Source organism: Kribbella sp. NPDC000426 (assembly GCF_040300265.1).
In the GTDB taxonomy this organism is placed as follows: domain Bacteria; phylum Actinomycetota; class Actinomycetes; order Propionibacteriales; family Kribbellaceae; genus Kribbella.
Genome location: NZ_JBEPDK010000003.1, coordinates 739,844 through 796,060 on the forward strand (window position 1 = coordinate 739,844; position 56,217 = coordinate 796,060).

Genomic DNA, 56,217 nt, shown 5'->3' on the forward strand with positions numbered 1-56,217 from the left:
TCGGCGTCGCGGCAGATGGCCGCCTTCGTCGGCCTTACCTGAACGCCTTCGGCAGCGGGACGTCGACGGCCCGCGCGACCCGGCGTACGTAGGACTCCCGCGGGATCGACACCGCGCCGAGCGTGGCGAGGTGGTCGGTGACCCACTGGATGTCGAAGACCCGGTCGGCGGCGTACTCGTCGTCCAGCAGCTCGATCGTCCCGGCAACGGCCGCCTTCGAGCCATCGGTCTTGTGGTGAAACATCGACTCGCCGGCGAACAGGCCGCCGATCGCGACCCCGTACAGCCCGCCGGCCAGCTCGTCGCCGTCCCACGCCTCGACCGAGTGCACCCAGCCGAGCCGATGCAGCTCGGTGTACGACGCGATGATGTCGCGGTCGATCCACGAACCGGGCCGGCGCGGATCCGCACACGCGCGGATGACCTGGTCGAACGCCGTGTTCACCCGGATCTCGAACTTCGCCCGGGCCCGCCGCAGCGAGCGCGACGGCTCGTAGCCGGCCACGCCGATCACGCCGCGGTCGACCGGCGACCACCACAGGATCGAGCCGCGGTGGTCCGGCATCGGGAACAGCCCCCGCCGGTACGCCGCCAGCACCGTGCCCGGCGCCAGGTCCGCACCGCCCGCGACCACGTCACTCGCCCCGGCGACCCCCACGGGCGGGAACTCCCACTGGGTCGGGACTGGTTCAACTGGCACGGGACCATCCTGGACCACGCGGATGCCCAGGCCACCTAGGGGACACCAAGGGTTTATCCCGAGTGGCGAGGATCGGGGAGGCACGTACAGTTGAAGCACGTCCGGGTTCTGACGCGTGGGGCCGGGCGGGAAGGAGCACCGTGGCCGGAGTAGCCAGGTTCGTCGCCAGTAGTCTCGCGCCCGCCGCCCAGAGGTTCGCCCCGGCCGCCGCGGGCGGTGTGCTGCGCCAGATCCTCGAGATCGCGATCGACGGGTACCAGCGGTTCCCGGGCGCGGAGCGGATCGCGGACAACAAGCTCGAGCGGTGCGGCGGTGACGCCCAGCTCGCGATCGACGCGGTGATCGACCAGCACATCCGGCTGGCCGGCGTCCAAGGCTTTGCGACCGGCCTCGGCGGTCTCGTCACGCTCCCGGTCGCCCTGCCGGCGAATCTGACCGGTATCGCGATCGTCCAGGCCCGGATGGTGGCCGCGATCGCGCACCTGCGCGGGTACGACCTTGATGATCCGCGAGTCCGGACGGCGGTGATCACGTGCCTGCTCGGTGAGGAAGGCGTCGCCGACCGGTTGAAGAAGTCGAGCCTGCCGACCTCGCCGATCGCGATCGCGACTGCCCCGGTGTTCGACCCGGAACTGGACCGGCACGTCTCGAACGAGGTCGTCGCCGAGCTGATCGCGCGGATCAGCGGCAAGAAGATGGCGCTCACGATCACGCGCCGCATCCCGCTGCTCGGCGGCGCGGTCGGCGCGGGCGTGGACGGCTGGTCGACGTACCGCGTCGGGCAGTTCGCCGACAAGAGCCTGATCCGGCGGATCCGGCGCCCGATCGAGCAGTGACCGCACGGTTCTGGGGGCCGACGCTCGACTGCCCGGATCCGTTGGAGCTCGGTGAGTTCTACCAGCGGGTGGCGGGCGGGCAGCTGGCCGCGGTGACCGAGTCGTTCGTGGAGCTTCGGTTCGAGGCGTTCAGCCTGGGGTTCCAGCGGGACCTCAACTATCGGGCGCCGACGTGGCCGGAGCCGCGGGTGCCGCAGCAGTGCCACCTCGACTTCAGTGCGGCGGATCTGGACGCGGAGCAGGAGCGTGTTGTCGCGGCCGGCGCGAGGCCTACCGCCGTGCAGCCGTCGCCGGAGGTGTTCCGGGTGTTCCTTGACCCGGCCGGGCATCCGTTCTGCCTGACCACCTGGCGTACGCCGAGTGGTCCGCCCGAGTCACGCTGACTGGTTGGCCGGCTGTCTGCGGGTGAGGGGGAGTCGCGTGCGCGTCTCGTCGTCTGCCGGGGTTTCGACGAAGAGGACCAGGTCGGGGTGCGCGGGGATTGCGAGCTCGGTGATGGTGAAGCGGAGTTCGCCGACGGACGGGTTGACGATGCGGCGTTCGCGTGGCGTGCAGGCTGCTACTTCGTGGCGTGACCACAGTTGCGTGAACTCGGGGCTGATCGCCTGGAGCCGCTCGAGGTCGGTCTCCCAGTCCGGGTCGCCGATGTGTTCGGCGTACGCCGAGCGGAGGCGGCCGACGATGTAGGGGACCTCGGTGTCGTAGTTGAGCAACTGGGCTCGGGCGGCGGGCTCGGTGATGATGCACCAGAGCAGGTTCTTGTGGATGCAGGGCAGTTGGTGCCAGTCGTGGAACAGGTCGTTGTACGCGCGGTTGGCCCGGATGATGTCGAACCGGGTGTTGGTGATCAGCGCGGGCAGCGGGTCGAGCGCCTCCACGATCTCGCCGAAGACCGCCTCGCTGGCGCAATCCGTGGTGCGCGGCAACCGCACCGGCGTCGCCTCGGCCAGGCGGTACAGGTGTTCGCGCTCGACCGGGCTGAGCCTGAGCGTCGTCGCGACGGCGTCGAGCACCTGCCCACTCACGTTGATCGGCCGCCCCTGCTCGAGCCACGTGTACCAAGTCACGCCGACCCCCGCCAGCTGCGCCAACTCCTCTCGCCGCAACCCAGGCGTACGCCGCCGCCCACCCCCAGGCAACCCAACATCCGCAGGCGCAACCCGCGCCCGCCGCGCCTTCAAAAACTCCCCCAACTCAGCCCGCTGCGCACTCACCCACCCAGTCTCCCCCGCCCCACCGACAGTTTCGCGGCGCGAGAGCTGCCTGTGGACAACTCCGTCCCCGCTGGGGCCAACGTCGATAGACTCGAAGCGGAAAGGGCAGGGGCGAGATGCGGCGTCAGCCAGCCAGGGCTTGGACGACTCGGCTGGGGCTGGGTTTGGCTAGTTGGGCGGCCATCCAGGTGCTGGTTTGGACTAGTTTCTGGAGGTTTACGCCGGTTTGGATGCCTAGGCCGTCCAGTTGCCAGAGCAGGTCTTCGGTGGCGAGGTTGCCGGTTGCGCTCTCGGCGTACGGACACCCGCCGAGGCCGCCGGCGGAGCTGTCGACCGTGGTGACGCCCTCGCGGAAGGCAGTGAGGGTGTTGGCGAGCGCCTGGCCGTAGGTGTCGTGGAAGTGGACCGCCAGCTTGTCGGTCCCGACCCCGGCGGCGCCGAACGCGCTGATCAGCGCGGTGACCTGGCCGGGAGTGGCGACGCCGATCGTGTCGCCGAGGGAGAGCTCGTGACAGCCGAGGTCGACCAGTCGGGCGCCGACCTTCACGACTTGGTCGATCGGTACGTCGCCCTCCCACGGGTCGCCGTAACACATCGACACGTAGCCGCGGACGCTCAGCCCCTCGGCCAGCGCGCGCTGGATCGTCGGTGTGAACATCGCGAACTGGTCGTCGAGCGTGGAGTTGAGGTTCTTCGCCGCGAACGTCTCGGTCGCGCTCGCGAAGATCGCGATCTCCCGTACGCCGGCCGCCAGCGCACGGTCGAGGCCGCGCTCGTTCGGCACCAGCACCGGGGCGCGGACGCCTTCCGGCAGGTCGAGCTGCTCGAGCAGTTCGGCGGCGTCGGCCAGCTGCGGGACCCACTTCGGGTGCACGAAACTCGTGGTCTCCACAGTCGTCAACCCGGCCTCGACCAGCCGGTTGATGAACTCGGCCTTGACCGCGACGTCGACGATCGCCGACTCGTTCTGCAACCCGTCCCGCGGTCCGACCTCGTAGATCGTGACCCGGTCCGGCAACCCCTCGGCCTTCACCAACTGCGGTTTCCGCATCGTGCTGCCTCCGTGGCGTCTGAGCGTGACACGGGATCTCCGCGACAATGCTCGTGATGACAACTCTTGCTGACATTCTGCGTGGCGTCGAAAACGGCGTCTTCCCGGCCCCGGACCTCGGCGTCAGCGTCGTACCCGCGCCGTCGGAGCGCGAGTCCGCCGTGGTCGCGTTCACCGGCCACATCGTCATCGCCGCCGACGTCAGCCCGTCGTGGGTCGCCGAGCGGATCCCGGCAGGCGATCTGGCCGCGCCGACCAACCCGCCGTTCCTCACCGCACTGGCCGAGCTGACCGGCCGTCACGTCGGCTCCAACGACGCGATGCTCGTGGCGCCCGCCATCACGGACCCTGCCGAACGCGCCGCCGCGATCAAGGACCTCACCGTCCTCACCGACCACAGCCATCCCCGGGTCCAGCGAGCGCTGGAGTGGCGGACCGACGTCCACGTGTACGGAGATGCACGCGGCAGCGTGGTCGTCATCGGCCACGGCCTGGCCGACCGCATCGAATGCGCCATCGAGCTCCCCGACACCCACCACAACCAGGGACACGGCCGCCACCTGGCCCGTGCAGCCCGAGCCCTCATCCCGCCGGACGCCTCGATCTGGGCGCAGATAACCCCGGGCAACGCCGCCTCGCTCCGCGCCTTCCTGGCCGCCGGCTACAAGCCGGTGGGGTCCGAGGCCCTGCTGGTCAAGTGACCGAGAGGTGAACAGGTAGCGGATTGTTGCTGACGGCACCGAATTCACAGCTGTGGAAAAAGCTGTGGATCGTCGGGGGTCAGAGCCATCCGCGGTGGTACTGGCGAGTCCCGCCTTCGTAGAACGTCGTGCGGTAGTTGCCGTGCAGAAGCTCTGATTCGTAGCCGTCGAGCTCCGGCATCCCGAGCTCTCGCGCCACCGCGAGCTCGGCGTGCGCGTCGTACGGGACGCGGACGAACTGGATCGAGAACGGCGCGGGCTCGGCCGAGTCGACGACGCCTTCCAGGATCACGTAGATCGGCGTCGGGTCGCCGAGGCTGTTGCCGACCGAGCCGGTGTTGAACAAGGTCCGGCCACGGTCCTCCTCGAGGAACGCGTCGTGGATGTCGGCGTAACCGACGACCGACGGCGGCGGACCGTCCCCGGTGGCTGGGGTGTTCTCGAAGAAGCTGAGGTACTCCGGTTCGTCGTGGTCGAAGAGGATCCGGTGGTGAACGCTCTTGGACGACGCATGGAACAGGCGCACCTGCCGCCCACTCATCACGAAGTCGTGGGAGAACGGGAGCGCTCGCAGCCAGGCCCACTGATCCTCGCGCAACTCGTTCTTCCACCATCTCAGCGCTTCACGGTCGTCGATGCGGTCGGGGTCGGGCAGGAGGTCGTCCCAGTTCCCGAGGATGTTCACCTCGCAGACCTCGCGGCACCTGTCCACCACCGCCTGCCCCCGCGGCCCCTTGCCGACGTAGTCGCCGAGGTTGAAGATCCTCGTGATCCCACGGGCCGAGATGTCAGCCAGGACCGCCTCCAACGCCGTCAGGTTCCCGTGTACGTCGGAGATCAGCGCAATCCGGTCCACCACCGCATGCTTTCATCCGCGAGGGCGACCACGGCTGGCTGGGTGTGAACGCGCCGGGGCGGAAGTGCGATGACGAGGCACGCGGGTCGGCACGACCGCGGCGGGGTTGGGCGTTCGACGCGCCGACGGGCGTGGGGTTAGCGGGCGCCGGTTGGGCCTACGGGTTCCGGGGTGCGTTGGGGGGTGGGGTGGTTGGAGCGGGTGTTTGAGCGGCCGGACATGGGGCCGTGGGCGGAGGGTGGGGTGATTGCGCCGCCGCCGGACTCGCCGGCTGAGTGGGCGGCGGCGCCGGCCACGGAGCCGCCGGCCTTTCGGGCGGCTGCGAGGCCGATGCCTGCCGGTCCGGCGATGGCGCCGGCGGCCTTCGCGCCGACCGTCTGCGCACCGGTCGCGCCGGCTGCACCCGACGCACCCGACGCACGTGCCCCGCCGCCGGCCGAGCTGCCGCGGCCGAATCCGGCGCCGGAGCTGCCGATGTTGATCGCGCCGGTCGCCATCCCACCGGGATCGGCGACCGAGCTGCCCATCCCGGCGCTCCCACCGGCCACGGCCGCGGTGACCGGGACCATGAAGCGCATCAGCGCCGGCAGCGCGAAGATGGCGAGCAGAAGCATCATCATCCCGCCCATCGCCTGCACCACGCCGGCACTCGCATCCGACGGCTGGTCCTGGGACATCTTCATCGCCGCCGCGTAGACCAACGCGGCCGCGGGTTTGTACGCGATGAACGCCAGCGACCAGCCGCAGAACTTCTTGAACCAGTTCCGCCCGATCTCGGTGTTGGTCGCGGCGGCCGCCAACGGGAACGCTCCCGCAAGCAGCACCAGCATTGCCGAGCGGACCAGCATCAGCACGATCTGCACCGCAGAGGCGACGATCACCGCCAGACCGGTCATGATCGCGACGAACCCGGGCATCGCGGAGGCGAACAGCTGATGGGGCGAGGTGCCGCCGAAGGCCGCTTGCAGCTTCAAGTCGCCCGCCACATGATCGACGACGGCCACCGAGAACCCATCGGACCAGGACGTCAGCACGCCCAGCGTCGCAGTCCCGGCGGCTCCCACGACCACGAACGTCACGACGGCTTTCAGCAGCTCCTGCAACGGTCGCGCCCGCTGCTCCCAAGCGATCCGCATCCCAGCCACAAGCACGGCGACGACGAAGACTGCTGCGGTGACAGTGAGCAGGTTGCTCTGCAGAAACTCGACGGTGCCGCTGTTGGTCCAGGAGTCGCCGTGTTCCTTGCCCAGCAGATCCGGGTTGTCAGGCTTGAGCCAGAACGTCATCGCGTTCAGCGTGTTCAACGCGCCGTCGGTGATCGCCTTCTGGAGCTGATCCATCGCACTGGTCGCAACGGACTGGAAGCCGTCCTGGATGTAGCAACCGAGGTCCATTTTTCCGCACATCAGACACCACTCCAGGCAACGAAGTCGGACAGGTCACGGTGCTGGGCGAACGGCGCGCCGACCGGCTCGCCGGCCGCCGGTGGTTGCAGGAGCCAGTCGCCGGCGTGCCAGACGAGCGTCAGCGTGAGGCTCATGTACGCCGAGTTGACCGAGGTCGCGAGCATCAGGCTGACCCGATCCGGGCTCGCGTCGATGACGCGAAACCCGGCGAGCTGCGGCACGGTGTACCCGCTGGCCGACTGATCGGTCTGCAGCTCGTGGACCAGCGCGTCCGTGCCAGGACCAGGCACCATCAGCTTGCGCGCCGTGGCGACCACCTTGTCCTGGTCGGCCATCGCGGCGTACGCGCTGTAAGCGGCGTACACCGCCCCGGTCGGCGAGTGGGCGAAGCACCGGCGGAACCCGTCGGCGTCCGTCCTGGCCGGGCCGTACCCGGACGACCGCGGTACGACGATGCGGCTGCTCACCTCCCAGCCGTCGACCGCAGGCGGCTGCTGCGGAACCGACTCGTCGCCAGTACTGCGGTTGCAGCCCACGGTACGAGAGCTGACCGGCGTGGCGGCCCCGGTCGGCGTCGAACGAGCAGGCACGACGGCTTGCTGCTGAGCGTGAGCCGCCGTCGCCGGAGTAGCGCCGGAGGACGTGAGGCTCCCGATCAGCAACACCGCCCCGCAGACCACCACCGCGCCGATGACGATGCTCGCCGCGACGAACCCGCGCCCGAACGGTGTCTGTTCCTCGCTCATCTGACTCCCCGATCCGCCGGTGGACAACCTCACGGGAGAAGCCTGACAAAAATCGCCCGACCGCCGCGGAAGTTATCCACAGGCCCTTCGCGGGGGTCAGCTCCCGGGGCTCGTGTACCTGGGCAGCAGGCGGACGAAGCAGGCGTAGCCGAGCGCGAACACCGCGACTCCGGCCAGCGGCGACACCGCGATGAGCCAGCCGGGAAGGGGTACGTCGGCGGTGCGGCCGAGCAGGACCGTGGCCGGAAGGAACGCGATGAACGCCATCGGGAACGCCGTGCAGAAGCTGAAGAAGACGCCGCGGCCGAACATCGTCAGCGGGTAGCCGGAGAAGCGGGTGATCATGTCGTCGGCGAAGATCCGGAGTGAGAACGTCGAGGTGGCCACGAACGCCAGGCCGCAGAAGAAGGTCTGGATCCCGGTCTCGACCAGACTGCCGCCGACGACCGCCAGGATCAGGTAGACGAGCTTCGGCGCGGTCCAGTCAACCGGCGCACGCCAGCTGAAGATGATCAACGCGCCGACCCCGAGGAGCCCGTCCCCGAGCGCCATCAGCCGGAATTCACGCGTGACCAGCTGCAGGAACGGGCTGACCGGACGCAGCAGATACCGGTCGAAGTCCCCCTCGCGGACGATGAAGTCGGTCATCATCAGCGAGCCGAACGGTACGACGTACAGCGCGTGCGAGGCCAGCCGCATCGAGAACACGAACGCGATCTCCGGAAACCCCCAGCCCGCGATCAGCCCGAACTTCGACAGCAGCACACCCAGGAACAGCAGCTGCGTTCCCTGGAAGGCCACGCCGCCGATCAGCGTGGTCCAGAAGTTCACCCGGTACTGGAGCTGGGCCCGCAATGCGGCACGCTCGAGGATCACGTATTGCCGGAACCAGGACGGGGCATGGTCAGCCACCCTGGACCACCACCTTGTGCCGGGCCCGCTCCCAGACAGCCCTCAGGAGCAGCGTGAGGACCGCGAACCACACCAGCTGCATCCCCACCAGAGCCAGCGCTTCGGCCCCACGGGTCTGGCCGAGGTACAGCGACACCGGTGTGTAGACCTGTGCCTGGAACGGCAACCACTCGATCGACGACCGCAGCCACCCCGGCATGAACCACAGCGGGATCAGCGACCCGGACAGGAACGAACTGCCGAACCGGTAGACGATCAGCGGCCCGCTGATCTCGAGCGTCCAGAACGCCACCATCGACACGATCAGGTTGCACAGCATCGCGATCACCGCTCCGAACACCGCGGCAACGACCGCGAGCACCAGCGCCGTCCCGCCCGGCGGCAGCACCAACGCCCCGACGACGCCGGCGGCCGCCAGACCGGCAGCAGCCAACGGCAGCCGGGCGAGGAGTACGCCGAGGTTCTGCCCCAGGGCCTGCCACATCAGGCCGAGGGGCCGGGTCAGGTCGGTGGCAATCTGCCCGGTGTGGATCCGCATCGGCAGCGTCGAGAACTGCCACGGCAGCAGCGCCGACTGCAGGCAGGCGGCGATCGCGGCGTACGCAACTGCGGTCCGGCCGTCCACGCCGTTGACCGGCGGACGTCCGGAGTACACGATCCGCCAGACCGCGATCGCGAGCACCACCTGGATGACCAGCGTCACCGCACCGGTGAGGAGATCACCGCGGTAGATCAGCACCGACCGCGTCCCGGCGCGGGTCATCCCGCGGAACGCGCGGACCTGCGGCGACGTACTCACGTCAGCAAACCGTCGTACAGCTGGGCGATCACGTCGGTCAGCCGCGGGTCCACGATCGACAGCTCGTCCACCTGGTACACCTGCGAGGCCCGGGCGATCAGCTCGGGCGTGGTGATCTCCCGCGGGTCGAAACGCAGTACGACGCTGCGGTCCGGGTACGGCAGGACTGCACCGACCGCGCTGGTCTCCACCTCGGTCGCGTACGGCATGTCGGTGACCCGGCGGATGCTGCGCTCGGCAAGTGTCAGGATCAGGAACCGGTGCGGCATGAAGCGTTCCTTCAGCCGGGACAGGTCACCGTCGTACAGCACCGTGCCGGAGTCGATCACGATGATGCGCTGACACAGCCGCTCGACGTCCTCCATGTCGTGGGTGGTCAGCACGACCGTGGTGCCGTCGGTGCGATTGGTCTCCGCGATGAACTCGGTCAGCCGGGCCTTCGCGACCACGTCCAGCCCGACGGTCGGCTCGTCCAGGAACAGGATCGACGGCTCGTGCAGCATCGCCGCGACCAGGTCGCCGCGCATCCGCTGCCCCAGCGACAGCGAGCGGACCGGGGTGTCGAGGAAGTCCTCCAGATCGAGCAACTCGGTGAACAGCCCGACGCGCTTGCGGTACGCCGACCGGTCGAGGTCGTACAGATCCGCGAGGACTTCGAACGAGTCGCGCAGTGGCAGGTCGTACCAGAGCTGGGTCCGCTGGCCGAACACGACGCCGATGTTGCGGGCGTTGCGGGCGCGGTCGCGGGACGGCTCGAGCTCGGCCACCCGGCAGACCCCGGACGTCGGGGTGAGGATCCCGGTCAGCATCTTGATCGTGGTCGACTTGCCGGCGCCGTTCGGGCCGAGGTACCCGACCAGCTCACCGGGCTCGATCTCGAAGTTCACCCCGTTCACGGCACGGGTAGTCTCGCGCTTGGTGCTGAACAGGGCGCGCAGCCGGGGCAACCGCCCCGGGAGCACGGCAGGACGGCTGAATTCCTTGACCAGATCGGCCGCTTCGATAGCCGGCATACACACCCTCCCCAGCGAGCGGAACGGTCATCCTCTCACCGATCCACGCCCGGCGCAGGTGAAAAACTCCGTGCTAGACCAGTTCGTCCGATACGCTCAGAGGTCTTGCGATTGCGGGTCGATCTGTAGCCGAAGAGTCACCCCGTGTAGCGAAGTGACCTAGTCAGCTAATAGAGTCCGCGCATGACCATCGCGCCTTCGCTTTGCTCGCCCCTAGCGCTCGCCGATGCAGAACCCACTCGCGCCGCCGAACCCTGGGAAAGCGACGTGCTGACGGCCTACGGGCTGCTGCGAGAAGCAGCAGCCGAGCTGGATCACCTGATGCGCCATTCTCTGAAGCGCAGTGGACTGCAAATGGCAATGTTCGAACTGTTGCTGCGGCTCGCCCGCAGCCACGGTGAGAAGCAGCGTCTGACCTCGCTTGCCCGGGAGTTGACCGTCACCACCGGCGGCATCACCCGGCTGGTGGACCGAGCCGAGAACCTCGGGCTGGTACGCCGGGAGCCCTGTCCCGACGACGCCCGCGGCTCGTTCGCCGTCCTGACCGAGGAGGGGAAGCGGCGGTTGCGCGAAGCACTGCCGGACCACCTCCTCGAGATCGACAGCCTCTGGATGTCCCAGCTTGCCGACGACCGTGACCTCGTCCTCGGCAAGCTCCGCCGGGTCCGGGACAACGCCCGCCGCTGGCCGAACGGCCGGCCGGGGCTCGGACCCATCACCCCTGACCGAATCTGAGATCGGCATTACCCGCGACTAACGAATGGGGCGCCCGGCTGGTGTCGGGCGCCCCGTCGCGCAATGGTTGAGAAGTGAAGCAACAAGCTGACCCGCAGGCGCCCAGCGGGACCAGATGGCGCGGAGCCGTCGGCGGCATCCTCGCGGCACTGGCAGGACTCGCGGTCGGCAGCGTGGCAGCCGGCATCCTCGGCACCCCGCAGACGCCCGTCGTGGCGATCGGGTCGGCGTTCATCGATCGCGTGCCGCCGTGGCTCAAGGACCTGGCAATCTCGTGGTTCGGCACGCACGACAAGACCGCGCTCCGGGTCGGCATCCTGATCGTCGTCGTGATCCTGGCCGCGGTCGGCGGGATTCTCGCCGTACGACGGTATTGGGCCGGCGCCCTGATCACGATCGCGCTGAGCGCTGTCGCGATCGCCGCCGCCTTCACGCGCGCGGACTCCGGGCAGACCGGGTTCCTGCCGTCAGCATTGGCCGGCGGTACGGCGCTCCTCGTCCTGCGCCTGTTCAGCCGTCGGCTCGAACCACTCATCGATCATCCCGACGACGGCGTCAGCCGCCGCGGGTTCCTGCAACTGTCTGGCGGCGTCGCGCTCGGCTCGGCAGCGTTCGCTCTGCTCGGCAAGGTCGTCGGCGGGAACCGCGCCGCGGTCGCGAGCGCCCGCAAGCAGCTCCAGCTTCCGGAGCCGCCGTCGCTGACTCCGCCCGCCGGCGTCCAGGCCGAGGGCGCCGTACCGTGGGCGACTCCGAACGAGGACTTCTACCGCATCGACACCGCGCTCTCCGTACCGCAGATCGTGCCCGCGGACTGGAAGCTGCGCATCCACGGGATGGTCGATCGCGAGATCAACCTGACCTTCGACGACCTGCTCAAGCGGCCGGTCGTGCACAAGTGGGTGACGCTGACCTGTGTCAGCAACGAGGTCGGCGGCGACCTGATCGGGAACGCTCTCTGGTCCGGCGTACTGCTGAAGGACCTGCTCGAGGAGGCCGGTCCGTCCAAGGATGCGGACGCGATCCAGTCGACGTCGAAGGACGGGTTCACCGCCGGTACGCCGCTTCCGACGCTGCTCGACGACCGGCAGGCGATGCTCGCGTTCTCGATGAACGGCCAGCCGTTGCCGGTCGAGCACGGGTTCCCGGTGCGCATCGTCGTACCCGGGCTGTACGGCTACGTGTCGGCGACGAAGTGGCTGGTCGACATCGAGGTGACGCGGTTCGACCAGTTCGAGGGGTACTGGACGCCGCGCGGGTGGTCGGAGCTCGGGCCGATCAAGCTGTCGTCGCGGATCGACGTACCGGGGGGCAAGAAGCTCGACCCGGGACCGGTGACCGTGGCCGGCGTGGCGTGGGACCAGCATGTCGGCGTGTCGAAGGTCGAGGTCCGCGTCGATGGTGGCCCATGGCAACAAGCGACACTGGCCACGGACGCGTCGATCGACACCTGGCGGCAGTGGCACTGGACCTGGGACGCACCGCGCGGCAACCACGTCCTGCAGGTACGGGCGACCGACGACAAGGGCAACGCACAGATCGAGGCCTCCGCACCCCCAGCGCCGAACGGCTCGACCGGTCTGCACACCGTCAACGTGAAGGTGGGCTAGCGCGCAGTCCCGCTATCGCTACCTCCAGACCGAGGCCGCGCCGCTCCGGTGGCAGGCGGCTCTCGGTCGCGAGGACGCCGGCCAGGATCGCGTGTACTTCGGCAGCCGTGACATCTGCTCGTACGACGCCCGCCCCCTGTGCGGCGGCCAGCAGGGAGTCGAACGCACCGGACAGCCGGGCGGCGGACGCGGCACCTTCCGTCCCGATTGTGCCGTCGAGCGCGGCGGACAGGACGAGATTGTCCCGGCCCGAGTCGACGAGCTCGGCAAGGTAGATGAAGAAGTCCTCGGCCTGATCGCCCAGCTCGGCCGCGCGCCCGGCCAACTGGTCGAGCCGGTCGGCGATCACGGCGCCGATCAGCGCCTCCTTGGTCGGGAAGTGCCGGTGGACGGTCCCGGCGCCGACACCGGCGCGCTCGGCGATCGTGTCGAGTGGGACGTCCACACCGTCCCGGCCGAACGCCTCCCGGGCCGCAGTCAGGATGCGGGCACGGTTGCGGACCGCGTCGGCACGTGGGCTCACAAACTCCTCCTAGATAAACGGGGCGCTCGCCCCGTATAGTTACCGGGGCGATGGACCCGGTTATCAGTCTAGGAGAGCGACATGACATTGGCAGTCACAGGTGGCCACGGCGAGTTCGGCTCGGCGGTCGTCGCGCGAGTGCGGGCGCTGACCGATCAGCCCGTGGTGGCGACGGTCCGCGAGCCCGGGCGGGGCGAACCTGTGCCGGGGGTCGAGTACCGCCCGGGCGACTTCGACGATCCGGCTCGGTTGACCGCTTCGCTGGCCGACGTCGAGACGGTGCTCGTCAATGCGACGTTCTTCGGCGCTGATCCAGCACAGCGGCTGCCCCGGGTGACGGCGGCGATCGATGCCGCGGTGGCGGCCGGAGTACGGCGGATCGTGCTGACCAGCTGGCCGCAGCCCGCGTCGATGCCGACAGTCCAGGACTACCGCGTCCTGGAGGAGACCGTGCGCGCCGCCGGGGCGAAGTGGACGATCGTCCGAATGAGCGTCGGCCTGGCCGATGCGCTCGCGCGCGACATCGTGTGGGGGCGGAAGACCGGGGAGTTGGTGGCGCCGGCGGCGGGCGCGGTGGTCACGCCGGCCGCGCTGAGCGACCTCGCTTCGGCTACGGCAGCCTTGCTGGTGAACCCGTCCGACGATCTCCTGGAGTTGACCGGCCCGGACCGGGTCGGATGGGACCAGCTCGCCAGGCTGGCCAGCGTACCGTTCCGCGCTGTCTCGGATGAGGAGTACGTCGCCTACCTGACCGGGACGTTCCAGTTGCCGGAACCTGCCGCCCGGCAGTTGACCGCGCTCTACGCGGACTTCCGCGGCACGTGGGCCAGCACGCCGACGAGCACGCTCACCGACCTGCTCGACGACCAGGTGACGTCGGGCCTGGACGCCGTACGGCGACGCGTCGACCGGTTCCCCGCTTAGTCGTTCCTGGTCACCGCTTCCAGAACCATCGGCAGGAAAGTGTGCTCGAGCTCACCGGGCGGCAGTTTGCCGGGCTCGAGCAGGCTTTGGGAGCGAGCCCCCTCGTGTACGGCGATGACCAGGCGGACGAACTGCTCCGCCGGCACGCTGAGGGTGAGACCGCTGGTCTCGGTGATCTGCTCGACCAGCTTCGTCAGCCGGTCGCGGAACATCGCCCGCTGCTGGTTCAGCGCCCGCGCCGCCTCCGGGTCGCGGAGTGCGTGCAGCGTGAACTCGGTCGAGATCAGATGCCACTGCCGGTCGTCCGGCGCGGTGTCGTCGAGCAGGCCCAGTACGGCGTCGAGCAGCGTGCCGGGCTGATTCGCCAGCTCGGGGAGCAGCGCCTCGATCTGCTCGAGCAGCCGGTCGGTCGTGGCCTGGAAGAGCGCGAGGACCAGCTCGTCCTTGGACGCGAAGTTCGAGTAGAACGCGCCGCGGGTGAAGCCGGCCCGCTCGCAGATGTCCTCCACCGACGCGCCGTGGAGCCCGCGCTCGGCGAACACCTCCAGCGCACCTTCGAGCAGGCGGGCCCGGGTGTTGGAGCGGCGGCGCTTGGGCGTTTCCATACGAGTAGGATACAGTTCTGTATTGAATACACAACCGTATTGAATCGGGGGACGCAGGATGGAGCTCGAGGCCACCAGGATCAGCGTGCAGGGTCCGCACGCGACGATGCTGCACGCCACGTCGGTGTCGGTCGCAGATCATCAGGTGGTGCTGCTGACCGGATACCCGGGCGCTGGGCACGTTGCGGTCGCGCTGGGTCTGTCCGGGCGGCTGAAGCCGGACACCGGGACGGTGCGGCTCGACGGCAACGCTGACCCGGCTCTACTGCGGCGACGGGTCGCCGTGGTCGACGCGCCGGGCATTACCGAGCCGGACGACGCCCTGCCAGTGCAGACGGTTGTCGGCGAGGAGCTGGCCATCGCTGGTCGCAAGGCGGGTCGGAAGGCCGTGCTGGAGTGGCTGGACGAGCATGACGCCGCGGAGCATGCCGGCAAACGGTTCGAGCACCTGCCGGTCGCAGTACGGACCAGACTGCTCGCGGAGCTCACGGTGGCGCGTCTCGACGTACAGGTGGTCATTCTGACCATGCCGGATCGACATGGTGGTGATCCGCATGGGTGGTTCGCGCTGGGGCGGGACCTGGCGGCGCAGGGGTACGGCGTGATCATCACCTGCGCTGACGCCTCCGCACGGCTGCTGGATGTGAAGGCGGCGCAGATGGGCGAGACGGACCAGCCTGATCCGGTGCAGGTCGCTGCTGTGGCTCCGGTAGCTCCGGTTGATGCAGTCGATTCAGTTGAGGAGGAGAGCGAGTGACGGCGCTGCGGATGGCTCTGAGCGAGTTGCGGCGTCTGACGGCCGGGCGGCTGCCGAAGCTGGCCGTGGTCGCGTTGCTGCTGGTCCCGGTGCTGTACGGCGGGCTGTACCTGTACGCGAACCACGATCCGTACGGCCGGCTCGACAAGATCCCGACCGCTGTCGTCGTCGAGGACGCCGGTACGACGCTGGCGACCGGCGAGAAGCTGAACGTCGGACCGGAGGTCGCCGCGGAGCTGGTGAAGTCGAAGAGCTTCGACTGGCACGAGGTCGACCGTGCGGACGCGACGTCGGGGGTGTCGGACGGCAAGTACGAGTTCGCGCTGGTGCTGCCGAAGTCGTTCTCGTCCGATCTCGCGTCGAGTGCGGAGTTCACGCCGCGTCAGGCGCAGCTGGAGCTGCTGACGAACGACGCCAACAACTACATCGCGCACACGATCGCCAACCAGGTCGTCGCGCAGGTGACGAAGACCGTGGCCTCCGAGGTCAGCGAGACGGCGGCGTCGCAGCTGCTGGCGGGGTACAACACGATCCACAAGCAGGTGAGCTCGGCGGCTGCTGGTGCCGCGCAGCTGTCGCAGGGGTTGGCGTCGGCGGCGACCGGGGTCGGGAAGTTGCAGACCGGGGCGGCCCAGCTCAACACTGCGCAGAAGCAGCTGTCCGCCGGTGCGACGCAGTTGGCGACGGGTACTGCGCAGGCGTCGCAGGGCGCAAGCTCGCTGGCCGCCGGCGCTTCGAAGCTGGACAACGGCCTGGGTACGTTGAAGCGGAAGACGTCGACGCTGCCGAAGCAGACGAAGTCGTTGGCCGCCGGTGCGGATCAGGTTGCCGATGGCAACGAGAAGATCGCCGGTGCCGGGAAGCAGGTCGCGGCCGCGTCGAGCACGCTGGTGAAGGACCTGTCGACGTTCGACAGCCGGCTCGCGGCGCGGTTGAAGGCGCAGGGCTTCAGCCAGCATCAGATCCGCGAGGTTCTGCTGGAGACGGCGAAGCTGCGCGCTCCCGTCGTACGGGCGAACACCAAGATTCAGTCGACATCGAAGCAGCTCAACCAGCTGGCCGTCGGGGCACGGAAGGTCTCGAACGGCGCTGCCGCGCTGGCGGATGCGACGCCGGCGCTGACGAGCGGGATCACTGCGGCGGCTGATGGGGCGGATCAGCTCAACAGTGGTGCTGGTCAGCTGAAGACTGGGCTGGGCAGCTTGCAGACCGGTGCTGCGCAGCTCGCGGCTGGCGAGAGGCAAGCCGTTGTGGGGCAGGGGCAGTTGCTGACCGGCGTGAACAGTCTTGCCACCGGCGTGGGTCAGCTGAAGACCGGTGCGACGCAGCTGAACACCGGGCTGGCTCAGGGCGTCAAGCAGATCCCGAACCCGTCTGCCGACCAGCGCAAGGCAGTTGCTCAAACGCTGGGAGCTCCTGTCACCTTGCAGAACGTCTCGCAGGCGACGGCCGACAGCTATGGCGCCGGTCTGGCTCCGTTCTTCCTCAGTCTGGCGTGCTGGATCGGTGCGTACGTGCTGTTCCTGCTCGTCCGGCCGTTGTCGCCGCGTGCCCTTGCGGCACTGCAATCGCCGTTCCGGGTTGCGCTTGGTGGTTGGTTGCCTCCGGCCCTGTTTGGGGCGATCCAGGCCACGCTCGTGTTCGTTGCCGTCGTACTCGGGCTCGGGATCCACGCCGCCCATCCTTGGCTGACGGTCGGGTTCCTGATCCTGACGTCGTTCACCTTCGTCGCGATCCTGCATGCGTTGTCGGCGTGGTTCGGTGCTGTGGGCAAGTTCCTTGGTCTGGTGCTGATGGTCGTCCAGCTGGTGAGTGCCGGCGGTACGTTCCCGTGGCAGACCATCCCGGCGCCGCTGTACTTCTTCCACCACGCCCTCCCGATGAGCTACGCCATCGACGGCGTACGACACCTCATGTACGGCGGACCTGGTGCCTCCCTCGGCCGCGACCTGCTCGCGCTCGGCGCGTGGTTCGCGGTCGCCCTGGCCGCGTCGACCCTGGCTGCCCGCAAGCAACGCGTCTGGCCCGCCAAGAAACTCCAACCGGAACTGGCGCTCTAGATGGAAGACCTGGTTCGCACTGCCGGGGAACGCGAGGTCCTGGAGGCCTTCCTGGACTCACACCGGCAGGTCACGGTGGACAAGCTGCGCGGTTTGTCGGAGGCGGACGCCCGACGCCGGCTGGTGCCGTCGGAGACCACGCCGATCGGTCTGGTCAAACACCTGACCGGCGTCGAACGCAACTGGTTCCAGCACATCGTCGCCGGCCACCCGCGGGACGAGATCCCCGGCGAGTCCCGCGGCGGACCGGACAGCTGGCAAGTGTCGGACGGTGAGACGGTCGCCGCAGTAATCGCCGCCTTCGAACAAGCCTGCGCCGAGTCCCGCCGAATCACCGCTGACCTCCCACCCGACCACCAGGTCCCCCACCCCGCCGGCGGCCAGGTCACCCTCCGCTGGATCTACCTCCACCTCCTCCGAGAACACGCCCGCCACAACGGCCACGCCGACATCCTCCGAGAACAACTAGACGGCACCACCGGCGCCTAGCTCCCACCACCCGCGGTACGCCGAGCTCGCCGTACACGAGCCCGCCGTCCCCCGTCCCCCGTCCCCCGTCCGCCGGTCCGTCGCTCGTCCGCCGGTCCGTCGCCCGTCCGCCGGTCCGTCCCCCGTCCGCCCGCTGACCGCTGCCCGCTCCGCCGAGTCGTGACAATCGGCTGCGTTTGAGCAGCCAATCCTCACGACTGGGCGATCCCGCCAGGAACCACTTGCCACGACTCGGCGACCTCAGTCAGCCCAGCCGGGATGTGCCGACCCCTCAGCCGCGCGCGGGAGTGAGCGGCGCAGCCGCAGGTGGGAGCGAGCGGCGCAGCCGCAGGTGGGAGCGAGCAGCGCAGCCGCAGGTAGGAGCGAGCAGCGCAGCCGCAGGTAGGAGCGAGCAGCGCAGCCGCAGGGAGTGGTGCACGTGCGGAAGGGAGCTCGGGTAGGGAGTGGGTGGGCGGCGCGCGGGGCGGGCGGCGCAGCCCCTGGCTGGGGTGGGTGGTGCAGCCCCGGGCAGCGTGGGTGGTGCAGCCCCGGGCAGGGTGGGCGGCGCGCGGGGGCGGGCGGCGCAGCCCCTGGCTGGGGTGGGTGGTGCAGCCCCGGGCAGCGTGGGTGGTGCAGCCCCGGGCAGGGTGGGTGGTGCAGCCCCGGGCGGGGGTGGGTGAGGGGGGTACGGAGCCGGGGGCGGAGTGGGTGCGTGACGCGCGGGGCGGCCGTGGAGGAGTTGGTGGCGGATCGGGTGCGGCGGGGGTGATCTGCCGTGGCTACTGGTTTACGAAGGTGGCGGTTTCGGTGAGGAGTTGGTTGGTGGTGGGTTGGTCGAAGAAGGTTATGAGGGCTTCGTAAGTGCCGGCTTGGGCGGCTGAGGGGTCTACTACGTAGCCGTAGTAGCCGTCGGTGTAGCCGATTACCCGGGTTATCGGGTGGGTGCTGTCGGACTGGAGGCAGGCTCCGTGGACGGCGAAGAGTTCTACGGGGAGGTTGATCCAGCAGACGTCGCCCATGGTCACGGCGCTGACGGGGAGGTCGAGGGCCGAGGGGAGGTTGGCCGCAGCCATCAGGGCCTGGCCGCGGGCGCCATCCAGGCGCGTTTGGGAGATGCGCCCGGACGGGTCGTCAACCGCGGCCCGGGTAATCGCGCCGGAGGCAGCTGCGGCAGGTCCCGAGGCGAGCGCGCCAGGTCCCGAGGCGAGCGCGCCGGGCCCCGAGGCGGTTCCGTTGGGCCCGGAGGCCGTCGCGCCGGGCCCGGAGGCCGTCGTGCTGGATCCGGCTGCGGTTGCGCTGGGTGCGGAGGTGGTCGCGCCAGGCTCGGAGGCCGTCGCGCCAGGCCCGGAGGCCGTCGTGATGGATCCGGCTGCGGTTGCGCTGGGTGCGGAGGTGGTCGCGAGCTGTTCGGTGGCGGTTGCGAGCTGTTCCGCCTCGGTGAGGAGTTTTTCGGCGGCGGTTACCAGGGCTTCAGATTCGTTGGCGGGTGGGATGTTGCGGACGGGGAGGGTTAGCGTCGTACGGCGGATTGCGGGGACCGACTGGGGGAGTTCGAGGCCGGGGCCGGCGAGGGACTCGCGGACGCGGGTTGCCAGCAGGGTGCCTAGGCGGGTGACTTCGGCGGCGCCGCGGCCCTGGCGGGTGAAGCGGGGGCTGACGTCGCCGGCGGCGCCTTGGAGGAAGCCGACGACCGCGGGGGCGAGGGCGGCGCGCGCGGCGCCCGGCCAGTCGGCGGAGTAGCGCATGTTCTCGGGGCCGTACGTCGTCGGGTGGCACGCGAAGTCGAGCAGGACCGCCTCGAGCGAACCGGTCAGCGAGTGCAGCGCAAGGATTCCGGCCGTGTTGTCGTGCGGCCCGTTGCGGCGGTGCCGGTTCGTGCCGACGCCGACCACCTCGACCGAACGCCACGACGCGGTCACCGGCTGAAGCGTGAGCTGCGCGCCCCGCAAGGCAGCGACCAGCGAGTCGACCAGCGAGCGCTCCTGCTCAGCTGGGATGACGGGGTGAATCTCGCCAGTCCATCCCGACGGCCCCGAGTGCGTGTGCGACGCCGAGACGACCACGTGCGACGGCGGGATACCGGCGGCGGCCCCGGCCGCCTCCGCGAGCTCGCGGGCGAGCGTGGAGCTGACCGCGATCGCGTCGAGCGTGAGCCAGAGCACACCGGGGTCGTCCACGCTCGACAGCCAGATCATCGTGGCGCACAACGGGTCCGCAGTACTGGTCGCGACACCGGCGCGGGCGGCGTACCCGTCGAGCCGGTGGCCGGGCGGCGGAGTGACGTCCAGCGACGTCGCGGCCAGGAGGAGTTCGGTCACGAGGAGGCTCCAACTGTCATACCGGCAGTGATGTGACGTTGGAAGCCAAGATAAACGGTCAACACCGGAATTATCGAGGTCGTCTCGGCAAGGGGCCGCACACGGCGGTGGAGCAGGCGCATGTGACCAGTCTCTATCGGACCGGAAGGGCGCCGGCCAGGCGGGCGGTGATCTCCATCGGATTGGTGATCGCGGTACCGACCACGACGGCGTACGCGCCCGCCTCGCAGACGGCACGGACATCGTCCGGCGTCGAGATCCGTCCTTCGGCGATGATCGGGCAGGTCAGCTCGGCCGCAAGCCGGCGGACCAGGTCGACGTCCGGCCCATCCGGCGTACGGCTGTCGGTGTACCCAGACAACGTCGTCGCGACGAAGTCCGCGCCCGCGTCCCGGGCCGCGAGACCGGCATCAAGGCTGTCGACGTCGGCCATCACCGGTACGCCGAGTTCGTCGTGGATCCGCACGATCAGCCGCACCAAACTGCCCGGACGCCGGCGCAACGTCGCATCGAGCGCGACCACGTCCGCGCCGGCCGCGACGACACCAGCGGCGGCCTCGTACGTCGGCGTGATGAAGACGCCGGCCGGATCCCCCAGCTTGTGCAGCCCGACGATCGGCAGGTCGGTCACCGCCCGGATAGCGGCGATGTCCTCCGGCCCGTTGGCCCGGATCGCGCCGGCGCCGCCTGCCTCCGCGGCCTGCGCCATCAACGCCATCGCTGCGGGTCCGTGGATGGGGTTCTCGGGACCTGCCTGGCAGGACACCACGAGGCTGCCGCGGGCAAGGACTCTCATCGGCGATGCGTCACAATCAGGTCGGCGTACGTCCCGGCTGGTCCGCGTGCGAGACGTTCTGCGCCGTCGAGCGAGTTGCCCGCCGCAGGCGTGAGCCGCGCGCGCGGCGGGAGAGCGTCGCGGACCGGCGCCAGCAGCTGCTCGCCCGCGCCGTTGAACAGACCGCCCACACAAGCGACCGGCACAGGTCCCTCACCGGCCAGTTGCGCGACCGCGGCACCGATCGTCTCAGCGATGTCGCGGGCTGCGAGTACGACGACATCGTGCGCGACCGGATCGCCCTCGGCCGCACACCGCAGTACTTCGGGAGCGAACCGCGCCACATCGTCGACCAGCGTCGAGGACCGGTAGAGCGTCACCGGATCGAGGGCGGTCTCCGCGAGCTTGGTGACCGGCCCGCGACCGTCGCGTGACCGCTGTACGGCGACCAGCCCGGCGCGGCCGATCGCGAACGCACTGCCGGCGTCCCCGAACAGGTACCCGTGCCCGTCCAGCTTCCGCCACGTACCGTCACGATCGACCGCCAGGCAGACGAGTCCGGTGCCCGCAGCAACAACCACGCCGTACCCCTCGGGCAGCGCGCCGGCGTGCGCCGTGACCATGTCCTGGGTCAGTCGCACCTCGTCCGCGTTCAGTAACTCGCCGACGTCAGCCGCGAACTTGCTCGCAGCACCGGATGCCTGCGGGTACCCGGTGAGACCGAGGGCAACGACCTTGACCCGCCCAGTCACCTCGGCCTCCGCCGCGGCGGAGCCGATGGCGTCGAGCATGTTCCGGAGCGCATCCGGTCCGTGCGTGTACCCGGGCCCTTCGCCGGTCCGGCCGGACGGGAGAACGCGGAGTCGAAGGGCGGACTGCCCGCCATCGATGGCAATGCGGCTCATGCAGTGATCCAGTGCGACTAGTCGGTCCCAACGGTTGACCGCAGCGTACTCATCAGGCTCCCCGACGCCATAGGGTCGTTGCCCATGGCTGACTTCAACGGGCTCGACGTTCATCTCGGCAACGTGGCGCGGCTGTCGTCCGCGCGGTCCTATTCGATCAGCGCGGAGAACCCGGACGGCGCGAAGGCCGGCGGCGCGCGGGCGACCGAGGGGATCCTCTCCAAACACGCACGCGACCTCGGTCCGGGCTGGAAGATCCAGCCGTGCATCAACCTCGCGCCCGGGTCGACCACGACCCTCGCGGAGATCGAGGGCTCCGGCGCGATCACGCACCTATGGATCACGGTCGACTCGAAGACTTGGCGGTCGCTGGTACTGCGCGCGTACTGGGACGACGAGGAGACGCCGTCGGTCGAAGTACCGCTGGGCGACTTCTTCTGCAACGGGTGGGGACGGCACTGCCAGGTCAGTTCGGTGCCGATCGCGGTGAACCCCAAGGGCGGGTTCAACAGCTACTGGCAGATGCCGTTCCGGGCCGGTGCGCGGATCACGATCGAGAACCTGCTCGAGACCGAGATCGAGAACTTCTTCTACCAGGTCGACTTCCTTCGCACCGAGGTGCCGGACGACATGGCCTACTTCCACGCGCAGTTCCGCCGCAGCAACCCGGTTCCGTACGGCGAAGTACACACGCTGCTCGACGGTGTCCATGGGCAGGGCCAGTACGTCGGCACGTACCTCGCCTGGGGCTGCAACAACAGCGGGTGGTGGGGTGAGGGCGAGTTCAAGTTCTACCTCGACGGCGACGACGAGTACCCGACGATCTGCGGGACCGGCACGGAGGACTACTTCGGCGGCGCCTGGGCGTTCGAGCATCCGCAAGGGCAGTACGCGACGTTCACCACGCCGTACCTGGGGATGCCGCAGGTGATCGAGCCGAGCGGGTTCTCCGACAACCAGCAGCGCTTCGGTCTTTACCGCTGGCACATCCAGGACACGATCCGCTTCACCGAGGACCTCCGCGTCACTGTCCAGGCGCTCGGCTGGCGTCGCGACGGCCGCTTCCTCCAACTCCAGGACGACCTGGCGTCGACGTCGTACTGGTACCAGACCGAACCCCACGCGCCCTTCCCAACGCTGCCTGGCCGGGACTATCTCGAGGTGATCTAGTCGTCGATGTTCGACATGACGTGCTTGATGCGGGTGTAGTCCTCGAGGCCGTACATGGACAGGTCCTTGCCGTAACCGGAGTGTTTGAAGCCGCCGTGCGGCATCTCGGCGACGATCGGGATGTGAGTGTTGATCCACACGCAGCCGAAGTCGAGGCGGCGGCTCATCCGCATCGCGCGGCTGTGGTCGCGGGTGAACACGGACGAGGCGAGCCCGTACTCGACGCCGTTCGCCCAGCGCAGCGCTTCGTCCTCGTCGGTGAAGCGCTGCACGGTGATGACGGGTCCGAAGATCTCCTGCTGGATCGCGTCGTCGTTCTGCAGCAGACCTGACACGACGGTCGGCGCGTAGAAGTACCCGCGCTCACCGACGATCGAGCCGCCGGTGCGGACGGCCGCGTGGTCGGGCAAGTTGCGGACGAACCCGTCGACCCGGTGCAGCTGCGCCTCGTTGTTCAACGCGCCGTACGTCGCCTGCGGGTCGTCCGGCGCACCCGTGTGGGTGTGGTTGGCCTGCTCGGTCAGCGCGTCGACGAAGTCGTCATGGATCCGCGGACCGGCGAGCACCCGCGTCGCCGCCGTACAGTCCTGACCTGCGTTGAAGTACCCGGCGGCCGCGATCGCCTGTGCCGCCTTCTCCAGATCCGCGTCGTCGAAGACCACGACGGGCGCCTTGCCGCCGAGCTCCAGGTGCGTCCGCTTCAGCTTCCGCGCCGCCGACGACGCGACCTCCATCCCGGCCCGCACCGAGCCGGTGATCGCGACCAGCTGCGGTACGTCGTGGTCCACCAGCGCACGCCCGGTGTCGCGATCGCCGCAGACCACGTTCAGCACGCCCGGCGGGAGAAACTCCTGCGCCACTTCGGCGAGCAGCACCGTCGACATCGGCGTCGTGTCGCTCGGCTTGAGCACGATCGTGTTCCCGGCCGCGAGCGCCGGCGCGATCTTCCAGACCGCCATCATCAGCGGGTAGTTCCAGGGCGTCACCTGTCCGACCACGCCGATCGGCTCCCGACGTACCCAGGAGGTGTGGCCGGCCATGTACTCACCCGCCGACCGCCCTTCCAGCAGGCGTGCCGCGCCCGCGAAGAACCGCAGCTGGTCGACGCACGGCGGGATCTCGTCGGTGACCGTGATCGCGAGCGGTTTCCCCGTGTTGCGGCTCTCCACCGCAACGAATTCGTCCGCCCGCCGCTCCATCGCGTCCGCGATCCGCAGCAGCGCCAGTTGCCGTTCGGCCGGTGTCGTGTCCCGCCAGCTCTCGAACGCCCGCGCCGCCGCCGTCATCGCCTGGTCGACGTCCTCGCCGGCCGACAGCGGCGCCCGCGCGTACGCCGTCCCGGTGGCCGGCGCGATCACGTCGTACATCGCGCCGCTGAGTGCCGCGGCCGGCTTGCCGTCGACGATGTTCGTGATGGTGTCCATGACGGTTCCTATCTGTTGGAGTCGAACACGCACTGGCCCTCGATGTACGTCGCCCGCACTCGGGCCGCTGCGATCTCGTCCGGCGGGCCGGTGAACGGGTCGCGGTCGAGGATCACGAGGTCAGCGAGCGCGCCCGGCTCGATCCGGCCGGTGTCGTCGGCGTGGTTCACCCACGCGCTTGTGCTGGTGTACGCCGTGAGCGCGGTCGCGAGGTCGAGCGCCTGCTCCGGAAAGAACGGCTCAGCCGTGGAGTCGTCGCGGCGGTTGACGGCGACGTGGATCGCGGCGAGCGGGTCCGGGCTCGACACCGGCCAGTCGGACCCGGCGGCGAGGCGTGCGCCGGACCTGGCCAGCGCGCCGAACGGGTACTGCCAGGCCGTCCGCTCCGGGCCGAGGTACGGCACGGTGAGGTCGACCATCTGCTGGTCGTACATCGCCCACAGCGCTTGTATGTTCGCGGTCACGTTGAGCTGCGCGAAGCGCGGGATGTCTTCGGGATGGACGACCTGCAGGTGAGCGAGGTGGTGCCTGCGATCGCTGTCGCCGTTGCGCTGCCGGGCGTGTTCGAAGGCGTCGAGGGCCTCGCGGACCGCGCGGTCGCCGATCGCGTGCACGTGGACCTGGAACCCGGCGGCGTCGAGCTGCGTGATGTTGTCGCGCAACTCGACCGGGTCCACGAACGAGAGGCCGGTGTTCGACGTACGGCAGCCGCAGCCGTCGAAGTACGGCTGGAGCATGCCGGCGGTGAAGTTTTCCGCGACGCCGTCCTGCATGATCTTGACGGTGCCGGTGCGGAAACGCGCGTGGTCCACTGCGTTCCGCCGTACGACGAGGTCCGGGATCTGCTCGGCGCCGCGGTCGCGCTGCCACCAGAGCGCGCCGTTGACCCGCGCCGTGAGTCGTCCGGCGCGGGCGACGTCGAGGTAGGCGTTCGTCGCGTCGGGCATGTTGGCGTAGTCGCCGAGGATCGCGTCCTGCCAGCCGGTGATGCCGAGCGAGTGCAGGTACGCCTGTGCGTCCTTGAGCGCCGCGACAAGCTCGGCCTGCGTGGTCGGCGGTACGTGCCGGCCGACGAGGTCCATCGCGCCCTCGTGCAGGGTGCCCGTCGGGGTGCCGTCCGGTCCGCGTTCGATCCGGCCGTCGGCGGGGTCCGGCGTACCGCGGTCGATGCCTGCCCGGGCGAGTGCTGCGCTGTTGGCCCAGGCGCCGTGGTGGTCGGCGTTCACCAGGAAGGCGGGCCGGTTGCCGGTGACCGCGTCGAGGTCGGTCGCGCGGGGTGCGGCGCCGGGGAAGTCGGGTTGGTGCCAGCCGCCACCGAGGATCCACGGCACATCCGGGTGCTGTTCGGCGTACCGCCGGATCGTCGCCTGGTACGCCGGGAGGCCGTGCGCGGGCGCGAGATCGCACCGGGTGCGCTCGAGGCCGCCCTGCACCGGATGAACGTGGGCGTCGACGAATCCGGGCAGCAGGAGGCCGCCTTCGAGATCGATCGTTTTCGCCCTGCCGGTCTGGTCGGCAGCCACGATCCGGCCGTCGCGGACGCCTACGCTCAGCCCCGGCCGGTACGACGTCCCGTCGAAGACCGCGCCGTTCACGAACAAGGTGTCCACGAAGCTCCCTACGGATTCCGCGCTGGATACGGTTCATGACCGCCGACATCGATAGACTAACGGTTCTTCTGGCACGAAATCACTTGCCTGGAGGCGGTTTTCCGGGCACGATGGCGGGACCGGCCAGCGTGGAGAAGAGGGAAGCCCTATGCCGTCCGACACACCCGACTTCGCGCACTTGCAGCAGTCGGCGCGCGACCACCTGTGGATGCACTTCACCCGGTTGTCGAGCTACCAGTCCGGCGAGGTGCCGGTGATCGTGCGCGGCGACGGGGTGTACATCTACGACGCCCGCGGCAAGCGGTACCTGGACGGTCTCGCGGGCCTGTTCGTCAACCAGCTCGGCCACGGCCGGACGGAGCTCGCCGAGGCGGCGGCCAAGCAGGCCTCGGAGCTGGCGTTCTTCCCGCTCTGGTCGTACGCGCATCCCAAGTCGATCGAGCTGGCCGAGCGGGTCGCGTCGTACGCGCCCGGCGATCTGAACCGGGTGTTCTTCACCAGCGGCGGCGGCGAAGCGGTCGAGTCGGCGTGGAAGCTGGCCAAGCAGTACTTCAAGCTCACCGGCAAACCGGGCAAGCACAAGGTGATCAGCCGCGCGATCGCGTACCACGGTACGACACAGGGGGCGCTGTCGATCACCGGACTGCCGGAGCTCAAGGAGCCGTTCGAGCCCCTCGTGCCGAGCACCTTCCGGGTGCCCAACACGAACATCTACCGCGCCCCGATCCACGGCGACGACCCGGAGGCCTTCGGCCGCTGGGCCGCCGACCAGATCGCGGTCGCGATCGAGAACGAAGGCGCGTCGACGGTCGCCGCGGTCTTCCTGGAACCGGTGCAGAACGCCGGTGGCTGCTTCCCGCCGCCACCGGGGTACTTCGAACGCGTCCGCGAGATCTGCGACGAATACGACGTACTGCTCGTCAGCGACGAGGTGATCTGCGCCTTCGGCCGGCTGGGCCACATGTTCGGAGCCGAGCGGTTCGGATACCAGCCGGACATCATCACCTGCGCGAAGGGCATCACGTCGGGCTACTCGCCGCTCGGCGCGATGATCGCGACGGACCGGCTGATCGAGCCGTTCCTGCACGGGGACACCACATTCGCCCATGGCTACACCTTCGGTGGCCATCCCGTATCGGCCGCGGTCGCGCTGGCCAACCTGGACATCTTCGAGCGCGAAGGCATCAACGAGCACGTCCGGAGCCGGGAGGGGGATTTCCGGGCGACACTCGAGAAACTGCTCGACCTGCCCATGGTCGGCGACGTCCGCGGCGCGGGCTACTTCTACGGAATCGAGCTCGTCAAGGACAAGACCACCAAGGAAACCTTCAACGACGAGGAGTCCGAGCGCCTGCTCCGCGGCTTCCTCTCCAAAGCCCTCTTCGAAGCCGGCCTCTACTGCCGAGCCGACGACCGGGGCGACCCCGTCATCCAACTCTCCCCACCCCTGATCTGCGACCAACCCCACTTCAACGAAATGGAATCAATCCTCAGATCAGTCCTGAAGGAAGCCGAGTCCCTCCTCTAGGAATCCGCCCCGGCGGCTTTGACTCGTCGAGTCGTGGAGATTGGCTGCGAATATCAGCCGAATCTCACGACTCGGGGGACGGGGCGGGAGCCAATCGCCACGACTCGGCGGTGGGTGAGCTGGAGAAGTCGCTTTCAGCAGAGGCGGCCGAGGAAGGCGGCTAGTTGGTCGGCTGGGGGTGCGGTTGGGGAAGGGGTGGTAGCGGGGGCGAAGATGGCTTGGCCTTCTGGGCCTCGGAACGCGTCGACGATGTCCAGGCGGGCTTGGGTGAGGAGTTCGGTGGCTAGGTCGGGGTCCAGGTCGGCGGGGTGGTAGGTGGCTTGGGCCAGGTCCCAGCCGTGGGTGAATTGGTCTCTGGTGACCATGTTGAGGATGTCGGCGCCGGAGAACTTGCCGAACGGTAGCTGGATGGTCCGGTCCAGGACGTCGGGGGACTCGAAGGCTGCCAGGGTGGCTTTGATGGTGTTGTCGTAGGTGGTTAGGAAGTCTTCGGGTGCATAATCCTCCTCGGCGTGCTCGTGGCCGCTGACGGCGGCCGCGCCCCACTGGGCCGAGTTGATGAAGTGGTTGATCAGGGCGCGTACGTCCCATGACGCACACGGTGTCGCCGCCTCCAACTGGCCAGGGCTGACCTCGCTCAGCACGCTTCGGGTGCTGGCGAAGGCACGGCTCAGCTGCCGGGTTGCCACGGATTCACGGTCCACGGTTCGGGTTCCTCTCTCACAGGCTTCGATCGACAAGCCTGTAGACCGGCAGAAGCCGCCAAAGGAATCGCAGCACTGGGCAACGTGTCTCACAGACCTGCCCGACCCGCATCTCGGGAGACCTGGCGAGCGGCGTCGCAGTGGCCCCAGAACACCGAGATAAATTCGCGCGATACGGAGTGCTGGTTGAATTCTTTTCGCCTTGAGAGGTCATTCTCAAGCTTGACAGTCTGAGATCGAGCCGTTGACACATTCTTATCGGTCGCGGTATCCTGTCAGGGCTGTTGCAAGTTTCTGTATGCAGGTCGCCATCCGAAGGTTGGCGACCTTTTTGTTGCCTAATAACTCGAGGGAGAGAAGCTTAGGACGCCTTCACCAGTTGAAGCTCCAAGCCGCTCGGACGCTCACACTGGAAAGGAGTCCATCAATGAAGGGAAGTAAGAAGGCCAAGAAGAAGGACCAAGTAAACACGGTCTCCATTAGCGTTTCCGACACGACCGTAAAAGTCATTGTCGGGTTCGTAGTGCTCGTGGTTCTGCTTTGTTTCGGCGCTGACCCGAATGTTATCGCCAATATCATGCACGCTCCGGTAGCAGTAACCGGCCGGCAATGACCCGAACCCCGCGGGGCCGGTCGCCTCGACGAGCGTGCTGGCCCCGGGGTAGTCAACGCGTGCGATAGCACGCAGAGGCGGGCGATGAGCCCGCAGAAGGACCGGCGATGAGCCGGGGGGGTGGAAGGGAGCGGGCGTAGCGGATGTGGCTGAGGAGCGGAGCGACGAAGGGCATCCGCGTAGCGCGCGGGGGTGAACCAGTTGTTAGAAGTCGAAGCCTAGGCCTAGGTGGTCGAGGGTTCGGAGCCAGAGGTTTCGGTGGCCGGTGTGTTTGTCGGCTTGGTGCATGGACCAGCGGGTGAGGTGGATGCCGGCTGAGCGGAGGGGTTCGGGTGGGAAGGGGAGGGGGCGGTCGCGGACCATTTGGAGGGCGGTGCGGGGGGTGGATTCGGCGTACAGGAGGTCGAGGATGACGTCGGCGCCGAAGCGGGTGGCGGCTACGCCCAGGCCGGTGTAGCCGAGGGCGTAGGCGGTGTGGCCGGCGTGAGCGGTGCCGTAGAAGGCGCAGAATCTGGTGCTGGTGTCGATGACGCCGCCCCAGCGGTGGGTGAAGTGCAGGCCCTCCAGCTGGGGGAACGTCTGGAAGAAGTGCTTGGCCAGCATCGTGTGGATCGAGTTGCGTTGCTCGTGCGAAGGGTCGATGCGGCTGCCGAAGTAGTACAGCGGCATGTACCCGCCCCACAGGATGCGGTTGTCCCGGGTCAGGCGGTAGTAATGGAAGAGGTTGGACGCGTCGCCGACACCCTGCCGGCGGTGCCAGCCGATCGACGCCATCTGGACAGCGGACAGCGGCTCGGTGACCAGGACCAGGTCGTAGACCGGGACGGTGTACAGACGCAACCGGCGCAGCAACGACGGAAAAGCGTTGGTAGCCAAGGCGATCCGGTCCGCGCGGACAGACCCGGTTGCCGTGTGCAACGACTTCGAGTGCAGCCGCGTGACAGCGCTGTGTTCGTGGATGCGTACGCCGAGGTCCAGGCAGGCCTGGCGCAGCCCCCAGGCCAACCGGGCCGGCTCGACCAGAGAAGTGCGGGACGGGTCGTACAAGGCGCCCAGGTAAGTAGGCGAATGGAGCTCCGCCCGGGCCGCCTCCTGGTCGAGCAGTTGTGTTCCGGGGCGCTCGGCGGCCTCAGCTGCGAGTTCTTCGACATGGTGCGGTTCGGTGGCGACGGTCAGTTCGCCGGTGAGTTGCCAGTCGCAGTCGATGCCGTACCGGGCGATGGTCTCGCCGAGCGCACGATGGTTCTCCAGCCCGAGGCGTTCCAACTCGTCGATCTCGGCCGGCCACCGGGCCACCCCGTTGGCGTACCCGTGGGTGAGGCTCGCGTCGCAGAACCCGCCGTTCCGCCCCGAAGCGGCGCCACCGCACACATCCCCTTCCAGCAGTACGACGTCCAGCGACGGGTACCGCTCCTTCGCCCGCAACGCCGTCCACAGCCCTGTATACCCGCCACCCACCACCGCCAGATCAGCCGTTTCCGGCCCCAGCAGCGCGGGCAGCGGTTCCGGAGCCGCCTTGTCCTCGAGCCAGAAGACTCGCGGTTCGGCCTCGGCGAGAGCTGCCAGTTTCATCGGGTACGCCGGCGGCGGGCCAGCTCACCTCCCAGGACGAGGACGAGCGCCAGCAGGAACATCGCCGTACCGACGACGTTGATCTGCGGCGGGATGTCGCGCTGCGCCGAGCCCCACACGAACATCGGGAACGTCACCGTCGTACCGGCGTTCAGGTTCGTGATGATGAAGTCGTCGAACGACAGCGAGAAGCTCAGCAGCGCCGCGGCCAGGATGCCGGGGAACACCAGCGGGAACGTGACCCGCCAGAACGTCTGCCACTCGTTCGCGTACAGGTCCATCGCCGCCTGTTCCAGCCGCGAGTCCATCCCGGTCAGTCGCGCCTTCACGGTCACGACCACGAACGACAGGCAGAACATCACGTGCGCGATCAGCACCGTCCAGAACCCGAGCTTGCCGCCGAAGCCGCCCGACACGAACAGCGCGAGCAGTGACGACCCGAGCACGATCTCCGGCGAGGCCATCGGCAGGAAGATGAACAGGTTCGCCGCGGAGCGTCCGCGGAACCGGTGCCGCACCATCGCGAACGCCATCAACGTCCCGAGCGCGGTCGCGATCACCGTCGCCAGCAACCCGATCCGCAGCGAGGTGCTGACCGCGTCGCAGAGCCCGTACGGACGGCACGGATGCTGCCAGTTCGCCCAGGTGAAGCCGTCGAACGTGTACGACAGTTTGCTCTTCGGCTCGTTGAACGACATCAGCATCACGACGACGATCGGCGCGAACAGATAGAGCAGCACGAGCAGGGCGACGAAGACGACCAGCCGCTGCCTGATCCATCTCATACCAGTTCCTCCGTCCCCGCCCGCCAGACGTACAGGAGGACCAGCACCACGATCGCCGCCATCAGCGTCACCGACAACGCGGCCGCTGTCGGATACGCGCCGGCGGAGAACAGCCGCTGGATGTCGTTGCCGATCATCCGCTGTCTCGGCGTACCCAGGAGTTGCGCGTTGATGTAGTCACCGGCTGCCGGGATGAAGGTCAGCAGCGTGCCTGCGACCACGCCCGGCATCGATAGCGGCAGCGTCACCGTCCGGAAGGTCGTGAACGGGTTGGCGAACAGGTCACCGCCCGCTTCGATCAGCCGCGGGTCGATCCGTTCGAGCGAGGCGTACAGCGGTAGCACCATGAACGGCAGGAAGTTGTACGTCAGCCCGGTCACCACCGCGGTCGTTGTCGCCAGCAACCGTCCGTCCGGACCGAGTATGTGCAGCCACTTCAGCGCGTCGACGACGAACCCGTTGTCCGACAGCAGCAACTTCCACGACAGCGTCCGGATCAGGAAGCTGGTGAAGAACGGCGCGATCACCAGCGCGAGCATCAGGTTCTTCCACCGGCCGGCCTTCATCGCGATCGCGTACGCCAGCGGATACCCGAGCAGCAGGCAGAACACCGTCGTCAGCAACGAGTACCACAACGACCGCCCGAACGGTCGCGCGTAGTCGGCCATCGTGTCGACGAAGTTCTGGAAGTGCCAGGTCATCTTGAACCCGGACTCGATCGACCCGTTCGGGTCGTACAAACTTGCCGCCAGCAACGAAACCAGCGGCACGACGAAGAACAGCAGCAGCCACAACCCGCCGGGGAGCAGCAACAGGTACCCCGTGAACCGCCGCCCGGAGCGCTCGACCTTCGCGGGCGGTGCGGCCGCGGCGGCGCCGAGCTGGCCGACCGCACTCATCAGGCACCGCCCGGATCGTCGATGTGCTCGACCCCGGCCCGCGCGTCCTGGTCGGCGTCGAGCACGAACGTGTGCGTCGGCAACCAGTGCAGGTCGACGGTCTCGCCGACCCCGAACGTCCCGCGCGCGCCGGTGTTCTGCTCGAAGATCGTCAGCTCCTGGTCCCACGGCAGCTTGACCAGGTACTGCGTACTCACGCCGACGTAGCTGACGTCCGTCACGACCGCGCCGCGCAACTGGTTCGACCCGTTGCTCTGCTCGGTCCCCGCGGTCGCGATGAACACCTTCTCGGGCCGGATCCCCATCCAGACCTCGCCCTCGGTGACGCGGCACCGCGGCAGCGGGACGGTCACCTTGCGGCCGTGGACGTCGACGGTGATGTTCTCCTCGGCCTGTCCGATGATCGTGGCCCGGATCAGGTTCGACTGGCCGAGGAAGTTGGCCACGAACGTCGTTGCGGGCAGGTCGTACAGCTCGGCCGGCGAACCCATCTGCTCGATCACGCCGCCGTTCATCACCGCGATGGTGTCGGCCATCGTCATGGCCTCTTCCTGGTCGTGGGTGACGTGGACGAACGTGATGCCGACCTCGGTCTGGATCCGTTTCAGCTCCAGCTGCATCTGCCGCCGCAGCTTCAGGTCGAGCGCGCCGAGCGGCTCGTCCAGCAGCAGCACCTGCGGCCGGTTGATCAGCGCGCGGGCCAGCGCGACCCGTTGCTGCTGACCGCCGGACAGCTGCGCCGGCCGTCGCTTGCCGTACGTCGAGAGCTCGACCAGGCCGAGCATCTCCTCGACCTTCGGCTTGAAGTCCTTGACGCCGCGCCGCTTCAGCCCGAACGCGACGTTCTCGAAAATGTCGAGGTGCGGGAACAGCGCGTAGTTCTGGAAGACCGTGTTGACGGGGCGTTTGTACGGGCGCAGTCCGGTGATCTCCTGCTCACCGAGCCGGATGCTGCCCGTGGTCGGCTCCTCCAGGCCGGCGATCATCCGCAGCGTGGTGGTCTTGCCGCAGCCGGACGGGCCGAGCAGCGCGAAGAACGAGCCGGACGGGACGGTCAGGTCGAGGTTGTCGACTGCCCGGTGCCCGCTGAACTGCTTGCTGATTCCGTGGAGAACTAGGTCACTGGTCATCTATCAGCCCCCGATCGCGAGGTTGAAGTCGGTTTCGTAGAGGGCCGCCTTGGCCGTGTCGAGCGGCATGAACGCCGCCGTCTTGGCGAGCATCTCCTCGTCGGGGAAGATCAGCGGGTCGTCGACCACATCCGGGTCGACGGTCTCCATCGCCTTCTTCGCACCGGTCACCGGGCAGATGTAGTTGACCCAGTCGGCCAGCGTGGCGGCGACTTCCGGCTCGTAGTAGTAGTTCATCAACGCCTCGGCGTTGGTCTTGTGGGTCGCCTTGTTCGGAACCAGCATGTTGTCCGACCACAGCATCAGGCCCTCTTCGGGCACCACGAACTTGATGTCGGGGTTGTCGGCCTGCATCGCGATCACGTCACCGGACCAGGCCTCGCAGGCGGCGATGTTGCCGGCGTTCAGGTCCTGCACGTAGTCGTTGCCGGTGAACCGGCGGACCTGCCCGGAGGCGACGTACTCCTGGAGCTTGTCCAGCGCCTTGCTCCACTCGGCGTCGTTGAAGTTGCCCGGGTCGGCGCCGACCAGCTTGAGCATGAACGACATCGTGTCCGGCATCTCCGACAGCAACGTGACCCGGCCCTTCAGGTCGCTGCGGGTGAGCAGGTCGGTCATGCTGCCGACCTCTTTGGTGACCTTGGCGTTGTACGCGATCCCGGTCAGGCCGCTCTGCCACGGCACGCTGTAGTCGCGGTTCGGGTCCCAGGCAGGTGCCTTGAGCTTCTGCAGGAGCTGCTGGTCGACGTTCGGGATCTTGGCGTGGTCCAGCTTCTGCAACCAGCCGAGCCCGACCATCCGGGCCGCCATCCAGTCGGTCAGGACGAAGATGTCGCGGCCGCAGGACTGGCAGCTGCCGAGCTGGTCGCGCACCTTGGCGTAGAACTCGGCGTTGTCGTTGACGTCGGCGGTGTAGGTGACCGCGATCCCGCTCTGCTTCTGGAACTCCTCCAGCGTCGGCAGGACGGTCTTGCCGTTCACCTTCTCGTCGGACTCGTCCATGTAGCTCGGCCAGTTCGAGAAGTTGAGCGTCTTCTGCGAGGCCGACATATCGGTGCTGATGCAGCTGTCCGCGCTCTGCCTGGCCGGCGGGATCCCGCAGCCCGCCAGCACCCCTCCGACCCCGAGCGCGGACAGCGACATCCCCTTGAGGACCGCGCGACGCCCCACGACGCGCTGGGGACGAGGACTCATGGAACCCCCTTGGAACCGTCTGTCGCGGGCGATACTGTCAAACCTTGGCGATCAGAACAAGGGATTCCGAAGCTAATCGGCCATTTCGCAACGAATTCCGCTTTCGTGACTTGCTGACGCCCCGGACCCGGTGAAAAGATCCTGAGGTGGCAGTGCGAACGGGGAACCCCGACAAGAACCAGACCCTGCTGGACGACACCTCGAAGGCGATCATCGAGCAGCTCCAGCTCGACGGCCGGCGTTCGTACGCCGCGATCGGCAAGGCGGTCGGCCTGTCCGAGGCAGCGGTCCGGCAGCGGGTGCAGCGGCTCACCGAGGCCGGTGTGATGCAGGTCGTCGCGGTCACCGATCCGCTCGAGCTCGGGTTCGACCGGCAGGCGATGATCGGGATCAAGGCCGAGGGCGCGCTGGAGCCGATCGCCGACGAGCTCGCCAAGATGGACGAGGTCGAGTACGTCGTGGTGACGGCCGGCTCGTTCGACATCCTGGCCGAGGTGCTGTGTGAGAGCGACGAGCATCTGCTGCAGGTGCTGTCCGAGCGGGTCCGCCAGATCGAGGGTGTGAAGGCGACCGAGACGTTCGTCTACCTGAAGCTGGTGAAACAGACCTACTCCTGGGGTGTGCGCTGAACCTCTGGTCGGCTCCTGATCCGCTCCCGGAGCGTCCGAGGCTGGCGGGCGACCGGGACGCCGACGTGGTGATCGTCGGCGCCGGGTACACCGGGCTGTGGACGGCCTACTACCTGGCGAAAGCCGACCCGTCGTTGCGCATCGTCGTACTGGAGGCGCAGACCGCCGGGTTCGGGGCATCGGGGCGTAACGGCGGCTGGTGCTCGGCGCTGTTCCCGGTGTCCTCGCGCCGGTTGGCGTCGCTACGGGGATCGAGCCGGGAGGCGGCGATCGAGCTGCACCGGGCGATGCAGGCGAGCGTGAACGAGGTCGGCCTGGTGAGCGCGGCCGAGGGGATCGACTGCGACTACCACAAGGGCGGGACGGTGGTGCTCGCTCGCACGCAGGTCCAGCTCGCGCGAGCGCGGGCCGAGGTGGACGCGGCGGCCGAGTGGGGGCCGGGGGATCTGCAGTTCCTCACACCGGACGAGGTGGCGCCGAAGGTACGGGCGACAAAGGTGCTGGGGGCAACGTTCACGCCGCACTGCGCGGCGGTCCATCCGGGGAAGCTGGTGCGCGGACTGGCCGCGGTCGTCGAGCGACTCGGGGTGACCATCTACGAGCAGACGCCGGTGACCCGGATCCTGCCCGGGCGGGCGAGAACGCCGTACGGCGTGGTGCGCGCGGAGGTCGTCGTACGGGCGACCGAGGGGTTCACACCAGGGCTGGACGGGCAGTCGCGGGTCGTTGCGCCGGTGTATTCGTTGATGGTGGCAACGGAGCCGCTCAGTGCCGAGGTGTGGGACCGGATCGGGCTCGCGGACCGGCCGACGTTCAGTGATCAGCGGCATCTGATCATCTACGGGCAGCGGACCGCGGACGGGCGGCTGGCGTTCGGCGGGCGCGGTGCGCCGTACCACTTCCGGTCGCGGATCAAGCCCGGGTTCGACGACGTACCGCGGGTGTTCAAGGGGCTGCAGAAGACGTTGCGGGAGCTGTTCGACATCTCGCCGGAGTTCACGCATGCCTGGGGCGGTCCGCTGGGCGTGCCGCGGGACTGGTGCGCCTCGGTCGGGCTGGAGCGCGGCGTCGCCTGGGCGGGTGGGTACGTCGGAGACGGCGTCAGTACGACGAACCTCGCGGGACGCACGTTGCGCGACCTGATCCTCGAGCGGGACACCGCGCTGACGCGACTGCCCTGGGTCGGGCACCGGTCGCGAGCCTGGGAGCCGGAACCGCTGCGCTGGCTGGGGATCAACGCGGGGTTGCGAGCCATGACGCTCGCGGATGTCGAGGAGCGGGTGACTCGGCGGCAGAGCCTGATCGCTCGGTGGATGGCCCCGCTACTTGGCGGCTGAGACCGGCATCCGGCCGGCTTCCATCAGAGGTACCCCGGCGAGTTCGATACTCGGCCGGATCCAGTCGTTGAGGATCGGGTCCTCGGTGTCGAGGTGACCCGAGAGCTCGGTGCGGCTGAGCTCGAAGACGTGGGCCGGGTTGCCGGTGAGGTCGACGACGGTCTGCATCAACCGGCCGACCTGCTCCTCCCACAGCACGTCGACGAACTCGTGCCGGTCCGGGCGGATCAGCAGCAGGTCGACGTCGCTGTCGAGGTCACCGTCGCCGCGCGCGATCGCGCCGTACACACTGGCGTGGACCGGTGGCATCCGCCAGCTGTTGAGCTCGTCGGCGAGCCGACTGATCAACGTACTGCGGAGGTCGGCGAGCTGGTCGACGATCGGGGCCAGGATGTGCTTGCGGTTAAGGCGATAGAGCAACGAGTTGCCGAGATCGTCGACGTGTACGAGCCCGGTCGCCGCCAGCCGTTGCAGCACGAGCCGCACGCCCGCGACGCTGCCCGACTCCGCCAGCTTGTGGATCTGCCGGCCGGACAGACCCTCCTCGGCCTGTGCCAGCACCAGCAGCACTGGGCCGTCCAGTGACGGGACGACTGTGCTGATCGGCGAGCCCAAATCCACTCGCTCACCCTAGTGATCCCTCGCCAGGTCAAGTAATCACCGTGACGCGTCAGTGACCTTCCGCGACGGTGCAGTCGAGCGGAGCTCGGTGGTGAAGGCGTAGCGGTCGCCGCGGTAAACAGCCGAGGTGTACTCGAAGACGCGGTCGCGGCCGTCGAAGCTCATGCCGTGCTGGGCGAGGCAGGGCTGCGTGGTCGGGATGTCGAGCCAGCCGGCCGTCTTGGCGTCGGGGATGACAGGCTCGAGGCGATAGGTGCCGCTGGCGACGTCGATGCCGTAGCGGCTGGTGAGCAGGTCGTAGAGCGAGCCGTCGAGGTCCTCGGCCCGCAGTCCGGGGACGTACGCCGCGGGCAGCGTCGTACGTTCGACCACCATCGGATGGTCGTCCGCCAGCCGCAGCCGGGTGAACGCGATGATCGGATCGCCCACCGGGATCCGCAGCCGGCGCGCCGCGGGCCGCTCCGCCTTCTGCTGCCGGAACTCGAGCATGGTGTTCCCGGGCCGCATCCCGCGGCGGCGGATGTCCTCGGAGAACCCGATCATCCCGAGCCAGCGCGCCACCTTCGGCCGGCTCGTGTACGTGCCGCTGCCGTGCCGGCGTACCAGCAACTCCTCGATCACCAGCTCGTCCACGGCCCGCCGCAACGTCATCCGCGCCACGTTCCACCGCGCCGCCAACTCACGTTCGGCCGGCAGCGCGGCACCCTCCGGCAACGTGTCGATCAGACTCAGCAACAACGCCCGGATCTCGGCAGCCTTCCCCGGCAACGAACCATGCATTGGTCTTGCGTAACACCTGACTAGACCTGTTCGGAAGCCTTTCCACCACCGTTGAACCAAGCCCGGCTAGACCACTCGCAGTCGCAGTCGCAGAAAAACAAGCACGGTTGATTCTTTTTCGGGGGCGTGGGACGCTCGGGGCACGGTCCTCTGGTGAGGGAGTGCGGCGTGCAACTGGATGAAGTGCTGGCTGATCTGTGGGCCGAGAGTGCCGAACTGGATCGGCTGGTGGGTGGGTTGGCCGCGGACGAGTGGGCGACGCCGACGCCGGCTGAGGGGTGGACGGTCGCGCATCAGATTGCCCACCTCGCCTGGACGGATGAGGCGGCACGCCTGGCCGCGACGGATCCGGACGGGTTCAAGGCCTCGTTGCGTACGGCGGCCGCCAGCCCGACGACGTACGTCGATGACGGTGCGGCCGAGACCGCCGCGCTGCCGCCGGAGCAGCTGCTCCCGTACTGGCGGGAGACGCGCGCGGAGGTGGCCGAGGCGCTGAAGAAGGTGCCGGCCGGCGAGAAGGTGCTCTGGTACGGCCCGCCGATGAGCCCGACGTCGATGGCGACCGCGCGGTTGATGGAGACGTGGGCGCACGGACAGGACGTGTTCGACGCCCTCGGCGTACGACGGCAGCCGAGCAACCGTCTGCGCCACGTCGCCCATCTTGCGGTGCGTACGCGCGACTTCGCGTACCTGCTCAACGACCGCACACCGCCGGCCGACCAGTTCCGCGTTGAGCTGACCGGGCCGGAGGGTGATGTCTGGTCGTGGGGCCCGGAGGACGCGGGGCAGCGGGTGAGCGCGCCCGCCGTCGACTTCTGCCTGCTGGCGACCCAGCGGCGCCACCGCGACGACCTGGCCGTGCAGGCTGACGGCGCGGATGCCGAAGAGTGGCTGGGGATCATCCAGGCGTTCGCCGGGTTGCCCGGGAAGGGCCGGCGACCGGGGCAGTTCGCATGACCGAGCCGATCCGCATCGGGAACGCGTCCGGGTTCTACGGAGACCGGTTCAGCGCGGTGCAGGAGATGCTGACCGGTGGGCCGCTGGACGTGCTGACCGGCGACTATCTGGCTGAGCTGACGATGCTCATCCTCGGACGGGATCGCCTGAAGGACCCGGCGCTCGGGTACGCGCGGACCTTCCTCAAGCAACTGGAGACCGGCCTCGGCGAGGCGCTGGACCGGGGCGTGAAGATCGTCAGCAATGCGGGCGGTCTGAACCCATCAGGTCTGGCGCAGGCGATCGGGGAGCTGGCCGACAAGCTCGGACTGCACCCGAAGATCGCGTACGTCGAAGGTGACGACCTGCTGCCCCGCGCCGCCGAACTGGACCTCGGGCAACCGCTGACAGCCAACGCGTACCTCGGCGCTTGGGGCATCGCCGAGGCCTTGCAGGCAGGTGCGGATGTGGTGGTGACCGGTCGCGTCACCGATGCGTCGGTGATCGTCGGGCCGGCCGCCGCGCATCACGGGTGGAAGCGGACGCAGTACGACGAGCTTGCCGGCGCGGTCGCCGCTGGGCATGTGATCGAGTGCGGCTGTCAGGCGACCGGCGGGAACTACGCGTTCTTCAGCGAGATCCGCGACTTCGGCCGGCCCGGGTTCCCGATCGCGGAGATCCACGCGGACGGCAGCAGCGTGATCACCAAGCACCAAGGCACCGGCGGCGCGGTCACCATCGACACGGTCAAGGCGCAACTCCTGTACGAGATCACCGGCGCCCGGTACGCCGGTCCGGACGTCACGACCCGCCTGGACACGATCGAGCTGTCCGCCGACGGCCCGGACCGGATCAAGATCTCCGGGGTGCGCGGCGAGGCCCCACCGCCGACGTACAAGGTCTCGTTGAACAGCGTCGGCGGGTTCCGTAACGAGGTCGACTTCGTGCTGACCGGGCTGCAACTGGAGCAGAAGGCTGAGCTCGTCCAGCAGCAGCTCGAGCAGTCACTCCCGAAGCGGCCGGCCGAGCTGAAGTGGTCGCTGGCCTGGACCGAGAAGCCGAACGCGGACTCGGAGGAGGAGGCGAGCGTCTTCCTCCGGTGCGCGGTGAAGGACCCGGACCCGAAGGTCGTCGGCCGCGCGTTCAGCAGTGCCGCGGTCGAGCTGGCCCTCGCGAGCTACCCGGGCTTCCACGTCACCGCCCCGCCCGGCGACGGCTCGCCGTACGGCGTGTTCCGGGCCGGGTACGTCGACATCCACGAGGTCGAGCACATCGTCGTACTCCCGGACGGCACTCGCAGCGTGATCGAGCCGGCCGCCGAGACCCAGCCGCTGGCGACTGTGGACGACATCGAGGAGCCGATGCCGCTGCTCCAGCTGTCGAGCGGACCGCCGCGGACGCGGGAGGTGCCGCTCGGGCGGATCGCCGGTGCACGCTCCGGCGACAAGGGCGGCGACGCGAACGTCGGCGTGTGGGTGCGGGACGAGAAGGCGTGGCGCTGGCTCGCGCACGCGCTGACGGTCAACCTCTTCAAGCAGCTGCTGCCTGAGACACAGCCGCTGACGGTGACCCGCTACCTCCTTCCGAACCTGTGGGCGGTCAACTTCGTCGTCGAAGGACTGCTCGGTGAGGGCGTCGCGGCGCAGGCTCGCTTCGACCCGCAGGCGAAGGCCGTCGGCGAGTGGCTGCGGTCCCGGTACGTCGACGTACCGGAGGTCCTGCTGTGAACTACTTCCGCTCGTCCGTACGGCGTTTCATGGACGCCGAGGTGTTGCCGCAGCTCGATCAGTGGGAGCGCGACGGCGAGCTCCCGCGGGAGCTGCACAAGAAGGCCGGGGCGATCGGTCTGCTCGGTGTCGGGTTTCCGGAGGCGGTCGGTGGCGGCGGCGGTTCGTTGCTCGACGGGATCGATGTGGTCGAGGAGATGCACTACGCAGGTGGGTCGGGCGGACTGATTGCCTCGCTCCTGACCTGCGGGATCGCGCTGCCGCATATCGTTGCTGCGGGCAATCAAGAGCAGATCCAACGCTGGGTGCGGCCAACGTTGAGCGGTGAGCTGATCGGCGCGCTGGCGATCACCGAGCCTGGTGGCGGATCGGATGTGGCATCGATTCGTACGACGGCTCGCCGGGAGGGTGACGTGTTCGTCGTCAACGGCGCCAAGACGTTCATCACGTCGGGCTGCCGCGCGGACTTCGTGACGACCGCGGTCCGCACCGACGGACCGGGTGCGCACGGGATCAGCCTGCTGGTGATCGAGCAGGGGTTCGAGGTGTCGCGGCGGCTGGAGAAGATGGGGTGGCTGTGTTCCGACACTGCTGAGCTGTCCTTCACCGACGTACGGGTCCCGGTCGGTAATCTCGTCGGGGCTCAGGGGTCCGGGTTCGTGCAGCTTGCGGTGAACTTCGTCGCCGAGCGGCTGACGCTCGCCGTACAGGCCTATGCCGGGGCGCAACGGGCGCTGGACCTGACGGTTGCGTGGTGCCGGGATCGCGAGACCTTCGGGCGGCCGTTGATCTCGCGGCAGACCGTGCAGCACACACTCACCGAGATGGCTCGGCGGATCTCGGTGGCGCGAGTTTACGTGCGGGAGGTGGCGCGGCGGGCTGATGCGGGTGAGGAAGTGATCGCCGAGACCTGCTTCGCGAAGAACACCGCGGTCGAGGCCGGGCAGTGGGTCTGCGACCAGGCGCTGCAGTTGCACGGCGGCCTCGGCTACATGCGGGAGGCCGAGGTCGAACGCCAGTACCGCGACCAGAAGATCCTCGCCATCGGCGGCGGCACCACCGGGATCCTGACCGGCCTGGCCGCGAAGAGACTGGGGTACACGACATGAACCTCCTTCGACCCGCCGATCGCAGCGGAGCGGCCGTATGAGCAACCGTCAAGCGATGCTGGAGAAGCTTGCCGCGCTGGACGCCGAGCACGAGAAGGCGCTCGCGGGCGGCGGACCGAAGTACGTCGAGCGGCACCACAAGCGCGGCAAGCTGCTCGCCCGCGAGCGGATCGAGCTCCTGCTCGACCCGGACTCGTACTTCCTCGAGTTGTCGCCGCTGGCAGGCTGGGGTTCGGATTTCACCGTCGGCGCGAGCCTGGTGACCGGGATCGGCGTCGTCGAAGGTGTCGAGTGCCTGATCACCGCCAACGACCCGACCGTCAAGGGCGGCGCGAGCAATCCGTGGACGCTGAAGAAGGCGCTGCGGTCGGACGAGATCGCTCGGGCGAACCGGCTGCCGTTGATCAGCCTGGTCGAGTCCGGCGGCGCGGATCTGCCGACGCAGAAGGAGATCTTCATCCCCGGCGGCGCGATGTTCCGCAACCTGACCCGGTTGTCGGCCGAGGGGATCCCGACGATCGCGCTGGTGTTCGGCAACTCGACCGCGGGCGGCGCGTACATCCCCGGCATGAGCGACTACGTCGTGATGGTCGACGGCGGCGCCAAGGTGTTCCTGGCCGGGCCGCCGCTGGTGAAGATGGCGACCGGTGAGGACGCCGACGACGAGTCGCTCGGCGGGGCGTCGATGCACGCGCGGAAGTCGGGTCTCGCGGACTACTTCGCAGTCGACGAGCAGGACGCGATCCGGCTCGGGCGGCAGATCGTGTCCCGGTTGAACTGGCGCAAGGCCGGGGCGGCGCCGACGCCGTCGTACGACGAACCGCTGCTCGGCCCGGACGAACTGCTCGACATCGTGCCGGGTGATCTGAAGATCCCGTTCGATCCGCGGGACGTGATCGCCCGGGTGGTGGACGGGTCGGTGTTCGACGAGTTCAAGCCGCTGTACGGGTCGTCGCTGGCGACCGGGTGGGCGTCGGTGCACGGGTATCCGGTCGGCGTTCTCGCGAACGCGCGCGGCGTGCTGTTCAGCGAGGAGTCGCAGAAGGCGGCGCAGTTCATCCAGCTGGCCAACCGCGCGAACACGCCGCTGATCTTCCTGCACAACACGACCGGCTACATGGTCGGCCAGGAGTACGAGCAGGGCGGGATCATCAAGCACGGCGCGCAGATGATCAACGCGGTCTCGAACTCGAAGGTGCCGCACATCTCGATCCTGATGGGCGCGTCGTACGGCGCCGGTCACTACGGGATGTGCGGGCGGGCGTTCGATCCGCGGTTCCTGTTCGCTTGGCCGTCGGCGAAGTCGGCGGTGATGGGTCCGCAGCAGCTCGCCGGGGTGCTGTCGATCGTCGCGCGGGCGGCCTCGGAAGCGAAGGGCCAGCCGTACGACGAGAAGGCCGACGCGCAGATGCGGGCGTACGTCGAGGGCCAGATCGAGGCGGAATCCCTGCCGATGTTCCTGTCCGGCCGGTTGTACGACGACGGCGTGATCGATCCGCGCGACACCCGGACCGTCCTCGGCATCTGCCTGTCCGCAATCCACTCGGCCCCGGTCGAAGGCACGTCGTCCTTCGGCGTCTTTCGGATGTGAGGCGCATGTTCACGACTGTGTTGGTGGCGAACCGGGGCGAGATCGCGCGGCGGATCTTTCGGACCGCGCGGGCGCTGGGGTTGTCGACTGTCGCGGTGTACTCGACTGCCGACGCTCGGATGCCGTTCGTTGACGAGGCGGACGCTGCGGTTCATCTGCCTGGGAACGCTCCTGGTGAGACCTACCTGCGAGCGGACGTTCTGGTCGAGGCGGCGCTGCGGGCGGGCGCGGACGCCGTACATCCGGGGTATGGGTTCTTGTCCGAGAACTCCGGGTTTGCGCAGGCGGTGATCGATGCGGGGCTAGTGTGGATCGGGCCGCCGGTCGATGCGATCTCGTCGATGGGGTCGAAGATCGAGGCGAAGAAGCTGATGGCGGCGGCCGGGGTGCCGGTGCTGGCTGAGCTGACGCCTGCTGAGGTGTCGGCCGCGGACCTGCCGGTGCTGGTGAAGGCGTCGGCCGGTGGTGGTGGGCGTGGGATGCGGGTGGTGTCGCGGCTCGAGGACCTGGCCGCGGAGATCGATGCTGCGTCGGCGGAGGCGTTGTCGGCGTTCGGCGACGGGACGGTGTTCTGCGAGCGGTACCTGGCGGCCGGCCGGCACATCGAGGTGCAGATCATGGCCGACCAGCACGGGACGATCTGGGCTGTCGGTGAACGCGAGTGCTCGATCCAGCGCCGCCACCAGAAGGTGGTCGAGGAGGCGCCTTCACCGCTGGTCGAGCGTCTTCCGTCGATGCGTCCGCTGCTCTTCGATGCGGCTCGGAAGGCTGCGGCGGCGATTGGTTACGTCGGCGCGGGGACCGTCGAGTTCCTCGCGGATGAGAGCGGCAACTTCTACTTCCTCGAGATGAACACCCGCCTGCAGGTCGAACACCCAGTCACCGAGGAGATCACCGGCCTGGACCTGGTCGAACTACAGTTCGCGGTCGCTTCCGGCGCGCGGCTCCCCGCAAACCCACCTCCCACCGTCGGCCACGCAATCGAGGTCAGGCTCTACGCGGAGGACCCCCTAAACGACTGGCAACCCCAAACCGGAACCCTCCACCGCTTCGAGGTACCAGTCGGCGTGCGGGTGGATTCGGGGGTTGTGGGTGGGGTGGAGGTGTCGCCGTACTACGACGCGATGTTGGCGAAGGTGATCGCAGTTGGGGCTGATCGGGGCGTGGTGGCTCGGCGGCTCGCGAGTGAGTTGCAGCGGGCGACGATCCATGGCGTGGGGACCAACCGGGACTTGCTGGTGTGGATTCTGCGGCAGCCGGCGTTCTTGGCGGGTGAGACCGACACGGCGTTCTTCGACAAGCATGGGGTCGGCGAAGCGTTGGATGATGCGGTGGTGCAGGTGTCGGCGTTGGCGGCTGCTTTGGCTGATGCAGCTGGACGGCCGGCGCCTGTGCAAGTGCCTAGCGGGTGGCGGAATCTGGTTTCGCAGCCGCAGCGGAAGAGCTACCGCGCAGGTGACGTGGTGCATGAGGTCGCCTACAGACTGACGCGCGACGGGCTGGTTGCTGACGGCAACGTGCGGTTGGTGGACAGTGCGCCGGCGCGGGTGGTGCTGGAGGTTGACGGCGTACGGCGGGTGTTCGACGTGGCGGCGTACGCCGGGCTGGTTTGTGTGGACTCGTCGCTGGGCAGTGTCAGCCTCACCCCGGTGGAGCGGTTCACGGATCCGGCGCGGCAGGTGGCCGCGGGGTCGTTGGTGGCGCCAATGCCGGGCACGGTGGTCCGGGTCGGCGTACGGACCGGCGACAAGGTGACCCAGGGCCAACCGCTGCTATGGCTGGAGGCGATGAAGATGGAACACACGATCTCCGCACCGGTCGACGGAGTGGTCGGTGAACTCAGGGTGGAAGCAGGACAACAGGTCGAGGTCGGCGCCGTACTAGCGGTGGTTGGGGAGGACGCATGAGTTTCGTCGAATCCGAGGAACGCCGGGAGCTGCGGAAGGTCGTCAGCGAGCTCGGCAAGAAGTACGGCTACGAGTGGTTCAACCGGCAGGCGCGGTCCGGCGGGCACACGACCGAGCTGTGGCTGGAGGCCGGCAAGCTCGGCTTCCTCGGCGTCAACCTGCCGGAGCGGTACGGCGGCGGAGGCGGCGGCATGGCCGACCTGTCGATCGTGCTCGAGGAGCTCGGCGCGGCCGGGTGCCCGCTGCTGATGATGGTCGTCTCGCCGTCGATCTGCGGCACCGTGATCTCCCGCTTCGGCACCGAGGAGCAGCAGCAGACCTGGCTGCCCGGCCTGGCCGACGGTACGACGATCATGGCGTTCGCGATCACCGAGCCCGACGCCGGCTCGAACTCGCACCAGATCACGACGACGGCCCGCCGTACCGACGACGGCTGGTCGCTGACCGGCCGCAAGGTCTACATCTCCGGACTCGATGTCGCCAAGGCCGTCCTTGTCGTCGGCCGCACCGAGGACGCAAAGACCGGCAAGCTGAAGCCCGCGCTGTTCATCGTGCCGCTCGACGCGCCGGGCGTGGAGTTCCGGCAGATCGAGATGGACCTGATCAGCCCGGACAAGCAGTACGCCCTGTTCCTGGACGACGTCCAGCTCCCGCGCGAAGCGCTCGTCGGCTCCGAGGACGCCGCGCTGATGCAGCTGTTCGCGGGGCTGAACCCCGAGCGGATCATGGCGTCGGCGTTCGCGATCGGGATCGCCCGGCATGCGCTCGGCAAGGCGACGGCGTACGTGAAACAACGCCAGGTCTGGAAGACCCCGATCGGCGCGCATCAAGGTCTCGCGCATCCGCTCGCGCAGGTGAAGATCGAGCTCGAGCTGGCCCGGCTGATGATGCAGAAGGCCGCGGCGCTGTACGACGCGGGCGACGACATGGGCGCCGGTGAGGCCGCGAACATGGCGAAGTACGCCGCCGGCGAGGTCGCCGTACGGGCCACCGATCAGGCCGTGCAATCGCTCGGCGGGAACGGTATGACTGTCGAGTACGGCGTCGCATCGCTGGTCGCCGCGGCCCGAGCGACCCGGATCGCGCCGGTCAGCCGGGAGATGATCCTGAACTTCGTGGCACAACACAGCCTGGGACTGCCGAAGTCGTACTAGAAGGAGTGGGGCAATGATCATCACCAGTGAGTTCCCGCCGGTCGAGGTGCTCGACCTACCGATCCACGAGGCGGTCCTCGGCAGAGCCCAGGAGTTCGGCGACCGGGCGGCCATGGTCGACGGCGTCACCGGCAAGGAACTGAGCTACGCCCAGCTCGACCACATGACGCGCCGGGTCGCGGCCGGGCTCGCCGAGCTCGGGATCCGCCACGGCGACGTGATCGCGCTCTACAGCCCGAACACGATCCTGTACCCGGTGGTGTTCTACGGCGCCACCCGCGCCGGCGCGACCGTGACCACGGTGAACGCGCTCTACACCGCGGACGAGCTGCACAAGCAGTTGATCGACTCGAAGGCGAAGTTGCTGGTGACGATTTCGCTGTTCCTGCCGGTCGCGACCGCGGCGGTCGAGGGTACGGACGTCACGGAGATCTTCGTTTGCGACCAGGCCGAGGGGTACCGCTCGGTGATGGAGCTGGTCGCGTCCACGGCCCCGGAGCCGGTCGTTTCGATCGACCCGTCCGAGGACGTCGCCGTGCTGCCGTACTCCAGCGGTACGACGGGCGCCGCCAAGGGCGTGATGCTGACGCACCGGAACATCGCGACGAACATCCACCAGGCCGAGTCGATGTTCGACCTGGAGGACGGCGAGCGGATCATCGCGATCCTGCCGTTCTTCCACATCTACGGGCTGTCGGTGCTGATGAATCTGCCGCTCCGGCTCGGCGCGACGGTCGTCGTTCTGCCGAAGTTCGATCTGCAGCAGTTCCTGACCACGCTGGAGAAGCACCGAATCACCCGCGCGTTCGTCGCGCCGCCGGTCGTGCTGGCGCTGGCCAAGCACCCGGCGGTCGACGGGGTGGACCTGTCGCACCTCAAGTGGGTGACCTCCGCGGCGGCACCGCTGGACGGCGAGTTGGCCGAGGCGTGTGCGAAGCGGCTCGGGTTGCACGCCGTACTCCAGGCCTATGGGATGACGGAGTTGTCGCCTGGGACGCACGTCGTACCGCAGGACGACCCGGAGCCGCCGCCGGGTGCCGTGGGCAAGCTGTTCCCGTCGACCGAGATGCGGCTGGTCGGTGCCGATGGCAACGATGCGGACGAGGGCGAGATCTGGATCCGCGGGCCGCAGGTGATGAAGGGGTACCTCGGCCGGCCGGCCGACACGGACGCGACCGTCGACGCCGACGGCTGGCTGCACACCGGGGACATCGGGCGGATGGACTCGCATGGCTACCTGTTCGTCATCGACCGGGTCAAGGAGCTGATCAAGTACCACGGGTACCAGGTGCCGCCGGCCGAGCTCGAGGCGGTGCTGCTCACCGACGAGCGGATCGCGGACGCGGCGGTGATCGGGGTCAATGCTGAGGGCAACGAAGTACCGAAGGCGTTCGTGGTGCCGATGCCCGGTGCCGAGCTGACCGAGGCGGACGTGATGGAGTACGTCGCCGCCCGGGTCGCGCCGTACAAGAAGATCCGGCAGGTGGAGTTCATCGACGCCGTGCCGAAGGCGGCGTCGGGGAAGATCCTGCGGCGGGAACTGCGGGCTCGCGAGGCCGCGCGTGAGTGAGGTGCTCAAGGCACCGCAGCAGGACCGCTCGCGGGCGACCCGGCAGCGGTTGCTGGAGGCGGCGGTCGAATCCCTGGCCGAGGTCGGGTACGCCGCGACGACGGTGAGCGTCGTGGCGACCCGGGCCGGGGTTTCGCGGGGAGCTGCTCAGCATCACTTCCCGACCCGGGCGGATCTGTTCGCGGCGGCGGTCGAGTACATGACGTCGGTGCGGCTGGCCGAGATCCGCTCACAGGCCGCCGGGTTGCCTCGCGGGGCGGGGCGGACAGAGGCGATCGTCGGGATGCTGGCCGATGTGTACACAGGCCCGCTGTTCCGGGCGGCGCTGCACTTGTGGGTGGCGGCGTCGACCGAAGAGGCGCTGCGCGGGCAGATCGTGCGGTTGGAGTCGCATGTGGGGCGGCAGGCACACCGGGCGCTGCTGGAGGTGCTGGAGGTCAGCGAACGCACGCCCGGGGTGCGGGAGACGGTGCAGGGCGTGCTGGACATGGCGCGCGGTCTAGGCCTCGCCGACTTGCTGACCGACGACAGCGCCCGCCGCCGCGGCATCGTCCGCCAGTGGAGCCGAATCCTCGATCAGGCCCTCCGCGAACCCGGCGTGTGACCGAACGCCCGCCGGAACGTGTCGATGAACGCACTCGCCGACGCCCACCCGGTCCGGTGCGCCACCCGAGTCACCGACTCCCCCTCCGCAAGCAGCCGCAGCGCCTCATGCAGCCGGAGCTGAGTCCGCCACTGCGGGAACGTCATCCCCAGATCGCTCTTGCACAGCCGACTGAGAGTCCGCTCGCTGGCTCCAACCGCCCGACCCAGCTCGCTCAGCGTCCGGCCGTCCGACGGCTCCACCCTCAGCAGCTCGCACACCGCCACCAGCCGGGGATCACGCGCCGTCGGCAAGTAGGTAGCCCGCTGATGCGACCGCCGCAACTGATCAAGCAGGACGCCTCGGAGCCGCTCCCGCTCCGCAGACCCGTCGTACCGCGCGTGCTCGCCCGACCCACCCACCTCGTAGCGCAGGCGCGCTGCGCTGTCGTCGTCTTCTTCGGCGGCGGTGTAGGCCAAGAGCAGTTCCCTGAGGAGCGGGCTTACTACCAGGGCCGACGGGGCGTCCAGAGCTAGCGGGTTCTCTTGGAGGCCGACTGTGTGGAGGGTGGTTTCGCCGTAGGCGCGGTGTTGGTGGAGGGTGCCTGCTGGGATCCAGATGGCTCGGGTGGCGGGGGCTACCCAGCTGCCGGCATCCGTGGTGACGGAGAGGACGCCGCGGCCGGCGTACACGATCTGGTGGCGGTCGTGCCAGTGCGCCTCGATGCCGCCGCCGGCTTCGATCGGGCGGTGGCCGGTGGTCGCGGGGCGTTGGCGGGTTTCCGGCATAGATTGTCATTTTATCGGAAGCCGGACAGCCCACCCGCCGACAACGATCGAGTGGTGAGAAGACTTCGACCGATCGGACTGATGGCGACCGACCACGCGTGTGTAGACGTCTACCAGGGCAGCGTCCCTGCACTCGTCCCGTTCCTCGTCGCCGAGCGCGGCCTCGGGTACGTCGCGGTGTCCGGCATCACCTTGGCCGCGACCCTGCTCTCATCCGTCGTCCAGCCCGTGTTCGGCGTACTGACGGACCGGCGCCCGCTGACCTGGCTGATCCCGGTCGCGATGACAACAGCCGGCCTCGGCATAGCGCTCATCGGCGTTGGTCACACCTACATCCTCAGCTGGCTCGCGGCCGCGCTGTCGGGGCTCGGCGTCGCGGCGTACCACCCGGAGGCGGCGCGGATGGCCCGCATCGTGAGCGGTGGCAGCCACGTCGGCATGAGCTGGTTCTCCGTCGGCGGCAACGTCGGCTTCGCACTCGCACCGGTCCTCGTCACCCCGATCATCGCCGCCGGCGGGCTCGCACTGACCCCGGTGCTCGTCGTACCCGCGCTCTTCGGCGCCGCGATCACCTCCTGGGCGATCCGCTCGCGCGTCACCGACACGGTGACCCGCGGCCGACCAGAGGGCATCGACGACTGGCCGTCGTTCCTGCGCTTGTCGGCGATCATGATCTGCCGCTCGATCGTCTTCGTCGGCCTCGGCACGTTCATCGCGCTGTACGCCGGTCAACGCGTCGGCGGCGGTACGACGACCGGCGGCATCGCCCTGTTCATCCTCTTCGCAGCGGGCGCACTCGGCACGCTGATCGGCGGTCGCCTCGCCACGCGGTACGGGCGTGTCCGCACCCTCCGAACGTCGTACGCCGTCGCAGTTCCGGCGATCGCCTGCCTGGTGCTCGTCCCCGGCCCGGCGTTCTTCGTCTTCCTGGCCTGGACCGCGATCGCGATGTCGATCCCGTTCTCGCTGCACGTGACGCTCGGGCAGGACTTCCTCCCGGGACGCGTCGGTACGGCGGGTGGCATGACGCTCGGCCTCGCCGTCAGCATCGGCGGCGTCGCCACCCCGGTCCTCGGCACGATCGCCGAGCACACCTCACTGCAACTTGCCCTGGCCACCCTGATCGCGCTGATCGTGTGCTGCAGCCTCATCGGGTACGCGATCAACGAGCCGGTTGGCGCCGGGCAGCGCGCTCCGCGATCCGGCGGTCGACCTTCGCCGCGAGTTCGTCCGGAGAGCATTCGGCCAGGTGATCGCGAACGAGCAGGTGGATGAACGCGTACTGCCCGCGCCCGGTGTGCGCGAGCACGTAGCGGTCCGCGGCGTACCGGAGGAAGGCGCGGCGATGCCACGGCAGGTACCCGGTCCAGCGGAGCAGCGAGTCGTGGAGCAGCCGGGACAGCGGTCCGGCGAGGACAGGTGGTCGCCGTCGCCAGGGCTTCGCAGCGACCGTACCGAGCAAGATGCCGACGACCGCCTCGAGTTGCGGCGACGCCAGGTCCGCCCCGAGAGCGGCCGCGACAATGAAGGCAGCGACGACGCCGGCGCCGACCCACGGGTCCATCCGCCATCCCTTGTCGGGTGTGGCGGGCAGGTGGTCCGTCGGCAGCGACTTCGCCATCCGGATGCCCTGGGCAACGAGTAGCGCGATCGCCACTCCGGACGCGAAGCTGGTCGGATCACCGAGGCTCAGCGTGATCCAGCTCGCCACGACGACCAAAGCCAGCCGCAGACCGAGCAGCAGCCGGCGCGAGTTGTCGTGGAAGATCACGAACTCAACGGCGTACGACCCAGCGATCACCATCGCCTCGACAATGAGCGCCACTCTCGCCGTCAGCAGTTCAACCAGCCCCAGTGCGGCCACCGTCACCAGGACTGTCACTGCCGTGCTTGCCAGGAAGACGAGTGCGAACAGCAGCCCGCGGTCCGGCGCCCTTCCCGTCAGCCGCTGCCACGAGTGCGGCCTCAAGTGAACGAGCAAGAGCGTCGCACCAGCAACGGCCAGCCCGGCGAGGGCGCCGTACTGCGCAATCATGACCAGCGTCGCGCCCGCACCCAGCGCAGCGAACAGAGCCGGCAGGCAGACCGCGTGTGTCAGGTAGTCCACGTCCGGCAACGACAGTCCGAACCAGCCGTTCGGGGTCATCCACCGCGGTACTGCGGTGCGGTCGCCCGCACGACTGCGCGTCCACCACGCCAGACACCACAGACGTCGTACTGCGGTCTTGGCGTCGTACTGCCTCGCCATCTTGCGGTTCCGGGCGAGGACCTCGCAGATGTAGGTGTCGAAGAGCTCACGCCGCTGGTCCGCGACCCCACCGGCGAGCACGTCCTCCGGCGCTCGGCCCTGGTACGCCAGGACCATCACGTTGAGCATCAGCGGCGAGTTGATCAGGTCCCATAGCTCGTCGTCCTGCTCGATCGCCGTCCGAGCACCGTCGAGTGCTGAGCCGACAGCGGCGAAGTAGTCGAGGACCTGTTGCCGGGTGAGCGGTCTGATGTGTACGGCGCCGTACAGCCTCAGCTGGTGGGGCAGGCGCTCGTAGTCGTGCGTGCGGCAGGTCACTGCGATCGGACCGACCAGGTAGTTGTGGCGGAGTTCCTCCAGGACCGGTGCGAGCTTGGCGCGGTCCGGTTCGTTGATCTCGTCGAGTCCATCCAGCAGCAACGCGAAGCGGCCGTCGCGCAACCAGGTGCGTCCGACCGGCGCTGGGATGCCGTAGCGGTCGTCGAGCTCGTACAGCAGCCAGCGGACGAAGCCGGCGAGCAGTGCGCTGTCGTTGGGGTCGTCGTCGCTGTGATGGGCGGACTGGGTGTTCCACCCGGCCAGGTCGAGCAGGACCGGGATCGGCAGGCTGTCGTCGGCATGTGCTTGCCCTGCGAGGTCCCGGGCGAGCTCCACGAGCAGAGTGGTCTTGCCGGCGCCAGGTGCGCCCAGGACCAGCATGGAGTCCTGCAGCTCGTCGAAGACGCTCGCGATGTCCGCCTCGTCCGGCACCCGTCTGGGCTCGCGGTCGAGCGGCTGAACCAGCAGGTCGTACGGACGGACCACAGCGTCCGGGTGCTCGTCGAGAGCCAGCGCTATCCGCGTCCGCGAGGCGAGCGACCCGGCCCGGCGCTCGGACAGGTAGCGGTCGATGCGGGCCAGCGCGTTCGTGCGGTTGCGCGGCTGGTCGGCGCTGCGGCTGGAGACGACGGGCAGACGACGGTTGCGGAGCTCGAGCAGCGCGGTGACGATCGCCACCGCCCACAGCACTCCGATCAGCGGCCAGGCCCAACCGACGTACGGCTCGAGAAAGGCCGGCGCAGTCCCGCCGGTGCCCACGTTGATCGCGATCGGCAGCAGCACCAGCGTGAGCGAGACGGTCACCACGAGCACGACGGCGCGCACCAGACCGTCCCGCATCCTCACCCACCGGAGCGTAACGGTCCGTGAGCCCACCGTCCCGGCCGCGCGCGTCGCCGTCCAGCAGGCGATCAGCGCGTAGGGGAATTGTTGTCGGTTCACATACATTGATCGGTAATATGACTACTGAGCGGATCGACCGGACGAGTGTGGGGCTTCGGTCGGAGCGAGGGCCGATCCTGCTGGCGGTGATGCTCAGCGTCGGGCTGGTCGCGATCGACGCGACGATCCTGGCCACCGCCGTACCGTCGGTCGTCGACGACCTCGGCGGCTTCACGCAGTTCCCCTGGCTGTTCTCGATCTACCTGCTCGCGCAGGCGGTGTCGGTGCCGATCTACGGCAAGCTCGCCGACCAGCGCGGGCGGAAGCCGATGATGCTGCTCGGCGTCGGGCTGTTCATCCTCGGGTCGGTGCTCTGCGGGTTCGCCTGGAGCATGCCGGCGCTGATCGCGTTCCGGCTGATCCAGGGGCTCGGCGCGGGCGCGATCCAGCCGATCGGGATGACGATCGTCGGCGACATCTACACGGTCGCGGAGCGGGCCAAGGTGCAGGGCTACATCGCCAGCGTCTGGGGGATCTCGTCGTTCGTCGGGCCGACGCTCGGCGGTGTGTTCTCCGACTACATCTCCTGGCGGTGGATCTTCTTCGTGAACATCCCGCTCGGGGCGGCGGCCGCCTGGGTGCTGGTTCGCCGGTTCGAGGAGAAGGTCGCGACCAAGACCAGTCACCAGATCGACTACGCCGGCGGGGTCCTGCTCGCGGTCGGCGGTTCGCTGCTGCTGCTCGGGCTGCTCGAGGGCGGCGTGATGTGGAACTGGGACTCAGCGGCGAGCATCGTGATCCTGGCCGCGGCGGTCGTGCTGCTGACCACGTTCGTCCTGGTCGAGCGCCGCGCCGCCGAGCCGGTACTGCCGTTGTGGGTGCTCGAGCGGCGGGTGCTGAACTCGGCGAACTCGGCGGCGTTGCTGATCGGGTTGCTGATGATCGGGCTGTCGACGTACGTCCCGCTGTATGCGCAGAGCGTGCTCGGTACGTCGGCCCTGGTCGCCGGATTCGCCTTGGCGGCAATGACTCTGGGCTGGCCGATCGCCGCATCGTTTGCCGGACGCATCTATCTGCGGGTGGGCTTCCGGACCACGATGCTGATGGGCGCGATCATCGTCGTACTCGGCTCTGCGCTGCTGCTGACGGTCGGGTCCGGGAGCTCCGTACTGCACCTGGCCGCGGCTTGCTTCGTGATCGGCATCGGCCTGGGCTTCTCGGCCTCGCCGTCGGTCGTCGCCGCACAGTCGTCGGTGGACTGGCAGACGCGTGGCGTGGTGACCGGCGCCAACATGTTCTCCCGCTCGGTCGGCAGCGCGGTCGGCGTCGCGGTATTCGGTGCCGTGGCCAACGGTGTGGTGGCCGCGCGTCTCGGCGGCGACCACGAGGACCTGGAGAAGCTGCCCAGCGACGTACTAGCTCCGGCGATCCACGACGTGTACTACGGCGCCGCGATCGCCGCCGTACTCCTCGTAGCCGCCGTCGTGTTCATGCCGAACCGCGTCGTCGAGCGGCCGCTGTCCGACGCCTGATCCCCTTGTGCGGCTGCGATCCGCAGCACATACTCCGAACTGGGGGGCGGGGGCATGAAGACACTCAACTTGATCGCTTTGGCGAGCCTGTTCACGTCATTGGTGATGTTCGTCAGCGTGCTGCGACTGCACGGTCACGCCTGGAAGCAGGCCGGGAAGCGGAAGTGGCTGTGGGCCTTGCTGCCCATCGTCGCGTACCTGGTCCTGCTGAGCATCCCGCTGGCGCTCTGGTACTACATCCGGATCAGGCCACCGGTCGCCAGAGCTGACGCGGACTGCATCACAGCCCGGACAGCGCGCCGGGCTGCGCGTGCGCGAGCAGTCGCGCCGGCTCCTCAGCCGACGAGATCGACATCGGGCGAGTGGATACCGGTGTCGACGAAGTCACCCTGCAGCTGCCAGGGCGGTAAGCAGATGTGCTGGACCTGCAACGGCCGGGGCTCGGTGCAGGACTACGACGGCACATTCGTGACCTGCGGGCACTGCAGCGGCGGCTACACAACCTGCGCGATGTGCAACGGCACTGGCTACCGCTAAACCGGTCGAGGCGCCAGGTGTGGCTGTTCTAGGTTTGAGGGCATGCGTGCAGTCGACTGTGTTGGTGCACTGATCCGGGACGAGCAGCATCGCGTCTACCTGCAGCGGCGTACGGCGGAGCGGCGGTTGTTACCCGGGATCTGGGACATCGTCGGCGGGCACCTCGAGCCAGGTGAGACGCCCGAGGAGGCCCTGGCGCGTGAGGTCGAGGAGGAGACGGGCTGGAAGGTCCGCGACATCGTCTGGACCGTCGCCGACTGGGAGTGGGAATGGGAGGGCCGCGTACGGCGGGAGGTCGACTACCTCATCACCGTCGACGGCGACCTGGCCAAGCCGCGTCTCGAAGCCGGCAAGCACGACGCATCCGCGTGGGCCGGACCGGACGACCTGGACCTCTTGATGGTCAACCGGACCGACGGCGACCGCCGGCTGCGCGACCTCGTGGCCCACGCGGTCCGGACCAGGTTCACCGACCGCCTGCGGCTGGAGCCGATCACCGGACCCAACGGTGTCCTCCCCGGACATGCTGCGGACCTGGCGGAGGTCTTCGCCGATCCGTGGGTGGCCCGCTGGTACGACGCGCACTGGTCGCCTGAGGAGGCCGACAAGCAGGTCGCGACCATCCAGGCCGGTTGGGAGCGCGACTCCGTCGGCAAGTGGATCGCATACGAGCGGACCGGCGCCCTCGCCGGCCGCGGCGGTCTCTCGCGGATCCCGGTCGACTCGCCGACAACCGCGGCCATCGCCGAGCTGGTCGGACCGGAGTGGGCGGTCGACCGGCTCGAGCTCGGCTGGGCCTTGAAGGAGTCGGCCCGCGGACGCGGACTGGCGGGCGAGGTCGGTCGCGCCGGTCTGGACTTCGCCTTCAGCACGCTCGGCGCCCAGGCCGTCATCGCCCTGACCGAGCGCGTCAACACCGCCTCCCAGGCGGTCATGCAGCGGATCGGCATGCGGTACGCCGGTGAGGTCCGCGCGGAAGGCTGGGCCGAGGGCTCGCCCGACGTACAGCCTGACGCTCCGTTCGCCGTCTACGTCGCCGACCTGTCGGTGCGACGGGAGGAGGTCGACGAGGTGGTCGCCGCGGCGGTCCGGTGGGCGGAGGGCCAGCCGGAGGTCCGCGGGATGGCGATGGTCGGATCGTGGGCACGCGATGCGGCGCGGATGACCTCGGACGTGGACCTCGTGCTGCTGACCGACGTACCGGAGAAGTATCTGGCCGACGACCGCTGGCTGGAGGCCTTCGGCGCCGTGAGCGTCGTACGCCGGCAGCAGTGGGGTCCGCACTTGACCGAGGTCCGGATCGTGCGGGCCTCCGGCCTGGAGATCGAGCTGGGCGTGACGGCAACCGCCTGGGCCGACCTCGACCCGGTCGACGCAGGCACCAGGCGCGTCGTCAGCGACGGCATCCGGATCCTGCACGACCCGGAC

General features: G+C 68.7%; 53 protein-coding genes (2 of these 53 only partly in view). 27 read left to right on the forward strand and 26 right to left on the reverse strand.

Annotated elements, in window-relative coordinates; translation table 11 throughout:
* Positions 1–42, forward strand: the 3' end of a protein-coding gene (locus ABT313_RS17410; RefSeq protein ID WP_350854112.1) for a TetR/AcrR family transcriptional regulator. The gene continues 645 nt to the left of window position 1, outside the view; 42 of the gene's 687 nt are visible here — the last part of the coding sequence; its start codon lies beyond the left edge, outside the window; it ends in the stop codon at positions 40–42.
* On the opposite strand, the gene aat is transcribed toward ABT313_RS17410, so the two are convergent.
* Entirely contained in the window at positions 35–700 is a 666-nt protein-coding gene (gene aat / locus ABT313_RS17415; RefSeq protein ID WP_350854115.1) for a leucyl/phenylalanyl-tRNA--protein transferase, read from the reverse strand. The two genes, ABT313_RS17410 and aat, sit on opposite strands and share 8 nt — an antisense overlap.
* 140 nt (positions 701–840) lie before the next feature.
* On the opposite strand from aat, the gene ABT313_RS17420 reads away from it, so the two are divergent.
* Complete coding sequence (locus ABT313_RS17420) at positions 841–1,536, forward strand: EcsC family protein (RefSeq protein ID WP_350854118.1); 696 nt, start codon at positions 841–843, stop codon at positions 1,534–1,536.
* Positions 1,533–1,919: a VOC family protein gene (locus tag ABT313_RS17425; protein ID WP_350854121.1), complete on the forward strand. Its 387-nt coding sequence runs from the start codon at positions 1,533–1,535 to the stop codon at positions 1,917–1,919. Before ABT313_RS17420 ends, ABT313_RS17425 begins: the two co-directional genes overlap by 4 nt.
* Here the strand turns inward: ABT313_RS17425 and ABT313_RS17430 are convergent.
* On the reverse strand, positions 1,911–2,750 hold the full coding sequence (locus tag ABT313_RS17430; RefSeq protein WP_350854124.1) for a helix-turn-helix transcriptional regulator: 840 nt from the start codon (positions 2,748–2,750) through the stop codon (positions 1,911–1,913). The two genes, ABT313_RS17425 and ABT313_RS17430, sit on opposite strands and share 9 nt — an antisense overlap.
* Before the next feature lie 124 nt (positions 2,751–2,874).
* Complete coding sequence (locus ABT313_RS17435) at positions 2,875–3,801, reverse strand: hydroxymethylglutaryl-CoA lyase (protein WP_350854127.1); 927 nt, start codon at positions 3,799–3,801, stop codon at positions 2,875–2,877.
* 56 nt (positions 3,802–3,857) lie between these two features.
* On the opposite strand from ABT313_RS17435, the gene ABT313_RS17440 reads away from it, so the two are divergent.
* Positions 3,858–4,502 carry a GNAT family N-acetyltransferase gene (locus tag ABT313_RS17440; RefSeq protein ID WP_350854130.1) on the forward strand — a complete coding sequence of 215 codons (645 nt, stop codon included), beginning with the start codon at positions 3,858–3,860 and terminating at the stop codon, positions 4,500–4,502.
* A 79-nt stretch (positions 4,503–4,581) separates the two neighbouring features.
* Here ABT313_RS17440 and ABT313_RS17445 read toward each other — a convergent pair whose 3' ends face one another.
* The 6 genes from ABT313_RS17445 to ABT313_RS17470 form a co-directional block, all read right to left on the reverse strand.
* Positions 4,582–5,358, reverse strand: a complete 777-nt coding sequence (locus ABT313_RS17445) for a metallophosphoesterase family protein (RefSeq protein WP_350854133.1) — start codon at positions 5,356–5,358, stop codon at positions 4,582–4,584.
* Positions 5,359–5,495: 137 nt separating this feature from the next.
* A complete protein-coding gene (locus ABT313_RS17450) occupies positions 5,496–6,752 on the reverse strand; it encodes a TrbL/VirB6 family protein (protein WP_350854136.1) in 1,257 nt (418 codons plus the stop codon).
* Between the two features lie 11 nt (positions 6,753–6,763).
* The gene (locus ABT313_RS17455; protein WP_350854139.1) at positions 6,764–7,510 is read right to left on the reverse strand and encodes a DUF8175 domain-containg protein; all 747 of its coding nucleotides are present in this window, start codon (positions 7,508–7,510) and stop codon (positions 6,764–6,766) included.
* Between the two features lie 96 nt (positions 7,511–7,606).
* Complete coding sequence (locus ABT313_RS17460; RefSeq protein ID WP_350854142.1) at positions 7,607–8,422, reverse strand: ABC transporter permease; 816 nt, start codon at positions 8,420–8,422, stop codon at positions 7,607–7,609.
* Positions 8,415–9,221, reverse strand: coding sequence for an ABC transporter permease (locus ABT313_RS17465; protein WP_350854145.1), 807 nt, complete (start codon positions 9,219–9,221; stop codon positions 8,415–8,417). The genes ABT313_RS17460 and ABT313_RS17465 overlap by 8 nt, the downstream gene beginning before the upstream one ends.
* The gene (locus ABT313_RS17470) at positions 9,218–10,234 is read right to left on the reverse strand and encodes an ABC transporter ATP-binding protein (RefSeq protein ID WP_350854148.1); all 1,017 of its coding nucleotides are present in this window, start codon (positions 10,232–10,234) and stop codon (positions 9,218–9,220) included. Before ABT313_RS17470 ends, ABT313_RS17465 begins: the two co-directional genes overlap by 4 nt.
* A 183-nt stretch (positions 10,235–10,417) precedes the next feature.
* Here ABT313_RS17470 and ABT313_RS17475 point away from each other — a divergent pair, with 183 nt between their 5' ends.
* Positions 10,418–10,969: a MarR family winged helix-turn-helix transcriptional regulator gene (locus tag ABT313_RS17475; RefSeq protein WP_329004728.1), complete on the forward strand. Its 552-nt coding sequence runs from the start codon at positions 10,418–10,420 to the stop codon at positions 10,967–10,969.
* Between the two features lie 74 nt (positions 10,970–11,043).
* Positions 11,044–12,576 (forward strand): molybdopterin-dependent oxidoreductase, encoded by a 1,533-nt coding sequence (locus ABT313_RS17480; RefSeq protein ID WP_350854152.1) that lies wholly within the window; start codon positions 11,044–11,046, stop codon positions 12,574–12,576.
* On the opposite strand, the gene ABT313_RS17485 is transcribed toward ABT313_RS17480, so the two are convergent.
* A complete protein-coding gene (locus tag ABT313_RS17485; RefSeq protein WP_350854155.1) occupies positions 12,557–13,099 on the reverse strand; it encodes a TetR/AcrR family transcriptional regulator in 543 nt (180 codons plus the stop codon). The two genes, ABT313_RS17480 and ABT313_RS17485, sit on opposite strands and share 20 nt — an antisense overlap.
* An 81-nt stretch (positions 13,100–13,180) precedes the next feature.
* Between ABT313_RS17485 and ABT313_RS17490 the strand changes: the two genes are divergently transcribed.
* Positions 13,181–14,023, forward strand: coding sequence for an NAD(P)H-binding protein (locus tag ABT313_RS17490; RefSeq protein ID WP_350854158.1), 843 nt, complete (start codon positions 13,181–13,183; stop codon positions 14,021–14,023).
* Here the strand turns inward: ABT313_RS17490 and ABT313_RS17495 are convergent.
* Positions 14,020–14,628: a TetR/AcrR family transcriptional regulator gene (locus ABT313_RS17495; protein WP_350854161.1), complete on the reverse strand. Its 609-nt coding sequence runs from the start codon at positions 14,626–14,628 to the stop codon at positions 14,020–14,022. The two genes, ABT313_RS17490 and ABT313_RS17495, sit on opposite strands and share 4 nt — an antisense overlap.
* A 58-nt stretch (positions 14,629–14,686) precedes the next feature.
* Here ABT313_RS17495 and ABT313_RS17500 point away from each other — a divergent pair, with 58 nt between their 5' ends.
* From ABT313_RS17500 to ABT313_RS17510, 3 genes are read left to right on the forward strand one after another with little or no spacing between them, the layout of a single operon-like run.
* Positions 14,687–15,385, forward strand: a complete 699-nt coding sequence (locus ABT313_RS17500; protein ID WP_350854166.1) for an ATP-binding cassette domain-containing protein — start codon at positions 14,687–14,689, stop codon at positions 15,383–15,385.
* Positions 15,382–17,445, forward strand: a complete 2,064-nt coding sequence (locus ABT313_RS17505) for a YhgE/Pip domain-containing protein (RefSeq protein WP_350854169.1) — start codon at positions 15,382–15,384, stop codon at positions 17,443–17,445. Before ABT313_RS17500 ends, ABT313_RS17505 begins: the two co-directional genes overlap by 4 nt.
* A complete protein-coding gene (locus ABT313_RS17510; RefSeq protein WP_350854172.1) occupies positions 17,446–17,934 on the forward strand; it encodes a DinB family protein in 489 nt (162 codons plus the stop codon).
* Between the two features lie 758 nt (positions 17,935–18,692).
* Here the strand turns inward: ABT313_RS17510 and ABT313_RS17515 are convergent.
* From ABT313_RS17515 to ABT313_RS17525, 3 genes are all read right to left on the reverse strand, one after another.
* Positions 18,693–20,231, reverse strand: a complete 1,539-nt coding sequence (locus ABT313_RS17515) for a hypothetical protein (protein ID WP_350854175.1) — start codon at positions 20,229–20,231, stop codon at positions 18,693–18,695.
* A gap of 133 nt (positions 20,232–20,364) precedes the next feature.
* Positions 20,365–21,027 (reverse strand): N-acetylmannosamine-6-phosphate 2-epimerase, encoded by a 663-nt coding sequence (locus tag ABT313_RS17520; RefSeq protein ID WP_350854178.1) that lies wholly within the window; start codon positions 21,025–21,027, stop codon positions 20,365–20,367.
* Positions 21,024–21,911 (reverse strand): N-acetylglucosamine kinase, encoded by an 888-nt coding sequence (locus tag ABT313_RS17525; RefSeq protein WP_350854181.1) that lies wholly within the window; start codon positions 21,909–21,911, stop codon positions 21,024–21,026. The genes ABT313_RS17520 and ABT313_RS17525 overlap by 4 nt, the downstream gene beginning before the upstream one ends.
* Positions 21,912–21,995: 84 nt before the next feature.
* Here ABT313_RS17525 and ABT313_RS17530 point away from each other — a divergent pair, with 84 nt between their 5' ends.
* Positions 21,996–23,081: a glycoside hydrolase family 172 protein gene (locus tag ABT313_RS17530; RefSeq protein ID WP_350854184.1), complete on the forward strand. Its 1,086-nt coding sequence runs from the start codon at positions 21,996–21,998 to the stop codon at positions 23,079–23,081.
* On the opposite strand, the gene ABT313_RS17535 is transcribed toward ABT313_RS17530, so the two are convergent.
* Both ABT313_RS17535 and ABT313_RS17540 read right to left on the reverse strand, forming a co-directional pair.
* Positions 23,078–24,505: a gamma-aminobutyraldehyde dehydrogenase gene (locus ABT313_RS17535; protein WP_350854187.1), complete on the reverse strand. Its 1,428-nt coding sequence runs from the start codon at positions 24,503–24,505 to the stop codon at positions 23,078–23,080. The genes ABT313_RS17530 and ABT313_RS17535 overlap by 4 nt on opposite strands.
* 8 nt (positions 24,506–24,513) lie before the next feature.
* Positions 24,514–26,115: an amidohydrolase gene (locus ABT313_RS17540; protein ID WP_350854189.1), complete on the reverse strand. Its 1,602-nt coding sequence runs from the start codon at positions 26,113–26,115 to the stop codon at positions 24,514–24,516.
* Between the two features lie 148 nt (positions 26,116–26,263).
* Between ABT313_RS17540 and ABT313_RS17545 the strand changes: the two genes are divergently transcribed.
* On the forward strand, positions 26,264–27,643 hold the full coding sequence (locus ABT313_RS17545; protein ID WP_350854191.1) for an aspartate aminotransferase family protein: 1,380 nt from the start codon (positions 26,264–26,266) through the stop codon (positions 27,641–27,643).
* Between the two features lie 134 nt (positions 27,644–27,777).
* Here ABT313_RS17545 and ABT313_RS17550 read toward each other — a convergent pair whose 3' ends face one another.
* Positions 27,778–28,332 carry a TIGR03086 family metal-binding protein gene (locus ABT313_RS17550; protein WP_350854194.1) on the reverse strand — a complete coding sequence of 185 codons (555 nt, stop codon included), beginning with the start codon at positions 28,330–28,332 and terminating at the stop codon, positions 27,778–27,780.
* Between the two features lie 442 nt (positions 28,333–28,774).
* Between ABT313_RS17550 and ABT313_RS17555 the strand changes: the two genes are divergently transcribed.
* Positions 28,775–28,960, forward strand: coding sequence for a hypothetical protein (locus ABT313_RS17555; protein ID WP_350854197.1), 186 nt, complete (start codon positions 28,775–28,777; stop codon positions 28,958–28,960).
* A 204-nt stretch (positions 28,961–29,164) separates the two neighbouring features.
* On the opposite strand, the gene ABT313_RS17560 is transcribed toward ABT313_RS17555, so the two are convergent.
* Genes ABT313_RS17560 through ABT313_RS17580 form a run of 5 tightly spaced genes read right to left on the reverse strand, consistent with a single transcriptional unit; the run spans position 29,165 to position 34,540 of the window.
* Positions 29,165–30,532 (reverse strand): NAD(P)/FAD-dependent oxidoreductase, encoded by a 1,368-nt coding sequence (locus ABT313_RS17560; RefSeq protein WP_350854200.1) that lies wholly within the window; start codon positions 30,530–30,532, stop codon positions 29,165–29,167.
* Complete coding sequence (locus ABT313_RS17565; RefSeq protein WP_350854203.1) at positions 30,529–31,317, reverse strand: ABC transporter permease; 789 nt, start codon at positions 31,315–31,317, stop codon at positions 30,529–30,531. Before ABT313_RS17565 ends, ABT313_RS17560 begins: the two co-directional genes overlap by 4 nt.
* Positions 31,314–32,216 carry an ABC transporter permease gene (locus ABT313_RS17570; RefSeq protein ID WP_350854206.1) on the reverse strand — a complete coding sequence of 301 codons (903 nt, stop codon included), beginning with the start codon at positions 32,214–32,216 and terminating at the stop codon, positions 31,314–31,316. Before ABT313_RS17570 ends, ABT313_RS17565 begins: the two co-directional genes overlap by 4 nt.
* Positions 32,216–33,346 carry an ABC transporter ATP-binding protein gene (locus ABT313_RS17575; RefSeq protein ID WP_350854209.1) on the reverse strand — a complete coding sequence of 377 codons (1,131 nt, stop codon included), beginning with the start codon at positions 33,344–33,346 and terminating at the stop codon, positions 32,216–32,218. The genes ABT313_RS17570 and ABT313_RS17575 overlap by 1 nt, the downstream gene beginning before the upstream one ends.
* Positions 33,347–33,349: 3 nt before the next feature.
* Complete coding sequence (locus ABT313_RS17580; protein WP_350854212.1) at positions 33,350–34,540, reverse strand: polyamine ABC transporter substrate-binding protein; 1,191 nt, start codon at positions 34,538–34,540, stop codon at positions 33,350–33,352.
* A gap of 146 nt (positions 34,541–34,686) precedes the next feature.
* Between ABT313_RS17580 and ABT313_RS17585 the strand changes: the two genes are divergently transcribed.
* Complete coding sequence (locus ABT313_RS17585) at positions 34,687–35,169, forward strand: Lrp/AsnC family transcriptional regulator (RefSeq protein WP_130445555.1); 483 nt, start codon at positions 34,687–34,689, stop codon at positions 35,167–35,169.
* 65 nt (positions 35,170–35,234) lie between these two features.
* Positions 35,235–36,506 (forward strand): NAD(P)/FAD-dependent oxidoreductase, encoded by a 1,272-nt coding sequence (locus tag ABT313_RS17590; protein WP_350854216.1) that lies wholly within the window; start codon positions 35,235–35,237, stop codon positions 36,504–36,506.
* Here the strand turns inward: ABT313_RS17590 and ABT313_RS17595 are convergent.
* Together ABT313_RS17595 and ABT313_RS17600 are read right to left on the reverse strand one after the other, a co-directional pair.
* Complete coding sequence (locus ABT313_RS17595; protein WP_350854219.1) at positions 36,492–37,127, reverse strand: hypothetical protein; 636 nt, start codon at positions 37,125–37,127, stop codon at positions 36,492–36,494. The two genes, ABT313_RS17590 and ABT313_RS17595, sit on opposite strands and share 15 nt — an antisense overlap.
* Positions 37,128–37,163: 36 nt before the next feature.
* The gene (locus tag ABT313_RS17600) at positions 37,164–37,907 is read right to left on the reverse strand and encodes a GntR family transcriptional regulator (protein WP_350854222.1); all 744 of its coding nucleotides are present in this window, start codon (positions 37,905–37,907) and stop codon (positions 37,164–37,166) included.
* A 168-nt stretch (positions 37,908–38,075) separates the two neighbouring features.
* On the opposite strand from ABT313_RS17600, the gene ABT313_RS17605 reads away from it, so the two are divergent.
* The 8 genes from ABT313_RS17605 to ABT313_RS17640 are packed head-to-tail and all read left to right on the forward strand — an operon-like array spanning position 38,076 to position 48,505.
* Entirely contained in the window at positions 38,076–38,864 is a 789-nt protein-coding gene (locus ABT313_RS17605; protein WP_350854225.1) for a TIGR03084 family metal-binding protein, read from the forward strand.
* Complete coding sequence (locus ABT313_RS17610; RefSeq protein WP_350854228.1) at positions 38,861–40,570, forward strand: acyclic terpene utilization AtuA family protein; 1,710 nt, start codon at positions 38,861–38,863, stop codon at positions 40,568–40,570. Before ABT313_RS17605 ends, ABT313_RS17610 begins: the two co-directional genes overlap by 4 nt.
* Positions 40,567–41,679, forward strand: coding sequence for an acyl-CoA dehydrogenase family protein (locus tag ABT313_RS17615; protein WP_350854231.1), 1,113 nt, complete (start codon positions 40,567–40,569; stop codon positions 41,677–41,679). Before ABT313_RS17610 ends, ABT313_RS17615 begins: the two co-directional genes overlap by 4 nt.
* Positions 41,680–41,716: 37 nt before the next feature.
* Positions 41,717–43,270 (forward strand): acyl-CoA carboxylase subunit beta, encoded by a 1,554-nt coding sequence (locus tag ABT313_RS17620; protein ID WP_350854234.1) that lies wholly within the window; start codon positions 41,717–41,719, stop codon positions 43,268–43,270.
* A gap of 5 nt (positions 43,271–43,275) precedes the next feature.
* Positions 43,276–45,177, forward strand: a complete 1,902-nt coding sequence (locus ABT313_RS17625; RefSeq protein WP_350854237.1) for an acetyl/propionyl/methylcrotonyl-CoA carboxylase subunit alpha — start codon at positions 43,276–43,278, stop codon at positions 45,175–45,177.
* Positions 45,174–46,331: an acyl-CoA dehydrogenase family protein gene (locus tag ABT313_RS17630; RefSeq protein ID WP_350854240.1), complete on the forward strand. Its 1,158-nt coding sequence runs from the start codon at positions 45,174–45,176 to the stop codon at positions 46,329–46,331. The genes ABT313_RS17625 and ABT313_RS17630 overlap by 4 nt, the downstream gene beginning before the upstream one ends.
* Positions 46,332–46,344: 13 nt before the next feature.
* Positions 46,345–47,901 carry an AMP-binding protein gene (locus tag ABT313_RS17635; RefSeq protein WP_350854243.1) on the forward strand — a complete coding sequence of 519 codons (1,557 nt, stop codon included), beginning with the start codon at positions 46,345–46,347 and terminating at the stop codon, positions 47,899–47,901.
* Positions 47,894–48,505 (forward strand): TetR/AcrR family transcriptional regulator, encoded by a 612-nt coding sequence (locus ABT313_RS17640; protein WP_350854245.1) that lies wholly within the window; start codon positions 47,894–47,896, stop codon positions 48,503–48,505. Before ABT313_RS17635 ends, ABT313_RS17640 begins: the two co-directional genes overlap by 8 nt.
* Here the strand turns inward: ABT313_RS17640 and ABT313_RS17645 are convergent.
* The gene (locus ABT313_RS17645; RefSeq protein ID WP_350854248.1) at positions 48,478–49,272 is read right to left on the reverse strand and encodes an AraC family transcriptional regulator; all 795 of its coding nucleotides are present in this window, start codon (positions 49,270–49,272) and stop codon (positions 48,478–48,480) included. The two genes, ABT313_RS17640 and ABT313_RS17645, sit on opposite strands and share 28 nt — an antisense overlap.
* Positions 49,273–49,326: 54 nt before the next feature.
* On the opposite strand from ABT313_RS17645, the gene ABT313_RS17650 reads away from it, so the two are divergent.
* On the forward strand, positions 49,327–50,547 hold the full coding sequence (locus ABT313_RS17650) for an MFS transporter (RefSeq protein ID WP_350854251.1): 1,221 nt from the start codon (positions 49,327–49,329) through the stop codon (positions 50,545–50,547).
* Here the strand turns inward: ABT313_RS17650 and ABT313_RS17655 are convergent.
* Positions 50,435–52,678 (reverse strand): NACHT domain-containing protein, encoded by a 2,244-nt coding sequence (locus tag ABT313_RS17655; protein ID WP_350855135.1) that lies wholly within the window; start codon positions 52,676–52,678, stop codon positions 50,435–50,437. The genes ABT313_RS17650 and ABT313_RS17655 overlap by 113 nt on opposite strands.
* A 119-nt stretch (positions 52,679–52,797) precedes the next feature.
* On the opposite strand from ABT313_RS17655, the gene ABT313_RS17660 reads away from it, so the two are divergent.
* The 3 genes in view from ABT313_RS17660 to ABT313_RS17670 are tightly spaced (at most 54 nt apart) and all read left to right on the forward strand, a layout consistent with a single transcriptional unit that may run on beyond the window.
* Positions 52,798–54,252 (forward strand): MDR family MFS transporter, encoded by a 1,455-nt coding sequence (locus ABT313_RS17660; RefSeq protein WP_350854254.1) that lies wholly within the window; start codon positions 52,798–52,800, stop codon positions 54,250–54,252.
* 54 nt (positions 54,253–54,306) lie between these two features.
* Positions 54,307–54,789 carry a DnaJ-like cysteine-rich domain-containing protein gene (locus ABT313_RS17665; protein WP_350854256.1) on the forward strand — a complete coding sequence of 161 codons (483 nt, stop codon included), beginning with the start codon at positions 54,307–54,309 and terminating at the stop codon, positions 54,787–54,789.
* Between the two features lie 42 nt (positions 54,790–54,831).
* A protein-coding gene (locus tag ABT313_RS17670) for a GNAT family N-acetyltransferase (protein WP_350854259.1) crosses the window boundary here: on the forward strand, positions 54,832–56,217 show its 5' portion. The gene runs 54 nt beyond the window's last position; the window shows 1,386 of its 1,440 coding nt (coding positions 1–1,386); it begins with the start codon at positions 54,832–54,834; its stop codon lies off the right edge, out of view.

Excerpts from the sequence above, each read along its gene's own strand:
- ABT313_RS17450 (WP_350854136.1), bottom strand. The coding sequence starts at position 6,752 with ATGGACCTCGGTTGCTACATCCAGGACGGCTTCCAGTCCGTTGCGACC.
- ABT313_RS17610 (WP_350854228.1), top strand. The coding sequence starts at position 38,861 with ATGACCGAGCCGATCCGCATCGGGAACGCGTCCGGGTTCTACGGAGAC.
- ABT313_RS17440 (WP_350854130.1), top strand. The coding sequence starts at position 3,858 with ATGACAACTCTTGCTGACATTCTGCGTGGCGTCGAAAACGGCGTCTTC.
- ABT313_RS17520 (WP_350854178.1), bottom strand. The coding sequence starts at position 21,027 with ATGAGAGTCCTTGCCCGCGGCAGCCTCGTGGTGTCCTGCCAGGCAGGT.
- ABT313_RS17495 (WP_350854161.1), bottom strand. The coding sequence starts at position 14,628 with ATGGAAACGCCCAAGCGCCGCCGCTCCAACACCCGGGCCCGCCTGCTC.
- ABT313_RS17645 (WP_350854248.1), bottom strand. The coding sequence starts at position 49,272 with ATGCCGGAAACCCGCCAACGCCCCGCGACCACCGGCCACCGCCCGATC.
- ABT313_RS17530 (WP_350854184.1), top strand. The coding sequence starts at position 21,996 with ATGGCTGACTTCAACGGGCTCGACGTTCATCTCGGCAACGTGGCGCGG.
- ABT313_RS17510 (WP_350854172.1), top strand. The coding sequence starts at position 17,446 with ATGGAAGACCTGGTTCGCACTGCCGGGGAACGCGAGGTCCTGGAGGCC.
- ABT313_RS17635 (WP_350854243.1), top strand. The coding sequence starts at position 46,345 with ATGATCATCACCAGTGAGTTCCCGCCGGTCGAGGTGCTCGACCTACCG.
- ABT313_RS17535 (WP_350854187.1), bottom strand. The coding sequence starts at position 24,505 with ATGGACACCATCACGAACATCGTCGACGGCAAGCCGGCCGCGGCACTC.
- ABT313_RS17575 (WP_350854209.1), bottom strand. The coding sequence starts at position 33,346 with ATGACCAGTGACCTAGTTCTCCACGGAATCAGCAAGCAGTTCAGCGGG.
- ABT313_RS17500 (WP_350854166.1), top strand. The coding sequence starts at position 14,687 with ATGGAGCTCGAGGCCACCAGGATCAGCGTGCAGGGTCCGCACGCGACG.
- ABT313_RS17630 (WP_350854240.1), top strand. The coding sequence starts at position 45,174 with ATGAGTTTCGTCGAATCCGAGGAACGCCGGGAGCTGCGGAAGGTCGTC.
- ABT313_RS17665 (WP_350854256.1), top strand. The coding sequence starts at position 54,307 with ATGAAGACACTCAACTTGATCGCTTTGGCGAGCCTGTTCACGTCATTG.
- ABT313_RS17580 (WP_350854212.1), bottom strand. The coding sequence starts at position 34,540 with ATGAGTCCTCGTCCCCAGCGCGTCGTGGGGCGTCGCGCGGTCCTCAAG.
- ABT313_RS17560 (WP_350854200.1), bottom strand. The coding sequence starts at position 30,532 with ATGAAACTGGCAGCTCTCGCCGAGGCCGAACCGCGAGTCTTCTGGCTC.
- ABT313_RS17435 (WP_350854127.1), bottom strand. The coding sequence starts at position 3,801 with ATGCGGAAACCGCAGTTGGTGAAGGCCGAGGGGTTGCCGGACCGGGTC.
- ABT313_RS17660 (WP_350854254.1), top strand. The coding sequence starts at position 52,798 with ATGACTACTGAGCGGATCGACCGGACGAGTGTGGGGCTTCGGTCGGAG.
- ABT313_RS17565 (WP_350854203.1), bottom strand. The coding sequence starts at position 31,317 with ATGAGATGGATCAGGCAGCGGCTGGTCGTCTTCGTCGCCCTGCTCGTG.
- ABT313_RS17475 (WP_329004728.1), top strand. The coding sequence starts at position 10,418 with ATGACCATCGCGCCTTCGCTTTGCTCGCCCCTAGCGCTCGCCGATGCA.
- ABT313_RS17545 (WP_350854191.1), top strand. The coding sequence starts at position 26,264 with ATGCCGTCCGACACACCCGACTTCGCGCACTTGCAGCAGTCGGCGCGC.
- ABT313_RS17600 (WP_350854222.1), bottom strand. The coding sequence starts at position 37,907 with ATGCATGGTTCGTTGCCGGGGAAGGCTGCCGAGATCCGGGCGTTGTTG.
- ABT313_RS17620 (WP_350854234.1), top strand. The coding sequence starts at position 41,717 with ATGAGCAACCGTCAAGCGATGCTGGAGAAGCTTGCCGCGCTGGACGCC.
- ABT313_RS17625 (WP_350854237.1), top strand. The coding sequence starts at position 43,276 with ATGTTCACGACTGTGTTGGTGGCGAACCGGGGCGAGATCGCGCGGCGG.
- ABT313_RS17555 (WP_350854197.1), top strand. The coding sequence starts at position 28,775 with ATGAAGGGAAGTAAGAAGGCCAAGAAGAAGGACCAAGTAAACACGGTC.
- ABT313_RS17470 (WP_350854148.1), bottom strand. The coding sequence starts at position 10,234 with ATGCCGGCTATCGAAGCGGCCGATCTGGTCAAGGAATTCAGCCGTCCT.
- ABT313_RS17455 (WP_350854139.1), bottom strand. The coding sequence starts at position 7,510 with ATGAGCGAGGAACAGACACCGTTCGGGCGCGGGTTCGTCGCGGCGAGC.
- ABT313_RS17490 (WP_350854158.1), top strand. The coding sequence starts at position 13,181 with ATGACATTGGCAGTCACAGGTGGCCACGGCGAGTTCGGCTCGGCGGTC.
- ABT313_RS17655 (WP_350855135.1), bottom strand. The coding sequence starts at position 52,678 with ATGCGGGACGGTCTGGTGCGCGCCGTCGTGCTCGTGGTGACCGTCTCG.
- ABT313_RS17570 (WP_350854206.1), bottom strand. The coding sequence starts at position 32,216 with ATGAGTGCGGTCGGCCAGCTCGGCGCCGCCGCGGCCGCACCGCCCGCG.
- ABT313_RS17525 (WP_350854181.1), bottom strand. The coding sequence starts at position 21,911 with ATGAGCCGCATTGCCATCGATGGCGGGCAGTCCGCCCTTCGACTCCGC.